General features: G+C 69.3%; 47 protein-coding genes and 1 tRNA gene (1 of these 48 running past the window's edge). 34 read left to right on the top strand and 14 right to left on the bottom strand.

Annotated features, from left to right (window positions below):
- From BKH20_RS09095 to BKH20_RS09080, 4 genes are all read left to right on the top strand, one after another.
- On the top strand, positions 1 to 311 hold the 3' portion of the coding sequence (locus BKH20_RS09095; RefSeq protein ID WP_075390789.1) for a YceD family protein. 280 nt of this gene lie to the left of the window's left edge; 311 of the gene's 591 nt are visible here — the last part of the coding sequence; the start codon falls outside the window, past its left edge; its stop codon occupies positions 309 to 311.
- The gene (gene rnc, locus BKH20_RS09090; protein WP_075390788.1) at positions 311 to 1105 is read left to right on the top strand and encodes a ribonuclease III; all 795 of its coding nucleotides are present in this window, start codon (positions 311 to 313) and stop codon (positions 1103 to 1105) included. The genes BKH20_RS09095 and rnc overlap by 1 nt, the downstream gene beginning before the upstream one ends.
- Positions 1105 to 2163: a bifunctional DNA-formamidopyrimidine glycosylase/DNA-(apurinic or apyrimidinic site) lyase gene (gene mutM, locus BKH20_RS09085; RefSeq protein ID WP_075390787.1), complete on the top strand. Its 1059-nt coding sequence runs from the start codon at positions 1105 to 1107 to the stop codon at positions 2161 to 2163. The genes rnc and mutM overlap by 1 nt, the downstream gene beginning before the upstream one ends.
- 88 nt (positions 2164 to 2251) lie before the next feature.
- Positions 2252 to 2911, top strand: coding sequence for a response regulator (locus tag BKH20_RS09080; protein ID WP_020991587.1), 660 nt, complete (start codon positions 2252 to 2254; stop codon positions 2909 to 2911).
- 49 nt (positions 2912 to 2960) lie between these two features.
- Here the strand turns inward: BKH20_RS09080 and BKH20_RS09075 are convergent, their stop codons facing one another.
- The 5 genes from BKH20_RS09075 to BKH20_RS09055 form a co-directional block, all read right to left on the bottom strand.
- Positions 2961 to 5054 carry a GAF domain-containing sensor histidine kinase gene (locus BKH20_RS09075; protein ID WP_075390786.1) on the bottom strand — a complete coding sequence of 698 codons (2094 nt, stop codon included), beginning with the start codon at positions 5052 to 5054 and terminating at the stop codon, positions 2961 to 2963.
- Positions 5055 to 5068: 14 nt separating this feature from the next.
- Positions 5069 to 6964 (bottom strand): thiol reductant ABC exporter subunit CydC, encoded by a 1896-nt coding sequence (gene cydC / locus BKH20_RS09070; protein ID WP_075390785.1) that lies wholly within the window; start codon positions 6962 to 6964, stop codon positions 5069 to 5071.
- On the bottom strand, positions 6961 to 8718 hold the full coding sequence (gene cydD, locus BKH20_RS09065) for a thiol reductant ABC exporter subunit CydD (RefSeq protein WP_178388581.1): 1758 nt from the start codon (positions 8716 to 8718) through the stop codon (positions 6961 to 6963). The genes cydC and cydD overlap by 4 nt, the downstream gene beginning before the upstream one ends.
- Before the next feature lie 66 nt (positions 8719 to 8784).
- Positions 8785 to 9918, bottom strand: a complete 1134-nt coding sequence (gene cydB, locus BKH20_RS09060) for a cytochrome d ubiquinol oxidase subunit II (protein WP_075390784.1) — start codon at positions 9916 to 9918, stop codon at positions 8785 to 8787.
- Between the two features lie 21 nt (positions 9919 to 9939).
- Positions 9940 to 11508, bottom strand: coding sequence for a cytochrome ubiquinol oxidase subunit I (locus BKH20_RS09055; protein WP_075390783.1), 1569 nt, complete (start codon positions 11506 to 11508; stop codon positions 9940 to 9942).
- 618 nt (positions 11509 to 12126) lie between these two features.
- On the opposite strand from BKH20_RS09055, the gene BKH20_RS09050 reads away from it, so the two are divergent.
- The 7 genes from BKH20_RS09050 (at position 12127) to BKH20_RS09020 (ending at position 21296) form a co-directional block, all read left to right on the top strand.
- Positions 12127 to 15369, top strand: coding sequence for an Rne/Rng family ribonuclease (locus BKH20_RS09050; RefSeq protein ID WP_075390782.1), 3243 nt, complete (start codon positions 12127 to 12129; stop codon positions 15367 to 15369).
- A gap of 176 nt (positions 15370 to 15545) precedes the next feature.
- Complete coding sequence (gene rplU, locus BKH20_RS09045) at positions 15546 to 15866, top strand: 50S ribosomal protein L21 (protein WP_075371787.1); 321 nt, start codon at positions 15546 to 15548, stop codon at positions 15864 to 15866.
- A 69-nt stretch (positions 15867 to 15935) separates the two neighbouring features.
- Complete coding sequence (gene rpmA, locus BKH20_RS09040) at positions 15936 to 16193, top strand: 50S ribosomal protein L27 (protein ID WP_003785909.1); 258 nt, start codon at positions 15936 to 15938, stop codon at positions 16191 to 16193.
- A gap of 88 nt (positions 16194 to 16281) precedes the next feature.
- Positions 16282 to 17889 carry a GTPase ObgE gene (gene obgE, locus BKH20_RS09035; protein ID WP_075390781.1) on the top strand — a complete coding sequence of 536 codons (1608 nt, stop codon included), beginning with the start codon at positions 16282 to 16284 and terminating at the stop codon, positions 17887 to 17889.
- A gap of 94 nt (positions 17890 to 17983) precedes the next feature.
- Positions 17984 to 19078, top strand: a complete 1095-nt coding sequence (proB, locus tag BKH20_RS09030) for a glutamate 5-kinase (RefSeq protein ID WP_075390832.1) — start codon at positions 17984 to 17986, stop codon at positions 19076 to 19078.
- Between the two features lie 516 nt (positions 19079 to 19594).
- Entirely contained in the window at positions 19595 to 20890 is a 1296-nt protein-coding gene (locus tag BKH20_RS09025; RefSeq protein ID WP_075390780.1) for a glutamate-5-semialdehyde dehydrogenase, read from the top strand.
- A 166-nt stretch (positions 20891 to 21056) separates the two neighbouring features.
- Positions 21057 to 21296: a hypothetical protein gene (locus BKH20_RS09020; protein ID WP_256693111.1), complete on the top strand. Its 240-nt coding sequence runs from the start codon at positions 21057 to 21059 to the stop codon at positions 21294 to 21296.
- Positions 21297 to 21320: 24 nt separating this feature from the next.
- On the opposite strand, the gene BKH20_RS09015 is transcribed toward BKH20_RS09020, so the two are convergent.
- Positions 21321 to 22097: a DeoR/GlpR family DNA-binding transcription regulator gene (locus BKH20_RS09015; protein WP_075390779.1), complete on the bottom strand. Its 777-nt coding sequence runs from the start codon at positions 22095 to 22097 to the stop codon at positions 21321 to 21323.
- A gap of 289 nt (positions 22098 to 22386) precedes the next feature.
- On the opposite strand from BKH20_RS09015, the gene BKH20_RS09010 reads away from it, so the two are divergent.
- The 8 genes from BKH20_RS09010 to BKH20_RS08975 all read left to right on the top strand — a co-directional run bounded on the left by BKH20_RS09010 (position 22387) and on the right by BKH20_RS08975 (position 29071).
- On the top strand, positions 22387 to 23472 hold the full coding sequence (locus tag BKH20_RS09010) for an ROK family protein (RefSeq protein WP_075390778.1): 1086 nt from the start codon (positions 22387 to 22389) through the stop codon (positions 23470 to 23472).
- Positions 23473 to 23650: 178 nt separating this feature from the next.
- Positions 23651 to 24334, top strand: a complete 684-nt coding sequence (gene nadD, locus BKH20_RS09005) for a nicotinate-nucleotide adenylyltransferase (RefSeq protein ID WP_070662809.1) — start codon at positions 23651 to 23653, stop codon at positions 24332 to 24334.
- Positions 24324 to 26030 (top strand): hypothetical protein, encoded by a 1707-nt coding sequence (locus BKH20_RS09000; protein WP_075390777.1) that lies wholly within the window; start codon positions 24324 to 24326, stop codon positions 26028 to 26030. The genes nadD and BKH20_RS09000 overlap by 11 nt, the downstream gene beginning before the upstream one ends.
- Before the next feature lie 66 nt (positions 26031 to 26096).
- A complete protein-coding gene (gene rsfS / locus BKH20_RS08995; RefSeq protein ID WP_075390776.1) occupies positions 26097 to 26516 on the top strand; it encodes a ribosome silencing factor in 420 nt (139 codons plus the stop codon).
- Complete coding sequence (locus BKH20_RS08990) at positions 26513 to 27154, top strand: histidine phosphatase family protein (protein WP_075390775.1); 642 nt, start codon at positions 26513 to 26515, stop codon at positions 27152 to 27154. Before rsfS ends, BKH20_RS08990 begins: the two co-directional genes overlap by 4 nt.
- A 93-nt stretch (positions 27155 to 27247) precedes the next feature.
- Positions 27248 to 27323 (top strand) — tRNA-Ala (locus BKH20_RS08985).
- An 82-nt stretch (positions 27324 to 27405) separates the two neighbouring features.
- Positions 27406 to 28056: a MarC family protein gene (locus BKH20_RS08980; RefSeq protein ID WP_075390774.1), complete on the top strand. Its 651-nt coding sequence runs from the start codon at positions 27406 to 27408 to the stop codon at positions 28054 to 28056.
- Positions 28057 to 28183: 127 nt separating this feature from the next.
- Entirely contained in the window at positions 28184 to 29071 is an 888-nt protein-coding gene (locus tag BKH20_RS08975) for a hypothetical protein (RefSeq protein WP_075390773.1), read from the top strand.
- A 125-nt stretch (positions 29072 to 29196) separates the two neighbouring features.
- Here BKH20_RS08975 and BKH20_RS08970 read toward each other — a convergent pair whose 3' ends face one another.
- A complete protein-coding gene (locus BKH20_RS08970) occupies positions 29197 to 29475 on the bottom strand; it encodes a DUF1540 domain-containing protein (protein WP_004565152.1) in 279 nt (92 codons plus the stop codon).
- Positions 29476 to 29846: 371 nt separating this feature from the next.
- Positions 29847 to 30569, bottom strand: coding sequence for a purine-nucleoside phosphorylase (deoD, locus tag BKH20_RS08965; RefSeq protein ID WP_075390772.1), 723 nt, complete (start codon positions 30567 to 30569; stop codon positions 29847 to 29849).
- A gap of 227 nt (positions 30570 to 30796) precedes the next feature.
- Here deoD and BKH20_RS08960 point away from each other — a divergent pair, with 227 nt between their 5' ends.
- The 8 genes from BKH20_RS08960 (at position 30797) to BKH20_RS08925 (ending at position 39219) form a co-directional block, all read left to right on the top strand.
- Positions 30797 to 32377, top strand: coding sequence for a sodium-dependent transporter (locus tag BKH20_RS08960; RefSeq protein WP_075390771.1), 1581 nt, complete (start codon positions 30797 to 30799; stop codon positions 32375 to 32377).
- 1 nt (position 32378) lies between these two features.
- On the top strand, positions 32379 to 32552 hold the full coding sequence (locus tag BKH20_RS08955) for a methionine/alanine import family NSS transporter small subunit (RefSeq protein WP_075390770.1): 174 nt from the start codon (positions 32379 to 32381) through the stop codon (positions 32550 to 32552).
- A 126-nt stretch (positions 32553 to 32678) separates the two neighbouring features.
- The gene (locus tag BKH20_RS08950) at positions 32679 to 33536 is read left to right on the top strand and encodes an HAD hydrolase family protein (RefSeq protein WP_075390769.1); all 858 of its coding nucleotides are present in this window, start codon (positions 32679 to 32681) and stop codon (positions 33534 to 33536) included.
- A gap of 8 nt (positions 33537 to 33544) precedes the next feature.
- Positions 33545 to 35551 carry a serine/threonine protein phosphatase gene (locus BKH20_RS08945; RefSeq protein WP_075390768.1) on the top strand — a complete coding sequence of 669 codons (2007 nt, stop codon included), beginning with the start codon at positions 33545 to 33547 and terminating at the stop codon, positions 35549 to 35551.
- A gap of 95 nt (positions 35552 to 35646) precedes the next feature.
- Positions 35647 to 36381 (top strand): vitamin K epoxide reductase family protein, encoded by a 735-nt coding sequence (locus tag BKH20_RS08940; RefSeq protein WP_075390767.1) that lies wholly within the window; start codon positions 35647 to 35649, stop codon positions 36379 to 36381.
- Between the two features lie 8 nt (positions 36382 to 36389).
- On the top strand, positions 36390 to 37142 hold the full coding sequence (locus tag BKH20_RS08935; protein ID WP_075390766.1) for a metal-dependent transcriptional regulator: 753 nt from the start codon (positions 36390 to 36392) through the stop codon (positions 37140 to 37142).
- 174 nt (positions 37143 to 37316) lie between these two features.
- Positions 37317 to 38240, top strand: coding sequence for an Abi family protein (locus BKH20_RS08930; protein WP_075390765.1), 924 nt, complete (start codon positions 37317 to 37319; stop codon positions 38238 to 38240).
- A 532-nt stretch (positions 38241 to 38772) separates the two neighbouring features.
- Complete coding sequence (locus tag BKH20_RS08925) at positions 38773 to 39219, top strand: HIT family protein (RefSeq protein WP_075371804.1); 447 nt, start codon at positions 38773 to 38775, stop codon at positions 39217 to 39219.
- A gap of 27 nt (positions 39220 to 39246) precedes the next feature.
- Here the strand turns inward: BKH20_RS08925 and BKH20_RS08920 are convergent, their stop codons facing one another.
- Positions 39247 to 41742: an HNH endonuclease signature motif containing protein gene (locus BKH20_RS08920; RefSeq protein ID WP_075390764.1), complete on the bottom strand. Its 2496-nt coding sequence runs from the start codon at positions 41740 to 41742 to the stop codon at positions 39247 to 39249.
- A gap of 284 nt (positions 41743 to 42026) precedes the next feature.
- On the opposite strand from BKH20_RS08920, the gene BKH20_RS08915 reads away from it, so the two are divergent.
- Both BKH20_RS08915 and BKH20_RS08905 read left to right on the top strand, forming a co-directional pair.
- Positions 42027 to 45008 (top strand): leucine--tRNA ligase, encoded by a 2982-nt coding sequence (locus BKH20_RS08915; protein ID WP_075390763.1) that lies wholly within the window; start codon positions 42027 to 42029, stop codon positions 45006 to 45008.
- Positions 45009 to 45432: 424 nt separating this feature from the next.
- On the top strand, positions 45433 to 45708 hold the full coding sequence (locus BKH20_RS08905; protein WP_070660432.1) for a hypothetical protein: 276 nt from the start codon (positions 45433 to 45435) through the stop codon (positions 45706 to 45708).
- Between the two features lie 760 nt (positions 45709 to 46468).
- Here BKH20_RS08905 and BKH20_RS08890 read toward each other — a convergent pair.
- The gene (locus tag BKH20_RS08890) at positions 46469 to 48439 is read right to left on the bottom strand and encodes a helicase HerA-like domain-containing protein (RefSeq protein WP_075390761.1); all 1971 of its coding nucleotides are present in this window, start codon (positions 48437 to 48439) and stop codon (positions 46469 to 46471) included.
- Between the two features lie 269 nt (positions 48440 to 48708).
- On the opposite strand from BKH20_RS08890, the gene BKH20_RS08885 reads away from it, so the two are divergent.
- From BKH20_RS08885 to holA, 5 genes are all read left to right on the top strand, one after another.
- Positions 48709 to 49965 carry a glycosyltransferase gene (locus tag BKH20_RS08885; protein WP_075390760.1) on the top strand — a complete coding sequence of 419 codons (1257 nt, stop codon included), beginning with the start codon at positions 48709 to 48711 and terminating at the stop codon, positions 49963 to 49965.
- Positions 49966 to 50095: 130 nt separating this feature from the next.
- On the top strand, positions 50096 to 50971 hold the full coding sequence (locus BKH20_RS08880; RefSeq protein ID WP_075390759.1) for a DegV family protein: 876 nt from the start codon (positions 50096 to 50098) through the stop codon (positions 50969 to 50971).
- A gap of 157 nt (positions 50972 to 51128) precedes the next feature.
- Positions 51129 to 51899, top strand: coding sequence for a ComEA family DNA-binding protein (locus tag BKH20_RS08875; protein ID WP_075390758.1), 771 nt, complete (start codon positions 51129 to 51131; stop codon positions 51897 to 51899).
- A complete protein-coding gene (locus BKH20_RS08870) occupies positions 51896 to 53788 on the top strand; it encodes a ComEC/Rec2 family competence protein (RefSeq protein ID WP_075390757.1) in 1893 nt (630 codons plus the stop codon). Before BKH20_RS08875 ends, BKH20_RS08870 begins: the two co-directional genes overlap by 4 nt.
- The gene (gene holA / locus BKH20_RS08865; RefSeq protein ID WP_256693115.1) at positions 53785 to 54687 is read left to right on the top strand and encodes a DNA polymerase III subunit delta; all 903 of its coding nucleotides are present in this window, start codon (positions 53785 to 53787) and stop codon (positions 54685 to 54687) included. The genes BKH20_RS08870 and holA overlap by 4 nt, the downstream gene beginning before the upstream one ends.
- Positions 54688 to 54694: 7 nt before the next feature.
- Here the strand turns inward: holA and ribH are convergent, their stop codons facing one another.
- From ribH to BKH20_RS08845, 4 genes are all read right to left on the bottom strand, one after another.
- Entirely contained in the window at positions 54695 to 55168 is a 474-nt protein-coding gene (gene ribH, locus BKH20_RS08860) for a 6,7-dimethyl-8-ribityllumazine synthase (RefSeq protein WP_075390756.1), read from the bottom strand.
- Complete coding sequence (locus BKH20_RS08855) at positions 55165 to 56496, bottom strand: bifunctional 3,4-dihydroxy-2-butanone-4-phosphate synthase/GTP cyclohydrolase II (RefSeq protein ID WP_075390755.1); 1332 nt, start codon at positions 56494 to 56496, stop codon at positions 55165 to 55167. Before BKH20_RS08855 ends, ribH begins: the two co-directional genes overlap by 4 nt.
- The gene (locus BKH20_RS08850) at positions 56490 to 57149 is read right to left on the bottom strand and encodes a riboflavin synthase (RefSeq protein ID WP_075390754.1); all 660 of its coding nucleotides are present in this window, start codon (positions 57147 to 57149) and stop codon (positions 56490 to 56492) included. Before BKH20_RS08850 ends, BKH20_RS08855 begins: the two co-directional genes overlap by 7 nt.
- Positions 57149 to 57671 (bottom strand): RibD family protein (locus BKH20_RS08845; protein WP_143224981.1); only part of this gene is annotated, 523 nt, incomplete at its 5' end. The genes BKH20_RS08845 and BKH20_RS08850, both read right to left, overlap by 1 nt.

Raw genomic sequence — 57671 nt, 5'->3', positions numbered from 1 at the left:
AGGTCATCGAGGCCCAGCGGGCCGAAGGCGATGAGGAGGCCGAGGACCTCCTTGCGGTGGGGGAGACCACCCTGGACCTCGAACCGGCACTGCGCGACGCCCTGGTGCCCACCCTGCCCTTCCAGCCCCTGTGCCGCCCCGACTGCCCGGGGCTGTGCCCCGACTGCGGCAAGCGGCTCGAGGACCTGCCCGCTGACCACCACCACGAGGTCATCGACCCGCGCTGGTCCGCCCTGGCAGGCCTGCTGGAGACCGAGACCGGTCAGGAGGGCGAGCAGGACGCGCCCACGAGTGGGGAGGAACAGGCCTGATGGCCAAGCGCCGCAGCGCCCCGCCCGCGCGCACCGACACCGAGGCCCTCGTCTATCGCTGGGGGCCGAGCATCGATGCCCAGCTACTCGACCTGGCCCTGACCCACCGCTCCTACGCCCACGAGAACGGCGGCTTGCCCACCAACGAGCGCCTGGAGTTCCTGGGCGACTCCGTCCTGGGCATCATCGTCACCGAGTACCTCTACCGCACCCACCCGGATGTCCCCGAGGGCCAGCTCGCCAAGATGCGCGCCGCCACCGTCTCCGAGCCGGCCCTGGCCGCCGTCGCCCGCGACCTGGGGCTGGGGGAGTTCATCAAGCTCGGCAAGGGCGAGGCGCTCTCGGGCGGGCGCGACAAGGACTCCATCCTGTCCGACACGGTCGAGGCCCTCATCGGCGCCACCTATCTCACCCACGGCCTGGAGGAGACCCGCACGGTCGTCACCCGGCTCGTCTCCCGCTTCCTGGACTCGGCCCGCACCCGCGGCGCGGGCCTGGACTGGAAGACGAGTCTCCAGGAGCTCACCGCCATCCACCAGCTCGGCAACCCCACCTATGAGGTGACCGGAACCGGCCCCGACCACCAGCGGGTCTTCACCGCCAGCGCCATCGTCGACGGCCAGGTTCTGGGGCAGGGCACCGGAAGCTCGAAGAAGGTCGCCGAGCACGACGCCGCCGAGGCCGCCTACGCCGTCATCCTGGCCGCCCGGGGTGACGGTGGCCTCAACCTGCCCGGTGTCAACGAGGCCCTGCGCGCCGACCTGCTCACCGGACAGACCTCCCAGAAGAGCTGATGCCCGAGCTGCCCGAGGTCGAGGTGGTGCGTGCCGGGCTCGCCCGGCACGTGGCCGGCCGCACCGTCACCCGCGTCGAGGTCCTCGACCCGCGTCCGCTGCGCCGCCAGGACGGGGGAGCGCAGGCCTTCGTCGACCAGCTCACCGGGCGCACCCTGACCGCGGCTGTCCGCCGCGGGAAGTTCCTGTGGCTGCCCCTGGACGACGGACGCGCCCTGTCCGCCCACCTGGGCATGAGCGGCCAGCTGCTCGTGCGCGGCACCACCACCGCAACCGCTCCTGGTGCCGCCCCTCAGCCAGCCGGTGCCGCGGCCTTCCTGGCCGATCCGCGCGTTCGGCCCGGCGGGCGCCCAGTGGACCTGAGCGCCACCGAGCAACCCCGCTACGTGCGGGATATCTCCACCTCCGCCCGCCACCTGCGAGTGCGCCTCCACCTCAGCACCGGCCTCGACGGTGACGACAGCGCCGGCGGGGCGGTACTCGACCTGGTCGACCAGCGCATGCTCGGCGGCCTGCACGTCGTCGACCTGACCCCCACGCTCGACGGTGCTCCCGGCGGGATGGGTGATCCGCGGCCGCTGCTTCCCGCCGATGCCACCCATATCGCCCGTGATCTGCTTGACCCGGCCCTGGAGCTGACCGGCCCCACCGGCGTCGTCGCCCGGGTGCGCGCCTCGAGACGTGCCATCAAGACCCAGCTGCTCGACCAGGGACTCGTCTCGGGCATCGGCAACATCTACGCCGACGAGGGCCTGTGGGAGGCCGGGGTGCACGGCCTGCGTCCGGGAACCGGTCTCGGCCCGAGGGCCGTGGCCCGGATCCTTGAAGCCACCGCTGAGGTCATGCGCCGGGCCCTTCAGGCCGGCGGCACGAGCTTCGACGCCCTCTACGTCGATGTCGAGGGCGCCGCCGGGTTCTTCGCCCGCGAGCTGGGTGCCTACGGGCGTCAGGGGCTGGAGTGCCGTCGCTGCGGGGCCACCATGGCGCGCGAGACTCTGGCAGGGCGCTCCCACACCTACTGCCCCCACTGCCAGACCCGTCCGCGCCGACGCCGGTAGGCGGCCGTCGACGTCGGGCAGTCTCCACGACAGCCGCGCCACGACGAAGCCAGAGGTGTGACGTAGATTTCCAGCCCCTGGTAATGTCATGAGTATGGCACACACCCCCTCCTCGGAGATCGTCCGCGTCATGATCGTGGACGACCACGAGATCGTCCGTCGCGGCATCGCCGAGATCATTGACCGCGCCGATGGGCTCGACGTCGTCGCCGAGGCGGGCTCTCGGGCCGAGGCGGTGCGCCGGGCCGAGCTGGTCCGCCCCGACGTCATCCTCGTGGACCTCCAGCTGCCCGACGGCACCGGCATCGAGCTCATGCAGGAGCTGCGAGACTCCGTGCCCCAGGCCCTGCCGATCGTACTGACCTCCTTCGACGACGACGAGGCCCTGGCCGAGGCTCTGGCGGCAGGCGCCCGGGCCTACCTGCTCAAGACGGTCCACGGTGCCGAGATCAGCGACGTCGTGCGGGCTGTGGCCTCCGGACGCGTCCTGCTCGACGAGCGCACCGTGACGCGCCGCCGGGCGGACCACGACGACCCCACCGCCGACCTGACCAACGCCGAGCGCAAGGTCCTCGACCTCATCGGTGACGGCCTGTCCAACCGGGAGATCGGTGAGCGGCTCGGAGTCGCCGAGAAGACGGTCAAGAACCACATCACCTCCCTGCTGGCCAAGATGGGTCTGCAGCGGCGCACCCAGGTCGCCGCCTGGGTCGCCGGCCAGCGCGCCTCGGGCTGGCGCAACAGCTGACGGTTCCTGCCGACGCGCTGAGCCCACCGCTGAGGGGGCGCAAGCGCTCTCAGCGCTCCCGGCCGCCCCCGTCCAAGGGCACTCGCCAGGTGAAGCAGGTGCCGCGCCGCTCGCCGTCGGAGCGGGCCCGCGGACCGATGACGAAGCTGCCGCCGTGGCGGCGGGCCCGCTCGGCCATGTTGGCCGTCCCCGAACGGCGCGTCACCGAGGGATTCACCCCGACGCCGTCGTCACGGCAGACGATCTCCACCACCGGGCTGCCCCGGAAGGGCTCGGCGTCGCCCGAGGCGTGGCCCTCGTCGTCGCCGGGGCCGCAGCACTGCTCCGAGCCCGGCTGCACCCCCTCGATCTTGACGTCCACCGTCACTGAGGAGGCGTGGGCGTGACGGGCCACGTTGCTCAGTCCCTCACGCACGACGGCGACCATGTCGTCGGCGACATCCGGTGCCACGGCGGCGTCGACCGAGGCGATGAGCCGGTCCTCCTCGTCGCGGTCCACCTGGGCCAGGCCCCGGCCGTCGACGCTCAGCAGCAGCGAGGGGGCGTAGCCCAGGGCGTTGCGGGCCAGGGAGGCCTCGCGCCGCAGCCGTTCGATCACACCCACCTCCTCATCGCGATCGCGCAGGGAGCGCACGATGGAGCGGATCTGGCCCACGGAGTCGTCCACCGCCTCCAGCGCGGTGCTCAGCACGGAGCACACCGCCTCCAGGTCCGCCTGTGTGCTGGAGGCCAGCCGTTCCCGGGCCGCTGAGATCTGCATGCCGGTGGCGAAGAGCTGTTGGATGGCCAGGTCGTGCAGGTCTCGGCCGATCCGGGCCCGCTCATCGAGCAGCGTGGCCATCTCCTCGGCGTGCTGGGCGTCGGCCAGCTCGAAGGCCATCGTGGCCTGCCCCGCCACGAGCTCGGCGATCTCCAGGTCCTGGGCGGTGAACGGTGCCGCACCCGGGGAGCGCAGCAGCAGCATGACCCCCACGCCCCGCCCCCGGTGGATCATGGGGGCGTAGAGGGCCGGTCCGAACTGGGCCAGCTGGGGGACCAGGAGGTCGCCGTCGCCCCAGGCGTCCTCCAGGGAGTCCACGACCAGGCCGGTCTGATGGGCCAGGGTGGTCAGAGCTCGACCCTCGGACGGGAAGAAGGTACCGATGAGCTCGTGGGCGTGCTCGCCGTCGGCGATCTCGCAGATCCAGCGCTTCCCGATGCTGGGCAGGATGAGGGCGGCCGTGTCGGCGTGAGCCACTTGGCGGACGCGGTGGGCGATGAGCGTCAGCGCGTCATCCTCCTGGGCGCCCGAGAGCAGCAGTGTCGTCAGCTCCTGGGAGACGGCCATCCACTGCTCGCGGTCGCGGGCCTCGCGGTACAGGCGGGCGTTCTCCACAGCGACAGCTGCGGCCTGGGCCAGGGTCAGGACGGCGTCGGCGTCCGACCGGGTGAAGCCCCCGGGCTTGTCACACAGGTAAAGGTGCCCGTAGACCTGGCCGTGAAGGCGCAGCGGGGCCGAGAGCAGGCTGCCGGTCTCCTCACCCTCGATGGCACCGGTGAAGGCCGAGGCCCTGCCCAGGTCGTTGTCGATGACCATCCCGGTGCCCTCGAGCCCGCTGAGCATGGACTCAGCGCAGGTGGGCGAAGCACCAGCGGAATCGGGGGCGCCGGCCATCTGGGCGAGCTCATCGAGGGTCGCCGTGGGCACCCCGCTGCACAGCCCGGTGCCTGAGCCCGCGCCGGAGGGACCGGGCGAGAGGGCGCCGGCCGGGTCGACATCCATGTCCGCGTGGTTGAGCACGGCGATGGTGCCCCAGGAGGCACCGGTGATGGAGCAGGCCGACTCCACCAGACGGCGCAGCGCGTCGGGGACCCGCAGGGAGCTGGTGAGCCTGAGGGCCGCCTGGATGAGGGCGACGGTCGCCTCGTCCAGGCTCGGCTGAAGGGCCGACGCCCGGCGGCCACGGGTGGAGACCAGCTGGTCGGCGTGGACGGCGTAGGCCAGGCGTCCTGCCGCGGCGTTCTCCTCCGAAGCGGGCGCTATCGCCTCATCCCGTCGCGCTGAGGGTCCGTCGATCTCCTCCGAGGCGTCCTCGGGCACACCGGACAAGCCAAGGCCGTCGCCGGGAGTGTCTGCTGCGTGCTGGGGGTGGGGTGTCGTCATCGTGCTCAGCTCGTTCAGCTCGTAGCGGATACGTGGTCCTGCTGCCTGTCCTGATCCTCCTGGGAGAGCGACCACCGGTAGGTCTCGGAGACGTCCTGGAGCTCACAGTGGCTGCCTCGGTGCAGGATAGTCGCCGGGGCCTGCACGCCGGTGGCCTGCGGGCGGTGTCCCATGACAAGGACCTCGTCGGCGTGCTCCAGGGCGCTGAGACGATGGGTGACCAGGAGAGCGCCGCGGCCCGAGTCACCCGCTGTCAGCAGGTCGGTCACGAGCCGGTCCGCGGTGACGGCATCGAGATGCTCACCGGGCTCGTCCAGCAGCATCAGGGGGGCCGGAGCCGCCAGGGCCCGGGCCAGCAGGAGCCGACGCCGCTCTCCACCGGACAACGTTGTGGCATCGGTGCCGATGATGGTCTCGACGCCGTCGGGAAGAGCCTCGAGCCAGTTCCCCAGGCCGGCCCGCCTCAGCAGATCACCGGCCTGGGCGGGAGTGACGTCCCCGCGCGCCACGCGCAGGTTCTCCAGGACACTGGTGTGGAAGACGTGCGCGTCCTCCGCGGTCAGGCACACCCTGGCCGCCACATCGGGGCGGGCCGCCTGCCACGGGGGGACACCGTCGAGCGTCAGCGTGCCGCCCCGAGGCTCCAGCAGTCCCGCCAGCGTGGCCAGCAGTGTCGACTTGCCGATCCCCGACGGCCCTACGATCGCCACTCGGCGACCGACCCGCAGATCCAGGTCGATGCCCTCGGCCACAACCGGGCCGCCCGGCCAACCCACCGCCAGGCCCCTTGCCTTGAGGTACGGGCCCTGGGCGGAGGGCTCGGGCAGCTCCCGGGGTGCGCAGGACGTCGCGCCGCCGGCGTCGGCACTGGCCTCGGCCGCCTCGATGAGCTCCACGATGCGGCAGGCGGCGCCGGCCGACCTCACCAGCTGCACGCTGGCCGGCCCGAGCGCGGAGGTGGCCTCGAAGGCCGCCAGCGGAACCAGGACGATGACTGCCAGCCAGACCGGGGCCAGCCGCCCGGCGGAGATGGCGCTCACCCCGACCACCAGGTTGCCCAGGACCGCGATGCCCATGGCAGCCACATCCACGGCCGCCGCGATCGCGGCCGGTACCGCGGCCCGGTCCCGCAGGCGGCTCAGGCCCTCCTCCCGGGAGGCGACCTGGCGCATCGAGCCGGCCAGGCGCCCGGAGACGGACAGCTCAGGGGCCCCCTCCAGGACCGCCAGGACCTGCGCGGACAGCTCGGTGGCCTGCCTCTGACGGGCCTGCTCGGCGATCCTCGCCGAACGGATGGTGGCCAACGGGCCCACCAGTCCCGACAGCAGCAGGCAGGCCAGCAGGATGAGGCCCGCCGGCCAGTAGACCAGGGAGATGCCGAGACAGGTGGCCGCACCCAGGACGGCTGCAACCGCCGCAGGCAGATAGGCGCGCACGACGAGATCCCCGACCGCGTCGATGTCGTTGCCCACTCGCGCCAGGACGTCGCCGCGACGCAGGCTCGCAACCGTGTCCGTGCGGGCCGCCGCCAGGGACTCATAGAGGCGGGTGCGCAGAGCGCCCATGCCTCTCAGGGCGGTGTCATGGGAGACGAGCCGTTCGCAGTAGCGCAGGACGGAGCGCGAGATACCGAAGAGCCGCACCGCCACCGGCGCCACCCCCAGCGCGACGACGTCGGGCATCTGGGAGGCCCGCGCAATGAGCCAGGCCGCCACCCCGGACAGGGCCACGGCCGAGGCCATACCCGCCGTTCCGGCGAGCACGGCCAGGATGAAACGTGACCGGTCCAGGTTCAGCAGGCCCACCGCACGGCGCAGGGAGCCTCGCTCATCGGCGGACAGCGCGGGGGAGAGGGAGGAGGTCGCCGGGCTCACCGGGGTGACGGGGTTGACAGTGCTCACAGTGCTCACAGGGCCTCCTCCTGCGCCGTCGCCTCACGGGCAGGTGCCCGGTCAGGTGCGACGCCCGCCGATGGTGCCGGCGGCACCGGTTGGCTCGTCACGGCAATGGTCTGCTCGGCCAGGGCCATGAGCGCGGGACGGTGCGCAATGACCACCACCGTGCGCCCCGAGGCGTGCAGCGTACGGACTGCGTCCAGGACGTGGGCCTCACTGGCCGCGTCCAGGTGGGCGGTCGGCTCATCCATGACCACCAGGGTCGCCGTCGAGCACAGGGCCCTGGTCAGGGCCAGACGTTGGCGCTGCCCCACGGACAGGCCCACTCCTTGACTGCCCACCGGGGTCCGCCACCCCTGCGGCAGGCCATCCACGACCTCATCGAAGCCGGTGGCCCGGGCCGCCTCGACCAGTACGTCGGGGACGCCCTGCGCTCTGGATGCGCCCGGCTCGGCATGATCCAGGACGTTGTCCAGCACAGTGCCCGGGGTGATGGTGGGGCGCTGGGGCACCCAGGCGATCTGCTCCCACCAGGTGGTCGGATCGATCTGGGCGAGGTCGACGGCGCCGTCGGGCTCAACGCCGTCGGGCACGACCCGCACCCGCCCCCGGTCCGGGGCCAGCAGGCCGAGGAGGACCTGCGTCGTCGTGGTCTTGCCCGCACCCGACGGACCGGTCAGCGCCACCAGGCTGCCTGGAGAGATCGAGGCGCTGAGCCCGGCGGGGGCCCACGCGCCCCGGGAGGCGACGGACACCGCATCGAGCTCAATCGTCGCTGAGCGCAGGTCGGGAGCCGGCAGGCCGCCGGGCTCGGGCACCGGGGTCTGAAGAACCTCAAAGACCGCGTTCGCCGCCGCCACCCCGTTGGCCGAGGCGTGGAACTGGAAACCCACCTGCCGCAGCGGCTGATAGACCTCAGGGGCCACCATGAGAACGAGCAGGCCGGTGAACAGGTCCATGCGCCCGGCCACGAGCCGGAAACCGATCTGGACGGCGATGATCGCCACCGACAACGTCGTGATGAACTCCAGGACCGCCCCCGACAGGAAGGCGACCCGTAAGGTCGACATGGTGGTGCGCCGGTAGGAGCGGCCCAGGGAGCGCACCTGCTCGGCCGGTCCCTGCTCGCGTCCGAGGGCCTTGAGCGTGGGCAGACCCGAGATGAGATCGAGCACCTGATCACCCAGGACCTGCATGGTCTTGAGGCGCTCCTGGGAGACGGACTGGGTCATCCTGCCGATGAGAATCATGAAGATCGGGATGAGGGGCAGGGTGCACACCACGGCCACCGCGGCGGACCAGTCCTGGGTGAGGAGCACCAGCACCATGGCCGGTGTCACCGTGGAGGCCAGCACCAGCTGGGGGAGGTAGCGGGTGAAGTAGGGCTCGAGGTCGTCCAGCGCGCGAGTCAGCAAAGTGGCGGTCTGCGTCCCGTGAAGCGCCTGCCAACGGGGGCCCAGTCGGGCTGCGTGCTCCAGAACGAGCCGGCGCAGCTCGACGATCGTCTCCGTGGCGGACCGGTGGGCGTGAGCCTCCTGGAGCAGGACCACCAGGGCCCTGGCCGCCAGGACCCCGCCCAGAGCCACCGCCAGTGCCCTGACAGCCGACGGCGCGGCCCCCTCGGAGATGACCGAGGAGACCGCACTGGAGATGAGGAAGGCCTGAGCCACCACCAGCACGGCGGTCACCATCCCGGTGACGGCCGTGGCGGCGATGTATCGGCGAGCGGAGCGTGCGTAACGCATCAGCCGGGGATCGAGGGGCTTCACCTGCTCAAGGATAGGGGAGTGGGCCCAAGGGCCCGGAAACCCCCGGCCGATGCGTCGCGCTGATGGTCAGTACCCGAAGTGGGCCTCGGGCTGGGCCGAGTCACGCACCAGCGTGGGGTGCAGCCCGCCCTGGTCGGGGTTGATGCTCTCGACGCTGATACGTGAGGCGAAGACCTTGTAGCTCCAGACCGTGTAGGCCAGGACCCCGGGGACGAACACGGCCGCGGCGACGGTCATGATGAGCAGGGTCGTGTCGGCGCTCGCGGCCTGCTGGATCGTCAGCGAGTAGGCCGGGTCCACCGAGGAGCGCATGACGTTGGGGGCCATCGCGGCGAAGATGAAGACGACGGCGAAGGCGATCCCCACGAAGTGCAGGGCGAAGGCCCGACCCTCGTTCCCAGTGCGTCCCATGAGCAGGGAGCCGACGAGTCCGGCAGCGGCGATGACCAACGGGATCCAGGACAGGGCGCTGCCGGAGTAGGCCAGCTGCGCCCACAGGGCCCAGGCGGCGGTGACCGCGGTGGCCGCGGGGGCGAGCCGGCGCGACAACCGCAGTGCGCGCTGTGACAGGTCACCGGTGGTCTTGAGCGCTACGAAGAGCGCGCCGTGGTTGAGGAAGAGCAGGCAGGTGACCGCACCGCCCAGCAGGGTGAAGGGAGTGACCATGGTGAGCAGGCCCCCGGTGATCTGGTGGGCGGCACCGGGCACCAGGGAGTCGGCCGGCACCTGGGCGGCCGGGACGACGGCGCCGTTGGAGGTCTGGACGACCTCGATGTGCATGCCCTGAACCAGGTTGGCGAAGGCCACTCCCCACAGGATGGAGGGCAGCCAGGCGCTGACCGTGTGGACCCAGTCCCAGCGGTCGCGCCAGGTCTGGGAGTTGACCTTGGGGCGCCACTCGATGGCGCACACGCGCACGATGAGGCACAGCAGAATGATGAACAGGACGATGTAGGCCCCGGAGAACAGGGTGGAGTACCACTCGGGGAAGGCGGCGAAGGTCGCCCCTCCGGCGGTCAGCAGCCACACCTCGTTACCGTCCCAGTGGGGGCCGATGGCGGCCAGCGTCGCGCGCCGCTCACGCTCGTCGCGGCCCAGGATCTTCAGGATCATACCGACGCCGAAGTCGAAGCCCTCCAGGGTGAGGTAGCCGATCCACAGGACGGCGATGAGGATGAACCAGAGGATGCTCAGTGTCATGGGTTGTCTACCTTCCTTGGTTCAGTAGGCGAAGGACAGAGCCGGGGCGGCCTCGGAGGAGTCAACGGAGTCGCCGTCGGAGTCGTCGTCGGAATCCGTGTCCGTGCTGTCCTGGTCCGTCTGCTTGGACGTGCCGGTCTTGTCCGGCACCGGGGTGCGCACCCCTTCGCGGATGTAGCGGCGCAGCAGCATGAACCAGACCACTCCGAGCGCGGCGTACAGCAGGGTGAAGATGACCATCGAGGCCAGCACCGCACCCGAGGAGACCGCGGAGGAGACGCCGTCGGCCGTGAGCATGTAGACCTGGGAGACCGGGTCGGACAGGTTGGGGACGATGACCCAGGGCTGACGGCCCATCTCACGGAAGATCCAGCCGAAGGAGCAGGCGATGAAGGGCATCCACATGGTGGCCAGCGCCGCCTTGCCCAGAAGCGGGCGGGAGACGAGCCTGTTGGCGCGGGTCAGCCACAGGGCCAGAGCCCCCAGGCCCATCGAGGCCATGCCCAGTCCGATCATGAGGCGGAAGGACCAGAAGTTGACCATGACGTTGGGGCTGTAGTCGACGGCGTTGCCGCGCGCATCAGTGGTGCCGTACTGCTTATAGATGTCGCCGGCCTCCTTGAGCCCGGTGATCTTGGCGTTGACGTCGTTGGTGGCCATGAAGGAGTAAACACCGGGAACCGAGATGAACCGGACCATGCCGTCCTCGTTCTTGCAGTCCCCGAAAGCGGCCACGGTGAAGGGGGCTCCGGCCTCGGTGTGGCACAGCCCCTCGGCGGCGGCCATCTTGCCCGGTTGGTACTCGGCGACCAGCTGGCCCTGCATGTGGCCGGTGCCGGCGGTGACCAGGCCCGCGGCCACCATGACGACGGCCCCGAAACGGGCGACCCGCCGCCACAGCTCACGCGCCTCAAAGTCCTGCTTCGCCTGGGCGGCCTTGACCATCCACCACACGGACACGCCCATGACGACGGCCGCGGCCACGAGCAGGGCCGAGGAGATAACGTGCAGCACGGTGGCCCACACCAGCTCGTTGGACAGGAGCTTGAGGAAGCCGCTCACGCCGTCGAGCTCGGCACGCCCCGTCTTGGGGTTGACGACGGCGCCCACCGGGTGCTGCATCCAGGAGTTGGCGGTGAGGATGAAGAAGGCGGAGAAGTTCGTGCCGGCGGCCACGGCCCACATGCACAGGTTGTGCAGCCTGGGGGACAGTCGGTCCCATCCGAAGATCCACAGGCCCAGGAAGACGGACTCCATGAAGAAGGCCAGCAGGGCCTCGAAGGCGAGAGGGGCGCCGAAGATGTTACCGACGAACCTGGAGTACTCCGACCAGTTCATGCCGAACTGGAACTCCTGAACGATGCCGGTGGCCACGCCCAGCGCGAAGTTGATCAGCAGAATCTTGCCGAAGAACGTGGTGGCCACGAGCCACTGCCTGTTGCCGGTCCTGCGCCACAGCGTCTCCATGAGAGCCACCAGCGGGGACAGCCCGATGGTCAGCGGAACCAGGATGAAGTGGTAGACGGTGGTGATACCGAACTGCCAGCGCGCCAGATCCAGAGAGTCCAGCGCCATAGGAGAGATGGCCATCCGTGCCACCTTTCGGAGATGACGATGAGATCGATAAGAGAATCTGTAGAACGTCCTACAGGTCAATAAGAGTATTATAGTGCATCTGTGACGCCATGTCGTGAAACGCGTGAGGTGTGAAGGTGCTGCGGCCTGCGGTCCACCCGGTTCTTTTCCTGTGGTCGCACCGCTGACGAGGTGTTGTCGCAGTAGTGTAAAAGGTAAGCGTTGAAGGTGTGATTGCTGCGAGATTGGGTCGAAAGTCCGTAATACTTTAGTGGGGCTTCCGCGTGTCTTGGTGGGGTGGGTGGTTGCTGGGTGGGTGATGAGGCCAACGTGCGCAGAGATCGGGGACACCATGAGTCGCACAAGCGCTTATCGGCGTTTGTGTGGGATACTTCGAGCCGGCTTCGGGTGTCTCGTACCGGTACCTGAAGCCGCGCCTTCCGGCCGACCCTGTCCGAGGACCTTGCGCCGCCTGAGCTGCGCCGCTGCGAGCCCGGTCTGTGTGGACGTCAGGTAAGGCGTGCGCCCTCGCGGGCGCTCTCAAGACTTTCTCGCTGCTCCCGGTCGGGAGCACAACCGCGCTGACGCGTCGAGGGTACGACGACGGCGTCGGCCCCGGAGAGTGCAAGCCCCATGGCACGTCGCACCACATCAGAATCAACAGAATCGTACGAGCAGGAGCGCGCTGACGGTGACGCCGTGAGCGCCCCGACTCCGCGCCGCCGTCGCAGGGTCACCGCGGCCGCGGCCGCCCCCGCCCAGGCTCCCGTTGCCGAGCAGCCCGGTTCGGTAGGGGCCTTAGATGCCGTCACCGCCTCCGGGTCCGAGGAGCCCGGCGTACAGCCGGCCCCGCAGACCACAGCCGTCGAGCCGGCCCCTCGTCGTCGTCGGAAGGTCGTCGCGGCCTCCGCCGCCCCCGAGGAGGCTCCCGCCGCCGAGCCCCACGTCGCCGCAGAGGCGAGCGAGACCGACGGGGCGCACGTGGCCGAGGGTGGGCCGAGCGCCGATGCTGCGCAGGAAGACCTCGACGAGCAGGTCGACACCGAGGGAACCGACGATGAGGAGCCCGAGATGTCCCAGGAGGATGACGAGCTCACCGAGGCAGACCTGGATGAGAAGGACCTCCAGGCCCCCCGCCTTCCCGCAGCCTCGCTCCTGTTCCAGGCCCCCGACCCCAGTCGGGCCCGTCGACGCCGCCGGGTCACCGCGGCGACCGCCGCCCCCCAGGCGGCGCCAACCGCCTCGCGCCACCAAGGCGCCAAGGACTGGGCGGATAAGGAGGACGTCGGTGCCCGAACCGGTGCGGAGGGACGCAACGAGGAGGCTGAGGCCGAGTCCTCCCGATCCGACCGCAGCAGTGCCCGCGGCCGTCGGCGTCGGCAGGCGGTAGCCAGTACCGGGGCCCCGCCGGAGCCCTGCGAGGACTCCGTCCACGACAAGGCCGACGCCGAGTCCGCCGAGGTCTCAGAGAGTGACGGGACCGATGAGCCCCGGGTCGAGTCCTCGGAGGATTCCCGTGAGGGCGGGGCCCGCCGCAAGCGCCGCCGTGGCGGACGCGGTCGGCGCTCGCGCTCGCGGGGTGAGGACTCGGCGCGCAACGACGCCGATGATGAGCCGCAGGCCGTGGAGGAGGGCGGAGACGATGCGGCGCCCTCGCGCGAGACCTCCGCTGACGGCGCCACTGAGACCGCCACAAGCACCGTGTCCGGATCGCGCCGTCGGCGGCGTCGGTCCCGCACCCGCTCGGAGGGTGGCGACCTGCGTGACGAGGTGACCGCCCTCAAGGGGTCCACACGCCTGGAGGCCAAGCGTCAGCGCCGCCGCGAAGGGCGGGCGGCCGGGCGCCGTCGTCCCATCATCACCGAGGCCGAGTTCCTGGCCCGTCGCGAGTCCGTGGACCGGCAGATGATCGTGCGCGAGTCCGACGGCCTCAACCAGATCGCCGTCCTGGAGGACGGGCTCCTCGTGGAGCACTACGTCTCCCGGCACACGCAGACCTCCATGGTCGGCAACGTCTACGTCGGTCGGGTTCAGAACGTCCTGCCCTCCATGGAGGCCGCCTTCGTGGACCTGGGTAAGGGCCGCAACGCCGTGCTCTACGCCGGTGAGGTCAACTGGGACGCCGCCGGCCTGGAGGGCAGGCCCCGCCGCATCGAGGACGCCCTCTCCAGTGGCGACACCGTCCTGGTACAGGTCACCAAGGATCCCATCGGCCACAAGGGTGCTCGCCTCACCAGCCAGATCACCCTGGCGGGCCGATACCTGGTCCTGGTCCCCGGAGGCACCATGACGGGGATCTCGCGCAAGCTGCCGGACACTGAGCGCAGCCGCCTGAAGAAGATCCTCAAGCGGATCGTGCCCGACTCGGCCGGAGTCATTGTGCGCACCGCCGCGGAGGGGGCCACTCAGGAGCAGCTGACCGCCGACGTCGAACGCCTCGTGGCTCAGTGGGAGGCCATCGACAAGAAGGCGTCCTCCGTCATGAAGGGCAGTGGCAAGGCCCCCGTCCTGCTCAAGGGGGAGCCCGAGCTCGCCGTGAGAGTCATCCGCGACGTCTTCAACGAGGACTTCCGCAGGCTCGTCGTCTCCGGTGACAACACCTGGTCCACGGTCTCCCAGTACATCGACGAGGTCAGCCCGGATCTGTCCGAGCGCCTCGAGCACTGGGTCGGCCCCGAGGACGTCTTCGCCGCCCACCGCGTCGACGAGCAGCTCGCCAAGGGCTTCGACCGCAAGGTCTGGCTTCCCAGCGGCGGCACCCTGGTCATCGATCGCACCGAGGCGATGACCGTCATCGACGTCAACACCGGGCGCTTCACCGGTGCGGGAGGCACCCTGGAGGAGACCGTCACCCGCAACAACCTGGAGGCCGCCGAGGAGATTGTCCGCCAGCTGCGCCTGCGCGACATCGGCGGCATGGTCGTCATCGACTTCGTCGACATGGTCCTGGAGTCCAACCGGGACCTCGTGCTGCGCCGGCTCGTGGAGTGCCTGGGACGTGACCGGACGCGCCACCAGGTCACCGAGGTCACCTCGTTGGGGCTGGTCCAGATGACCCGCAAGCGGGTGGGGCAGGGGCTGGTCGAGGCCTTCTCCACCACCTGTGAGCACTGCAAGGGCCGGGGCTTCATCGTCCACGATGAGCCCGTGGAGAACCAGCAGGTCGATATGTCGGCCTCCGCCTCACGCGGTGGCGGGCGCTCGCGCGGGCGCAAGAGCCGTGAGGAGCAGGCCACCGGCGGGGTGAAGAAGGAGACCAAGCAGGACTCCCAGGAGACCAAGGGTTCCAAGGGTTCCAAGGGCTCCGGCCACGGCAAGAGAAACGCAGGGCGCGACGTCGCCGCATCGCCGGAGTCCGGAGCCGACGACGAGGCCCGGGCGGCGGTGCGCGGGGCCCTGGCCCAGATCGCGGCTGCCGCCGAACAGGCCCACAAGGACCACCAGCAGGAGGGGCAGGACCCTCATGAGGAGAGGTCCGTTGAGACCTCGGCCGCGGGTGTGAGCGACAGTGCCCATGACGCGGCGGGGACTGCGGAGAACGTGGAGTCCGTCGACGGCCAGGACGCTTCGGACTCCCCGGCCGAGGACAAGCCGGCCAAGACCAGGTCGAGGAAGGCGGCTGACAAGAAGTCGGCGAAGAAGTCCGGTGAGAAGAAGAGCGACAAGGCGGATAAGAAGTCGGGGAGGAAGACCGGTGGGAAGGCTGAGAAGAAGGCCGCCACGACGTCTGAGGGCCCTGCTGAGCCGCAGCCCGACGAGGAGCCGCCGGGCTCGGCTGAGGAGAAGCCTGCAAGGAGAACGCGACGGCGGGCCGCGGCCAAGAGCGCCGCGCCCTCGCCGGAGAATTCTTCAGACACCCCGGAGGCATCGGCCTGACTAGGTCTCCGTGCCCAAGAACACAGAGGACGGGGAGGATCGGAGGTTGGTGCTGGCGACATGATCGCCTAGAGTTATCTGCCGGTGCTTCTTGCACCATTGCCCAGACAGGGCCCTCCTGGCGAGGCCGATCCCGGTCTTGCAGCGAGTGAGAGCCTTTCGAAGAATCTACAGAGATGAGCATTCAAGTGGTCTACGCGATCGTCAAGGCCGGCGGCCGTCAGGAGAAGGTCTCCGTCGGCGACGTCGTGGTTGTCGACAAGCTTGCTGGTGAGATCGGCGACGAGGTCACCCTCGCCCCCGTCATGCTGGTGGACGGCGACAAGGTGACCACCTCTGCCGCCGATCTGGCCAAGTCCTCCGTCACCGCCGAGATCGTCGGCGATGAGAAGGGCCCCAAGATCAACATCCTCAAGTTCAAGAACAAGACCGGCTTCCGCAAGCGCCAGGGCCACCGCGCTCAGCTGACGGCCGTCAAGGTCACCGCCATCAAGTGACCGCCCCGGCGTCAGTCAGCACGCGGGCATCCTGAACGCACACGCTCGAGAAGAAAGAAGCCTTCAACCATGGCACACAAGAAGGGTCTTGGTTCCTCCCGTAACGGCCGCGACTCCAACGCGCAGCGCCTCGGCGTCAAGCGCTTCGGCGGCCAGTTCGTCAAGGCCGGCGAGATCATCGTCCGCCAGCGCGGCACCCACTTCCACCCGGGCCGCAACGTCGGCCGCGGCAACGACGACACCCTGTTCGCCACCGCCGCCGGTAACGTCGAGTTCGGCACCTTCCGCGGTCGCCGGGTCGTCAACGTCGTGCTCCCCGAGGCCTGAGCCCCGAGCACATCAACACGTCGCGAGAGAGGGTGGACGGCAGCTGCCGTCCACCCTCTCTCGCTATCCCGGACTCACAGGAGACCCCATGCCCAGCTTCATTGACCGAGTGGTCCTCCACGTGGCCGGCGGCGACGGCGGCAACGGCTGCACCTCCGTGCACCGTGAGAAGTTCAAGCCCCTGGCCGGACCCGACGGCGGCGACGGCGGTCATGGCGGCGACGTCGTCCTGACCGTCGACCTCCGGGCGACGACCCTGCTGAGCTACCACCGCTCCCCGCACCAACGGGCCGGCAACGGCACCCCCGGCATGGGGGACTGGCGTCGCGGTACTGACGGCAAGAACCTCGTCCTGCCCGTTCCCGAGGGCACCGTCGTCAAGGACTCGCGCGGTCAGGTCATCGCCGACCTCGTGGGGGAGGCCGCCAGCGTCGTCGTCGCCCAGGGCGGCACCGGCGGGCGCGGCAACTTCTCCCTGGCCTCCTCCAAGCGCAAGGCCCCCGGCTTCCACCTCCTGGGAGAGCCCGGTCAGGCCCAGGACATCACCTTGGAGCTCAAGACCATCGCCGACGTCGCCCTGGTGGGCTACCCCAGCGCCGGCAAGTCCTCCCTCATCGCCGCCATGAGCGCTGCCCGCCCCAAGATCGCCGACTACCCCTTCACGACCCTCGTACCCAACCTCGGGGTCGTCGAGGCCGGCGACGTGCGTTACACCATCGCCGACGTTCCCGGCCTCATTCCCGGTGCCTCCCAGGGCAAGGGGCTGGGACTGGACTTCCTGCGGCACATCGAGCGCTGCGCCGTCATCGTCCACGTCCTGGACTGCGCCACCCTCGAGCCGGGGCGCGATCCCCTGTCCGACCTGGACACCATTGAGGCCGAGCTCGCCGCCTACTCCGAGCGTCTCGGCGAGCAGGAGGACGACCCCTCCCTGACCGGCCGGGTCCCCCTCATGGAGCGCCCCCGCATCGTGGTGCTCAACAAGGTCGACGTCCCCGACGCCGCCGAGCTCGCCGAGTTCGTGCGCGCCGACATCGAGGCCCGGGAGCTGCCCGTCCACATCATCTCCGCGGTCGCGCACACGGGGCTGCGCCCCTTGTCCTTCGCTCTGGCCGGTGAGGTCGAGCGGGCTCGCAAGGCCGCTCCGGCCACGTCCCAGCGCGACCGCGAGCCCGGTGCGACTGACGGTTCGGGTGAGCCGCGCCCCATCATCCGGCCCGCGGCGGTCGGGCGCCGGGAGAAGGAGAGCGTCGCCCAGGTGCGTCTGCTGGCCCATCCCAGCGAGGGGCAGGTCTACCAGGTCCGCGGGCAGCGCCCCGAGCGCTGGGTGCGTCAGACCGACTTCTCCAATGACGAGGCGGTCGGCTACCTCGCCGACCGTCTGGCCGCGGCCGGGGTCGAGGACGAGCTCGTCAAGGCCGGCGCCCACGCCGGCGACACCGTCCTCATCGGCGAGGTCGACGGGGGAGTGCTCTTCACCTGGGAGCCCACGATGACCACCGGGCCCGAGTTGCTGGGCGCCCGAGGCACCGACCTGCGCCTGGAGACCAGTCGGCGTCGGACCAACGTGGAGCGGCGCAGCCAGTACCACGAGATGATGGATGCCAAGGAGGCCGCGCGCCAGCAGCTGCGCGACGAGGCCGCCGAGGGCCTGTGGACCGATGCCGCCTCCTGGCACGGGGACAACGAGGACTGACCGGAGGGATCCCGTGACACCATCAGGAACCGGCACCGGCACCGGCGCCGCCGGTGGGCAGGAGCGCCCGGAACGACTGCCCGCCGGTGCCCGCGTGGTGGTCAAGGTCGGCTCCTCGTCCCTGACGCGTGCCGACGGCGGGCTCGATCTCAACCGCATCGACATCCTCGCCGGCCTCATCGCAGGCATGCGCAGGCGTGGCCACGACGTCGTCCTGGTCTCCTCCGGGGCCGTCGCCTCAGGGCTGGTGCCCCTGGGGCTGAGTCGGCGCCCCGACGAGCTCAGCCTCCTGCAGGCGGCCGCCTCCGTGGGACAGGGGCGGCTCGCCGCCCGCTGGGAGACCGCGATGAGCGCCTATGGACTGGTGACCGCCCAGGTCCTCCTGACCGCCCACGACGTCGCCATCCGTAGCCACTACCGCACGGTGCGCGCCACCTTCGACTCCCTGCTCTCACTGGGAGCCGTCCCCATCATCAACGAGAACGACGCGGTGGCCACCAGCGAGTTCAGCCTCGGCGACAACGACCGGCTCGCCGCCCTCGTGGCCCACCTGGTGACCGCCGACGTCCTGGTGCTGCTCACCGACGTCGACGGCCTGTGGACCGCGCGCCCCGGGACCCCCGGCGCCACGCCCATCCGCTATGTGCGCTCCTTGGCGGACCTGGCGGGGGTCAGTGTCTCCGGGCGCGGCTCCTTCGTGGGAACCGGCGGCATGACCACCAAGCTCCAGGCCGCCACCATCGCCTGCGCCTCGGGCACCACCACCCTCATCGCTCGGGCCGACGACGCCGCTGGGCTCCTGGGGCAGGGACGGGTTCCCGGCGACCTGGGCACCTGGTTCGAGCCCACCGGGCCCCACCGCCCCAGCCGGCGGCTGTGGATGGCTCACGCCTCCCAGCCCGAAGGGCGTGTTCTCATCGATGCCGGGGCGGCCCGGGCCCTGACCGTGGGAAAGAAGTCGCTCCTGCTGCCCGGCCTGACCGGCGTCGACGGGGACTTCGAGTCGGGCTCCGTGGTCGATGTCGTCGGCCCCGAGGGTGTCCTGGCGCGGGGAATATGCCGCTACGCCGCTGCTGAGCTGCGCGAGGTCCTGGCGGCCCGGGCCGAGGGCGCCCCCGCCCCCGATCACGTGGCCCCAGTGATCCACCGCGACGATCTCGCCGAGCTGCCCCGTATCGCCGGAGTCTGAGCGCATCGCCTCAAGCATGGGCGCGAATCCTGGCGATTCGATCGGTGGGGCGGTCACAATGTCCGAGTGAGTTGCTCGTTCCTGCAGCGTCCCTGCGCGCCGCCGTGGACCTTTAGCAGGGCACCACTGCACCATCGAGGACGTACTTCTGTTACCAGGACTGCGTTCTACGGCAAACGACGACGCGGGGAACCCAGTATCCCGTCGGACAACGCAGTCCCCGAACGAACAGTACGTCCTCGGCGCGAACCGCAGTCCCCACTATCCCCGGACCGCCCGAGCCGACTCTCGGCCGGACCACTGCACGAGGGTGGGGTGCTACTGGAGGAGAGGCGGGTGTGCTTCAGGTAGGTGGGGCCTTCGTGCAGTACGCACAACCCCTGGCCGGTGGATCCCTACCCTCTTGCTGTTCGTGAACACCGTGGGTACCTTAGCCCTCACACCGGTGGCCCGCCAGTGGTTCTGCGGGCCGACGCAGACTCCTCCTGCCGGGGTCTCTTCTTCTATGGTGTCCCCATGAACGACGTTGAGGCCCACGAGCTCGTCACCGCAACCGCCCGCTCAGCCCGCGCGGCGCAACGGAGCCTGGCCAGGGCCCCGCGCGCCGTCAAGGACGCCGCCCTGGAGGCCATGGCCCGCAGCCTCACCGAGCACGGTGAAGCGATCCTCGCGGCCAACGCCGCCGACCTGGAGCGCGGACGCCAAGGCGGGATGAAGGCCGGCCTCCTCGACCGCCTGGCCCTGGACTCCGGCCGCCTGTCAGCCATCGCCGACTCCCTGCGCGAGGTGGCCGCTCTGCCCGACCCCGTGGGCCAGGTCGTTGACGGCTCGGTCATGCCCAACGGGCTGCGAGTGCGCCGGGTGCGGGTGCCACTGGGCGTCGTCGGCATGATCTACGAAGCCCGCCCCAACGTCACCGTCGACACTGCCGCCCTGGCCGTCAAGTCCGGCAACGCCATCATCCTGCGCGGAGGCAGCGCCGCCCAGGACTCCAACGCCGCCATCGTCACGGCCCTGCGCAGCGCCCTGGAGGCGCAGGGACTGCCCGCAGACCTCGTATCGAGCATTGATGCCGCAGGTCGGGACGGGGCCCGCGCCCTCATGCGCGCCCACGGTCTGGTCGACGCCCTGGTTCCGCGGGGCGGGGCCGGACTCATCCGCACCGTCGTCGAGCAGTCCACCGTGCCCGTCATCGAGACCGGATCGGGCAACTGCCACGTCTACGTCGACGCCAGTGCCGACCTCGAGGCCGCGGTGAACATCATCGTCAACGCCAAGACCCAGCGCGTCGGGGTGTGCAACGCCGCCGAGACGCTCCTGGTCCACGCCGACGTCGCCGCCACCTACCTGCCGGCGGCCGCCCGAGCCCTGTGGGACAAGGACACCGTCCTGCACACCGACTCCACTGCCCACCAGCTCCTGACCGAGGCGGCCGCGGACGGTGGACATGATGACCTCCTGACCGAGGCCACTGAGGCCGACTGGGACACCGAGTACGGCTCGCTGGACCTGGCCGTGCGTGTCGTGAAGAGCCTGGAGGAGGCCATCGACCACATCCGTGCCCACACCACCGGGCACACCGAGGCGGTCCTCGCCCAGGACGTGAGCGTCATCAACGACTTCATCGCCGGCATGGACTCGGCGGCCGTCATGGTCAACGCCTCGACCCGCTTCACCGACGGAGGGCAGCTGGGTCTGGGGGCCGAGCTGGGCATCTCCACCCAGAAGCTCCACGCCCGCGGCCCCATGGGATTGAGCGAGCTGACGACGACGACCTGGATCGTTGAGGGAGACGGCCACATCCGTCCCTGAGCCCTGATATTGGGACGCCTCGGAGTTGTGCTGATTGTGAGAAGCCTGTGGATCAGTTCTGTGACTTCCCGGCGCCGTACTCCAGTGCTTTGTCCTCTCATTCATGTTACGGTCGACAAAAGTTGGACGGGGCCAGGACAATCGGGGAGAAGGGGAGGACACCGGGGTGGCGAGTCTGCTACATCGTTTTGGTCGCGGCCGCGTCATCGCCGCCGCGGTCGTCGTGGTGACAGCGGGCCTCCTGCTCGCGGTCACCCGCATGGTCTTCTCCCATCCCGCCGAGTCCGCGACGGAACCGGGAATCGTCCTGACGGCGAGCCCACGGGCCACGTCGTCCCACTCCTCGACCACGGCGACGCCGAGCCGGAGTGCAGGCGGTGCTGGTAGTACAGTTAAGTACGGATGAGAAAGCTCTCAGGTTTGTCGGAGGCTAGACCAGTCGCACCTGGACTCCGGCTTGCTGCAGGGCCTCGACCTGGTCGGCGGGAGCAGCGTCGTCGGTGATGACGGTGTCGATCTTGGCGGTGGGGCAGATGAGGGCGAAGGCCGTCCTGCCGAGCTTGGAGCTGTCGCACACGACGACGACGTGTTCGGCGGCCTCGACCAGGGCGGCGTTGACGGCCGCCTCCCCGTCGTGCTGGGTATAGGCGCCTCTGACATTGAGGCCCTCGACTCCCAGGAAGAGCGTGCCCACACTGATCGAGGGAAGGATGAGAGAGGCCAGGGGGCCGGTGAGCTCGAAGGAACGGGCTCGCGCGATCCCACCGGTGACGACGACGCGCACGCACTGGCGCACAGCCATCTCGTTGGCGATGTTGACGGCATTGGTGACCAGGGTGACCGGCACCTCCGGATCGGTCAGCTCCGGCAGGAGCGCGATCTCGCGAGCCACCTCGGTGGTCGTGGTGCCGCCGTTGAGACCAACAGAGTCACCCGGGTGCACCAGGGCTGCCGCCGCCTTGGCGATGCGGGTCTTCTCATCGGCCATCTTGGAGGTGCGATAGCGCAGAGGCGGCTCGGTGGAGGTGGGGTTGGCGATGGCGCCACCACGGGTACGGCTGACCAGCTGCTGGTCCGCCAGGTGGTCGAGATCGCGCCGTGCGGTCGCCGCCGAGACCCCCAACCGCGTGATGATGTCATCGATACGGACGCTGCCCTCGTCCATGACGATGTCGAGGATGGCCGAATGGCGATCATGCCGAGACATCTCGATCCTCCTGGGGGTCAAGGGGGTGGTGTGGGACGAAGAGGGAAGGGACGGGGCGGGAGTGGGGCGTGTACGTGATTTGCACATCAACTACTTGCCGTATTCTAGTGACCGTGCGGCAGGTAGCCAGCGTATGGATGTCAGCATAGTTCAGTGATGCCCGCGGTTGCCTCCTGAGAGCGACACATCGCGATACAAACCTTGCTACTGTCGTCGACATCAATCACGCCATTGCGTGGGGTAGCGGCCCTCGTAGGCTCGCCGCCCTGCCTCCGAGAACAGAGAAGATATGGGTTGTCCCGCTGACCTTGCCGCGCCCCTCCGCCGTGAGGAGGGCGTCGTCGCCATGGGGGTCGATGTCAGTGCCGACGCCGTCTCCGCGGTTGTCGCTGATGGCCGGGGGAGTGCCGTGTCCTCCCTGGAACGGCCCGTTCCCAAGGAGTGCCGTTCAGACGCCGACCGGCTGGCCCAGGAGATCGGCAGCGCGGTCCAGTCCTTGTGCGCGGGCCTCGCCGATGACCTCAGCGATGGAGCGTCCGGTGCGGCGACACTTGTGGTCGGGGTCAGTGTGCCCGGCGTCGTCGACGAGGATGAGGGATGCGTGCGCCGCAGCGAGACTCTCGGGTTGCAGGACGCCCCGCTGGCGAGCCTGGTGAGGCAGTCGTTGTCGTCTCAGGCCGTCGAGGTACCCGGACTCTCCGGAGACCTTGAGGTGAGGGTCTATCAGGATGCAGGCTGTGGCGCCTGGGCCGAGAGCCAGTGGGGTGCGGCCGGAAGGAACTGCCTCTATCTGGCGGTCGGTGCGCGGATCTCCTCCGCCGTCCTGCTGGGCGGCGCCCCGGTGCTCGGTGAGGGCTGGGCCGGTCAGGTCGGTCGGATCCTAGTTCCCGATCCGGACTGGAGCGGGGAGAGGGCCCGTCTGGAGGATGTCGCCTCCGTGTGCGCCATGGTGAGGCGTCACACCGCCGGCATGCTCGATGACTCCGCGGGCTCCTCCGGCTCCGGCGCCACTGCGCCGGAGCCGGGCAGCTGTGATGACGCTTCCGGTGAGTCATTGACCCAGTGCGCCTCAGGTCTGGAGGCCCTCCTCGGTGCGATGGGTTCGGGGGACCGGGAGGCGCGCCGCGTCTGGGAGACCGGCCTTGACTGCCTGGCGGAGCTCGTCGCTCACGGTGTCGGTCTGCTCGGCCCCCTCGACGTCGTCGTCAACTCCGAGCTGATGCGGGCTGACGAGGCCGCATTCCTTGAGCCTCTGCGACGTCGGGTGGCTGATCTCGTGGGCGACCTGCCGGCGCCACGGCTGATGGCCGCCAGGCTCGGGGCAACGGCCCCGGTGCTGGGGGCGGCGGGGCGCGCACTGGCCGGCTGGAAGTAGTCTGACGGCAGCCCGAATGCCGCCTCGCGTCTCTGCGCCGTTGGCTGATAACTCGCTTATGGCGTTGCGGAGACCCACAATGGGGGTAGGCCGTGGCAGTATGTTCGCCAACTGCAGTTGTCCAAGCCGGTTGAGGAGAACCAAACGTGTCCCCCAAGAGAGAAGCGAGGCGCAGCGCGTGACCCTGTCTGCTCGTCCGCTTCGCATCGGCATCATGGGGGGAACCTTTGATCCGATCCACCATGGGCACCTGGTCGCAGCCAGTGAGGTGCAGAACGTCTTTGCTCTCGACGAGGTCATCTTCGTGCCCACCTGGGCTCAGCCCTTCAAGAAGGAGCGCAAGGTCTCCCCGGCCGAGCACCGGTACCTCATGACGGTCATCGCCACGGCCTCCAACCCGAGGTTCACGGTCTCCCGGGTCGATATCGACCGGGGCGGGACGACCTACACGATCGACACCCTTCACGACATCGCGACCGAGTACCCGGGCGCGGAGCTGTACTTCATCACTGGGGCCGACGCGCTGGCACAGATCCTCACCTGGAAGGACAGTGAGGAGATCTTCGACCTGGCTCATCTGGTGGGGGTGACGCGTCCCGGGCACGTCCTCAGCGACTCCGGGGTTCCCCGCGACCGGATCTCGCTGGTGGAGGTACCGGCCATGGCGATCTCGTCGACTGACTGCCGTCAGCGGGTCGGCGAGGGGTCTCCGGTGTGGTACCTGGTTCCTGACGGTGTCGTGCAGTACATACGCAAGTACGGGCTCTATCGTATGGCCTTGCGGCCGGCGTCGGCGACGTCGATGACGGCGAGAGTGGCCCGCGAGCAGTCCCTGAGGAAGGAGAACGACGGTGAGCACTGAGCAGACCGGCGTCAATGCCCCCACGTCCGAGGAGCCGACGCCGGATGAGCACGCTCCACGCGGTAGTCGTCGTGCGATCCGGCAGGCGGAGCGTGCCGCGGAGCGCGAGGCGATCCTGACCGGTCAGCAGCCGCTCCTGACCCGGCGTGAGATGAGGCGTCTGCGTGAGGAGGCCAAGGCGCTCAGGGCTGCCGTCGAGGCGGGCGAGATCACCCCTGAACAGGCTCAGGCGCTCCAGGACCCTCTTGCCGATCCCACGTCGGTCACCTCTCGTTCCTCCGCCACCTCCGGTGACGAGGCCGAGTCCGGCCCGGGGGAGCCGGTCGAGCCCGCTGCCGTGGACGGGGGTGACTATCTCGAGCAGGGAGGGCAGAACCCGCCCCTGAGCATGTCCGACCCCGAGGGGCCGGCCGCCTCCGCTCCGAGCTGGCGCTCTCTGTCGGCGGCCGAGGCCGTGGCGATCTCCGAGATCGAGACGGGCCTGATGGAGGCCGTTGATCTGCCGGTGGCCACCCTTGACTACGACGCCCACTGGGCTGCGGAGGCCAGCTCCGAGCCGGCGCCGGTGCCCACCCGCTTCTCGCTCAAGGACCGCCTTGAAGGAGGCTCCGTCTCCGAGACGGAGGAGCCGGAGAGCCCGCAGGGCAATGAGCTTCGGGGCGCGGTTGAGGCGAGCGACGGCGCTGAGACCGAGGAGCCTGCCACCAGTCCCTACGACTACCGGGAGGGTCTCGAGCCGGCGGCCCAGGGCGACGGGGATTCCTCCTCGCAGTCCTCCTCAGCGACCGACGTCGTCAGCGCCGCCTCCGCTGTTCCCGCCGCCTCCGCTGTTCCCGCCGTCTCCGCGACGGTCCCCGGTGCCGCCGACCTCGCCGTTTACGGGCAGGCCGGGGCCGCGCGGACCACCGAGTCCGCCCGCAGTGGGGTCAGTGCCGGGTCGGCGTCCTCCGCCGGCTCGGTGCGCCGCCCCATCGTGCGGATTCCTGCCGCTGCGCAGGGGGTACGCACCGTGAACGCCTCCACGGGAGAGCTCAGCTCGGTCCAGCCCGTGGACAGCTCGCCGTCGGCCCAGGAGGCCGCCGACGCGCAGGATGTCTACGGCGCCCCCTCCGTCGAGGAGCCGATGGTGCAGGGCGACGCTGAGGTCGAGATCGACGTCGAGGCGCAGACCATGGTGGTGCCGACGTCGGCACCCTCGACTCAGGCTGCGCAGGACTCTGAGTTCGGTGCGCCCGGGGCCCCGCAGTGGAGGTCTCTGCATGAGCCCCCGCAGGCGGGTAGCTTCCAGGAGGCGATCGTGGACGGGACGGCTGAGACCGCAGCCGTCCCCGGTGAGGCCGTCAGCCCCTACGCCTTCTACAGCGAGGAGGCCGAGAACGGCAATGGTCCGCTGGGGGCCTCTGAGTGGGACTCCGTGGCGGCCCCGGCTGCTGAGGCTCCCGAGGAGCCCTACCTGGCTCCCGTCAACGAGGTGACTGGCAGGGTGCCCACCCCCGATCACGTCCTGCCGATGGAGCAGCCCGGCTCCTCCTCACGCATCGGTAAGATCCTCATGGCCGCACTCATCTTCGTCCTCCTGCTGCTCATCATCGGTGTTGTCCTGGCGCTGCTGATCTCCAACGGCAAGCTCGGCGGCAGCTCGAGCGCCATGGCGGCCGGCATCGGGGCGGGGGAGTGGATCCGTCAGCTCGTCTGACGGCGGCGTGCACGGTACAGTCGCCGCTGCCGCATGATGTCCGACTGACCGTCCCGAAGGAGAGCCGTGTCCGCCACTGAACACGCCACCGGCCTGGCGATCGCTGCCGCTCGCGCGGCGGCCGATAAGAAGGCCGAGCACCTCGTCGCCATCGACGTCTCCGAGCGACTGGGACTCACTGACGTCTTCCTGCTGGCCTCCGGGGCGAACGACCGCCACGTCCACGCCATCGTCGACGCGGTCGATGAGGTCATGCACCATGCCGGGGCCAAGCGCCGCACCCGGGAGGGCTTCGCCGACGCCCACTGGGTCCTCGTGGACTACGGTGACGTCGTCGTCCACGTCCTGCAGAACGAGGACCGGGAGTTCTACTCGCTCGAACGTCTGTGGAAGGACTGCCCCGCTATCGAGCTGCCGGTGGACCTGACGCATGAGAGCAGCCGAGACGGTGATGCCCTCGGTGGCTGGGAGACCACTGCGTCATGACGGATCTCATTTTGTGGCGCCACGGTCAGACCGACTACAACAGTCAAGGGCGTATTCAGGGCTGGGTCGACATCCCTCTCAACGAGACCGGTCGCGACCAGGCCCGGCGCGCCGCCGAGGGCATCGTGGCGCTGGGGCCCGTTCGCATCGTCTCCTCCCCGCTGGTGCGGGCTCGGGCCACGGCTGAGGTGCTGGCGTCGCTGACCGGCCTGAGTGTCGAGATCGATGAGGGACTGGCGGAGAAGTCCTTCGGGGACTGGGAGGGGCTCAAGGCCGCTGACATCAAGGAGCAGTGGCCGGAGCACTACGCCACCTGGCGCGCCGGGGGAGAGCTTCCGCAGTTCAGGATCGAGGGGCGCCGTCAGACCGCCGAGAGGGTGGGGGAGGCGCTCAAGGCCATCGTCGCAGGCACTCAGAAGGACGACGTCGTGGTGGCCGTCTCCCACGGAGCGGCCACCAACCTGGGGGCCACCTACCTGCTGGGGATGGATGCCCAGCAGTGGTTCGGCCTACGTGGCATGAGCAACTGCTGCTACGCGCTCCTGCGGACCGGCGAACGGTCTCCGGGCTGGTCGGTGGTGACGTGGAACGCCGGGCCGCCGGTTGACTCCAGTTCGTTGGGTAGCATCCTGGGCTGAACGGGTGAGGTAGTGCACGTGGTGCGGATTTGCTCTGACGGGTCCGAACTTCATATAGTTGTCCGTGTCGCCGCACGCGAGCGACGCCCGGACGGGGCTATGGCGCAGTTGGTAGCGCGCTTCCATGGCATGGAAGAGGTCGGGGGTTCGAATCCCCCTAGCTCCACCACATCACCAAGCAGGCCCCGCCATCCAGGCGAGGGTCATTGTGTTTCTCCACTCACCGTTACACTGTGCGGCACAATGCGGGTATGGCTATTGCTGTACTGGTCAAGGCCTTGGGTGCCTTCTTCGCGATCATGAACCCCTTTGTCAACTTGCCCCTGTTCCTGAGCCTCACCCAAGACCAGGATGCTGCGACCCAGCGGCGCACAGCGGTTCGTACAACGATCTCCTCCACCGTCATGTGCGCCGTCGTCCTGCTCCTCGGTGCGACGATCCTGAGATTCTTCGGCATCGGCGTCGACGATTTCCGGATTGCAGGCGGAATCGTCCTGCTCATCATCTCCTTGTCCATGCTCCACGGCAGTGGCTCCAGCGCCCACGAGGGCAGCGCGCAGGAGAAGCAGCAGCAGCGCGACGTCATTGCCGGTGACGGGAACGACATTGCCTTCTACCCCATGACCTTCCCCATCCTCGTGGGTCCGGGAACAATCGCCACCATCATTGTCATCCAGTCCCAGGCCCGGGGACTGGACGGGCATGCGGCGGTTGTGGCTGCATTGGCGGCCGTCCTCATAGCGCTCGGGATCGTCCTCTACTTCTCAGCCAGCATCGGTGCTCGTCTGTCCAAGACGATGCGCACCATTATGACTCGCCTCATGGGAATGATCCTGGCCTCGATCGCGGTGCAGATGATCGTCGTCGGGATCCAGCACCTTTTCCCCGGGCTGGCTCGCTGAGACGCGCCCCACGTGCGGGTTCTCGAGAGGAACTGGCTCCGCGAGCAGACTGAGGGTAGCCTCACCTTCAGATGCTGCTGGGAGCACCCCGCTCCCACGTGCGGCAACACGGTAGGAAGGTAAGCGTGTGACCTCCGTTCAGGTTCCTGACATCATGCAGCGTGCTCGGCGCATGGCCCGGCGTCTTCTGGCCGGCAGTGGGAGCGCCGCGGTAACGGCCTACCGCATCGACCCCTCCGCACCGGCTGCCTTCGTCGCTCATGCCATGCGGGCCGATGGCCGGATCCTCGTTGCCGCCTGTCCTCCCAAGAGCACCCCGTTGGCCATCGCGCCCGACGGCGTCGCCGTTGACGTCCGACTTGATGTCACTCTCGACGCGGCCGAGCCCGGTGTCCGCATCACTGCCGCCACCGCTCATCTGCTCGGGAGCCTGACCTGGGTCGAGGGCGAGGACCGCGCCCTGGTCCTGGCCTCCTCTCGGTCCTCTGCCTGCCACTGCGCCATCGTCGGCGAGGATCCGCTCGAGCGGGTCCGGGAGATTGCCTCGGGACCCGGTGGGCGGCTGGGCGTCATTGCCTGCGAGCGGGTCATGCTTCACTGCGTCTCCGGGGTCTCCAGCCACGACATTGAGGAGATCCTCGACGTCGACTCCACCGATGCCGGCGCAGCCCTCTCACCCTCCTGGAGCCCTCAGGAGATCATGGACGCCCATGAGGCGGTCAGCGCCGTCGGCCAGCTGGGGCTGCGGGCCGTGTGCGAGGCCGTGCGTGAGGGGCAGATGCTCGGATGGGTCTGCTCCTCCCGCCCTGCCGTCGGGGTGTGCCCCACTTTGTGGGACAGGACCCTGTGCGTCGACGTCGATGCCCACGGGGTGACCCTCATGTCTATCACCGGTGAAGAGGTCATCACGCTGGTGGTCTCCTTCCCGCAGGCCCTGGCCGGTGCCGGTGAGGTCGGGCCGACCCTGGAGCAGCTGGCCTCTCAGGCCCTGCCGCAGCGCCTGGCTCGTCCCTGAGGCGAAATTCAGTCACCCGGCTGCGCTGGCGGCCGTTGATCCGACTGCAGAAACCAAAACGGGGATGCCACCATGCGGTGGCATCCCCGTTGGCCCCCAGCCGCTCGAGCTGGAGAGCCTTCCGGTCAGCGAACCTCGTAGGTTGTGCAGGCGGCGGTGTCGCCGCCGACGGTCACGGCCTCGGCCGTGCACATGAGGTCCTTGTTGTGGACGCACTCGAGGCGCTGGCAGGCACCCACGTGGCCCTCGGCCACCGGCAGACCGCCGCGGGCGTCGAGGCTGATGAAGGTGTCGCAGGCCGGTGCGCCGTTGTCGCCACCGACGGTGATGGCGAAGGCGGTGCAGCCGCCGTTGTTGAAGGCGCAGGAGGTGGTGGTGCAGGAGGAGATCTTGGTGACGGACATGATGCTTTTCCTTTCGAGCGGATGTGCGCTGTGGACGTGAATAACGTAAATCCGCATCCGCTCCCCGGCAACGAAGGGCAGCCTGTCCTGCTTCGGATCACGTTGTCAATCGTTGCAATGACGCTGTTTTAGCGATTCATGTCAGGTTGTTTTCGCCCGTTGGAGGCCTTTGAGGAAGGCTGGGGTTGTGTGCCGTCGGTTTTCGTTATTCCTCGCAGGTAAGGCAGCCCTGCGAGGGTGTGGTTGAGGACTTGCCGCTGTGCGAGGGCACTACGTCAAAGGCGGGGCGGACACTGCCCGCCCCGCCTCCGGGGAGTCGCTGTTGTCTGGGTCGCCCGGAGGCCCGAGCGACCTGGAGGACTGCACGTGGATCAGCTGTGGGCCGCCGCCACGGCCAGGCGCAGAGAGTCTGCGAAACGGGTCTCGCGCTCGGCGGCGCTCATGTCGCCGGAGTGGTCCAGCAGGTGGTCGGAGACGGTCAGGATCGCCAGCGCCTGCTTGTCGTACTCGGCGGCGACCCCGTAGAGGGCGGCGGCCTCCATCTCCACTCCCAGGACCCCGTACCTCGCCAGCGCCTCGGTCTGCCCCTCAGGGGTGAAGTAGAAGTGGTCCCGCGACATGACGGTGCCCAGGTGGACTTCTCCGCCGGCCAGAGCCCCCTCGAGCTGCGAGGCCTCGTATGCGGCCGCAGCCAGCCGGAAGTCCGCCACCGCGCAGAAGTTGACGCCCGGGATGCGCAGCTGGTTCATGGAGGAGTCCGTGTGGGCGCCGGTGGCCACGATGACGTCGCCGACCTTGACCTTCGGGGAGAGGGCGCCGGCGGTGCCCACCCGAATGATCCGCTCCACCCCGAACTGGCTGAACAGTTCGGTGGCGTAGATCGTGAAGGAGGGCTGCCCCATCCCCGAGCCCATGACGCTCAGTGGCCTGCCGTTCACGGTCCCGGTGAAGCCCAGCATCCCGCGCACGTCAGTGACCAGGCGGGCGTCATCCATGAGGAGCTCGGCAATGCGCCGGGCCCGCTTGGGGTCGCCGGGCATGAGGACGGCTGGGGCGAAGTCTCCCGGCTCTGCGGCAATATGAGGGGTGGCCATGGGGGTCCTCTCGGAGTGGTGAATCAGGTGTGGACAGTGGTGTTCAGTGTGGCATGGATCGCGTGAGAAAAGACAGTATCCCGCCCTGACGATTGTCCGTATCGTGAACATCAGACGACACATCGTGGTCGCTGGGCTAGCGTCCAACGACAAAAGGGCCTGCGCCCCATCCGCAGGAGAAGGTAGCCCCAGGGCCGCCTTCGTTCGTCACATCACGGAAGGCACTCATGACCTCCAAGACAGAGGAGAGCGAGTCTCTTCAGGCGCCCCCGCGCGAGCAGTGGAGCGGTCAGCTCGGCTTCCTCATCGCCGCCATCGGCTCGGCGATCGGGCTGGGCAACATCTGGCGCTTCCCCGGCGTGGCCTACACCAACGGCGGCGGCGCCTTCATCGTTCCCTACGTCATCGCGCTGCTGGCGGCTGGGCTGCCGATCCTCTTCCTCGACTACGCCCTGGGCCACCGCTTCCGTGGCTCCCCGCCGGCGGTCTTTAGGCGCCTGTCCGCCAGGCTCGAGTGGCTGGGATGGTTCCAAGTCTTCATCTGCTTCGTCATCATGACCTACTACGCGGTGGTCGTGGCCTGGTCCCTGCGCTACATGCTCTTCTCCTTCAACATCGCCTGGGGCGACGACGCGGCAGGCTTCTTCCAGAACTACATCGGGATGGACCGGCTCGGCTCCGAGGTCGCCTACTCCCCGACAGTCATCATGGGCGTGGCCCTGCCGCTGCTGTTCGTATGGGGCTTCGGCCTGGTGGTGACCGCCCTGGGAGTCAGCGGAGGTGTGGAGAAGGCCAACAAGATCTTCCTGCCGCTGCTGGTCCTCATGTTCGCCGGCCTCGTGGTGCGCGCCCTCATGCTCCCGGGGGCGGGGGAAGGCCTCAATGCTCTGTTCACACCCAAGTGGTCCGCCCTGCTGGACTACCAGGTGTGGATGGCGGCTTTCGGGCAGATCTTCTTCTCCCTGTCCGTGGGCTTCGGCATCATGCTCACCTACGCCTCCTACCTCCAACGGCGCCGCTCCAACCTGGTGGGAACCGGTCTCGTGGCGGGCTTCGCCAACTCCTCCTTCGAGCTGTTCGCAGGCATCGGAGTCTTCGCGACCCTCGGCTTCATGGCGCACACGCAGCATGTCGGGATCAGCGAGATGAAGATCACCGGGCCCTCCCTGTCCTTCATCACCTTCCCCACCGTCATCGCCCAGATGCCCGGAGGCGCGCTCTTCGGGGTGCTCTTCTTCGCTTCCTTCTCCATGGCGGGGCTGACCTCCTTCATCTCCATCATCCAGGTGGTGGCCGCCGGCGTGGGGGAGAAGCTCGACCTGACGCCGAAGAAGGCCTCCCTCGTCGTCGGCGTCCCGGCCGCCGTCCTGTCCTTCGTCCTGTTCGCCACCAGCTCGGGCCTGCCGGACCTCGACGTCGTGGACGCCTTCATCAACAACATCGGCGTGGTCGCCTCGGCCATCATCATGTGCGTGGTGGTCGGCTGGGTGCTGCGGCGCACCAGGCTGCTTCAGGACCACCTCAACGCCGTCTCCGAGTCCCGGATGATCGGCCTGTGGTGGCGGGTCCTCGTCGGCGCCGTCGTCCCCGTCCTGTTGGGATACATGTTCATCCAGACCCTGTGGACGTACCTGTCTGAAGGATACGAGTCGGAGGCCTACTCCAGCGGCTTCGTCATGGTCTTCGGGTGGGGGATGCTGCTGGTGGTCGCCCTGGGCACCGCCGTCATGAGCCTCATCCCCTGGAAGACCCCGGTGGACGAGTTCGAGCCCCTCACGCTGGAGGCCGCTTCCCGGGAGGAGGACTGAGATGACCGGAATCGCCGTGCTCATCATGCTGATCGCCATCGTCATCATCTGGGGTGGCCTGGCGGTGTCCATCACCGCACTCATCTCGCGCGGACGCCGCGAGGACCGCGACGCCCGGGCCGAGGCCTCGGCGCGTGCTCGCGAGCACATGCTCAACCCCGAGCAGACCGACTGACCGGCGCGGTTCGCAGTGCGTCCGCAGAGATCCACTGACGAGACCGCCTGAGAAGAGAGACTGACTCCACCACCCGTCTGGGGCCCGGTTCGGCCGGTTTCCAGGCGGGTGGGACACAATACGCCTATGACTCAGACTGATATGAGCCTCCAGGTGCTGCCCCGCCTGGTGGCCTTCGACCTCGATGACACGCTGGCGCCTTCGAAGTCGGCCATGCCACCGGCCATGGCCACAGCGCTCAGGCGGCTGCTCGACGTCGTCCCCGTCTGCATCATCTCCGGGGGGCAGATGGGGCAGTTCCGCGACCAGGTCCTGGCCCACCTCGATGCCGACGCCGACGAGCTCTCCCGGCTCCACCTCATGCCCACCTGCGGAACGCGCTACTACACCTACGACCCCTCCCGCGCCGAGAGCGATGAGGACGCCTGGACGCTGGTTTACGCCAACGACCTCACCCCTGAGCAGATCCGCACCGGTTTCGAGATCGTCGAGGCCCAGGCGCGTCGGCTCGGCCTGTGGGAGGACAAGACCTGGGGGGAGATCCTGGAGGACCGCGGCAGCCAGATCACCTTCTCCGCCCTGGGGCAGGAGGCCCCTCTGGACGCCAAGCGCGCGTGGGACCCCACGGGTGAGAAGAAGGCCGCTCTGCGTGACGCCGTCGCCCCGCTCCTGCCGGACCTGGAGGTCCGCTCAGGCGGCTCCACGAGCGTCGACATCACTCTCAAGGGGGTGGACAAGGCCTACGGTATGAGGCGCCTGGCTAAGGTGACCGGTATCGCGTTGGAGGAGATGATCTTCGTCGGCGACCGCCTGGACCCGGAGGGAAACGACTACCCCGTCAAGGCCTTGGGCGTTCCCTGCCAGGCCGTGGGCGGCTGGCAGGACACCGTCACCTACGTCACCTCCCTGGCGAGTCTCATCGCCTCTCAGACGCACGACGGTGAGGACCCTGCCGCCCAGGTCTCACTGGGCGCTCGTCTCTGAGGTGAGCTGTGCTACGGACAGCTTCAGACCCTGACACCGATGCCGGTACCGGCACTACCGGAGGAGCCGGAGACCGGTGGGACGGTCTGCTGACAGCCGTGCGGCACTGCTGCGCCCTGGTCGTCACGGTGCTGCTCTCGCCGCGCCTGTGGTGGCGTCGTCGTCGCCGCGGCACCCGCACGGCGATCAGTACGGCGGCCATGATCCTGGCCTCCAGCCTCGTCTCCCTCCTGCTGGGGGTGTCTACGGCGACGGCCTCGACGCCGGTCGGCCCGCACGAGGCGACCTGGTCGACAACCCTGGACTCCACGGTCACACTGGACCTCGGGCCGCTGGGAACCGCGGCAATGGAGTCCCCTGCGGGGATCCTCGGTGTCAAGGTGGTCCTGGGGGAGATCCCGGGCGATCCGGCACCGGATACGGCCAATGCGGCCAGCGTGGGGCAGTCCCTGTCCTCCGACGCGACCTCCTACCTCTCACTGGTCTCCCACCCCGACCTGACGATCCGGCAGGGCCTCTACGGACTTGCCGGCGACGCCCTGCGCCGGGCCGGGGTCGTCGAGGCGATCTTCCTGTGCTGTGTGGCCGCCTGGCGCCTGGCACCGACCAAGCCCTGGCGTGAGACTGTCCGAGCCGGCGTCTCGCACCGTTGGGCCGCCACCGTGGCGTTCTCCGCGGCCGTGGCCACCGTGGCCTTTCTCCTGATGCCGGCCATGCGCACGGCCCCCTCGCCCGGCTCCACCCTGTCCGTCCTGGAGGGGACCCCGCTGGCCCAGGCCCGTTTCTCAGGACGCATCGCCGACGTCGTCACCGCCTATGGTCCCAAGGCGCGTACCTTCGTGGAGACGAGTAAGGGATTTTACGCCAAGGCGGACACCAACCTGCGGGCTGCCTGGAAGGCCGCCGAGCAGACTGAGGGCCTGGTGGATGTCACCGCCGCTGACGGAAAGGTGGACACCGAGGACCTGCAGGCCCGGGTCAGGGCGTCCTCCGCGAAGACCCTGGTGAAGGCCACCGATCCTGAGCCCGATGCCGCCCCGCAGCCGTCTGAGAGCCCGAGGGCCGCTGCGACGCCCTCGATCTCGGTGACCGGGGCCCGCTCAGTGTCCGAGCGCGGACGCAAGACCGCCGTGCTCACCACGGACCTGCACTGCAACCTCGATGTCATCGCCTTCTCCGGGGTCCTCGACCAGCTCTCGGGCGCCGATATCCACATGGATGACGGCGACCTGACGATGACCGGTTCGGATCCGGAGCGGGTGTGCGTCGACGCGCTGACCCAGGCGGTCCCGAGCTCGGCGAAGAAGGTCGCCACGATCGGCAACCACGACTCCGACGCCACCGCCTCCCGCCTGCGCTCCCAGGGGTGGACCGTCACCGACGGCTCGGTTCAGACGGTCGCCGGGATCACTGTCCTGGGGCACGACGACGCCGAGCGCACGACGGCGGCGGGCACCAAGCCCCGCGGCGGGGAGACCACCGAGAAGATCGCCTCCCGCCTGGCCACGACCAGCTGCGGGGGTACGCCGGTCGACGTCGTTCTCATCCACCAGCCCGCCACCTTCGACACGCTCACGAAGGAGGGCTGTGCGCCGCTGCTCCTGGCCGGTCACGTCCACGCCGAGCGGGGGATGACCACAGAGATCAGCCCCCGAACCGGCCTGCCCGTCACCGGGATCATCTCGGGGGCGGGCAAGGGCGGCACGTCACTGGGCGCGGTCACCGAGGACGCCTTCCTCCACGTCTTGTCCTTCGATGCCACCGGGGCGCTGGTGGCCTGGCGGACGGTCATCCTTCACTCCGACGCCTCAGTGACGGTGGGGGCGTGGCGGCCCGTGCCCGGTATCGCCCCGGGACAGACGACGGCCACGATGGCGTCGACTCCGAGCCCGTCGGCGTCGGCCACCTCGGTGCAGGCACCGACCGAGGCTTCGCAGAGCGTGGGGCCTGAGGAGGCCACGCAGCCACAGGAGGGGGCCGAGGCCCAGGGGGAGAGCGATTCCTCGGACGGGTAGGGCGCAGGTGGCCGCATGTGGCATACGCTCTCGTCCTGACAACCCCCATGACGCCCAGAAGAACTGCTGACGCACCACCGGTGAGGAGACTGACGATGTCGCGCATGCCCACAGATGCCGAGATCGATGAGATGAGCGAGGAAGAGCTCGAGGCCTACCTGGGCTCCGCCCCCGCTCAGGAGCTCGACCGGCGCACCCGCCGCGATGCCGGCGAGGACCTAGCCGTGCGCCCGTCCTGGCTGCGGCGCTCCGGGGCCGAGCGGGGATTCGGCTGGCTGCTCACCGTGTGCGCGCTCATCGGGATCCTCGCCTGCTGGGAGCTCATCAGCGCCCAGCTCGACCTGCTGCGCAACCCGGACGCGGAGCTCGTCTGCGACGTCAGCCCCCTGGTGTCCTGCGGCGACTCCCTCAATGTGTGGCAGGGCAACCTGCTGGGAGTGCCGAACTCCTTCGTCGGGGCCATCGCCTTCGGGGCCCTGGCCGCGATCGGTGCGGTCCTGCTCAGCGGCGCGCGCCTGCCGCGCTGGATGTGGTGGGGGCTCAGCGCCGGCAGCCTCGGCGGGATCGCCTTCGTCATCTGGTTCCTGTCCGTCTCCATCGTGACCTTCGGCAAGCTCTGCCCCTTCTGCATGGTCATCTGGTCCGTCACCATCCCGGTGGCTGCCCACTCCTGGGCCTGGGCCGCGGCCGGCGGGCACCTGGGGCTGCGCGACAACCTGGCGCTGGACGTGCTCAAGGCCCGCTGGTGGATCATGGCGGCGATGTACCTGGTGGTGGTCCTCACCATCGTCATCGCCTTCGGCGGCCAGCTGGCCAGGCTGTTCGGGTGACTGCGCCCATGGGGCGGAGGACTCCGAGCGGATCCGGCGGGAAGTCCTCGGTGGCGGGGGACTCGACCGTCACGCAGGACTACCTCAAGGTCGTGTGGGTCGCCAGTGAGTGGGGCGGCGCGGGCGCCTCCGTCACCGGCTTGGCCAAACGTATGGGGGTGGCGCCCTCGACCGCCTCGGAGAACGTGGCTCGCCTCGTGGAGGAGGGGCTGCTCGTCCACGAGCCCTACAAGGCCGTCACCCTCTCCGAGGAGGGGCGGCGCCGGGCCATGGGCATGATCCGCCGCCACCGCATCCTGGAGACCTACCTGGTCACTCGGCTCGGCTTCGGCTGGGACGAGGTGCACGCCGAGGCCGAGGAGCTTGAGCACGCCGTCTCCGAGCGGCTGCTGGAGAGACTCGATGCGGTCCTGGGGCACCCCACCCGTGATCCGCACGGGGACCCGATCCCCACGGCGGACGGCCGCCTTATTGTGCCCGACCTGGTGGGCCTGGAGACCCTCCCGGTGGGCTCCGACGGCGTCGTCGGACGGATCCAGGACGACACCGAGACACTGCGCCGCCTGGAGAGGGGCGGCATCGGGTTGGACAGCCGGGTGAGGATCCAGGATCGGGGCACCGTGGCGCCGGCCGTGGAGGGCGGTGGCCGCCGTCGGGCTACCGTCATCACCCTGCTGGACGACGACGCCTCACGCAGCGCAGGGCCCAAGGATGCTCCGGAGGCCGTCATCCCTGACGGCTCCCTGTGGCTGCTGGCCTGACCTGAAGCTGTCACTACCCTATTTTGTGCAAAATTGTGACTTAAGTCATGTTGCATTAAGTTGGATCTCGGGCATTTCGTCGATTATATTTCTAGCCATCACGACCGGTTCCGCTTCCGTCAAGGAAGTCCAGGGCCGGTCTTCGTTTTATCTCGATGATGAGTCAAGGTGGCAATGGTGGTTGAACAGCCCAAGAGCTTTAAAACTTATGAGGAGCAGGTAGATCTCCTTATAGGGCGGGGAATGTGTGTTGCAGATCGTGAGCGAGCCATCGAGAAATTGCGTCGGGTCAACTACTATCGCCTATCGGGGTACTGGTATCCGTTCCGTATGCGTAGGCCGGATGGGGGTGGTCGATCTGATCGTTTTCTTCCTGGCTCTGCTTTTGATGATGTGGTTGCTCTCTATGATTTTGATGCACGACTTAGGGTGGCGGTCCTCGCTGCGCTGGCGCCAGTTGAACTGTCGATGCGAGCCTTGGTTGGGCATGCGTTGGGTGAGATAGACCCGTGCATCCATCTTAATGCAGATTTGTTAGGTCCTGTCGCAAGAGGGGAGCGCTCGTCAGAATACAAAGAGTGGCTGAAGAGGTATAACGAAAAGTTGGATACTTCTCGTGAGGACTTTGTGCAGCACCACAAGGAGAGGTATGGTGGAACCCTTCCGATATGGGTGGCGGTTGAGTTGTTGGACTGGGGGATGTTGACGCATCTTTATTCAATGTCACCTCGCGTTGCTCAGGTGAAGGTTGCTGATGCTGTCAATCTCACTTCTCCTCAGTTGGAATCTTGGCTAAAAGCCCTGAATATCGTGAGAAACATCGCGGCACATCATGGACGTATGTATAATCGAGTTTATGGTAAAACGCCTAGGTTGCCGAGAAGGGAAACGCATCCCGAGGTGCTATTCTGTGTCGATGCAATGAATCGAATTTTTGGTCAGGCTACTTTGATTCAATATCTACTGAGAGTTCTTAAGGCGGGTAATCTTAAAATACTACCTTCGGTGTTCAGGACGTTTCCCGAAAACGAGGTTGTTCCTTTTTGGAGCACGGGCGCTCCTGATGGTTGGGTTCAGGGTGGACTATGGAAATTGTAGGACATCTAGTGTGTTGTGAGGTGTAGTTGGTGGTGTGAACTTGAATTGTCGGACTATTGCTATCGAAACTACTCAAAGTCAGGGTGTTGCGTACTTGTCGACTTGATAGGCTCCTGTGCGTTCATCGTGGCTCGAGCGAGAGAGTGACTCATGGGGCAGCAATAGGCAGTTCCTGGCGACACCGTTTCTTCCAAAGCGAGGCAGACACTTCCGCCTACGCCATCAGAGAGCACGTTCTCATCCATGATGAGGAGTGGACAGTATGGATGGTGGCCCGGCGACTCCCGGCCTGCACCTTGAGGTGAGACGGGGGGCTCGGCCCTGGTTCGCGACCAGGAGGCCATCTTCTTCACGGCCATCGAGCACGTTGAACGGCTCGATCCCGCTCAGGCCCAGTTCGTTCCGGATTAGTTGGCGCGGTATCTGTGCACTCGCCTGTGGCTCGACGTCGTGCCGACTCGTGCCCGTGAGCGACTGCTCGTCTGCTGACAAACCTGGATGGATCCGGGCGCGGCTGGGGGACAATGGGGCCATGAGCACGATTTTCACCAAGATCATCGCCGGTGAGATTCCCGGCCGTTTCGTGTGGGCGGACGAGGTCTGCGTCGCCTTCGCCACCATTGAGCCGCACACTGACGGGCACGTCCTCGTGGTCCCCCGAGCCGAGGTCGACTCCTACGTGGATGCGCCCGACGACGTGGTGGCGCACCTGGCCGTAGTCGCCAAGCGCATCGGTGCCACGCAGGTGCGAGTCTTCGAGGCGCCCCGGGCTGGGCTCGTCGTGGCCGGATACGGCGTCGACCACCTGCACCTTCATGTGCTGCCGATCCGCTGCGAGGAGGACCTGTCCTTCTCCTCGGCCCGCCACCCCGAGGCCCCCGAGCTCGACGCCGCCATGGAGCGCCTGCGGACCGGCCTCATCGAGGACGGCTGGGGCGGGTTCGTGCCCGCGCAGATGGACAGCGCGGCGCTCGCGTAGCGCCCGAGGCTGCCCGCTTCGTCCTCGTCAGAAGGGTGGGGCTTGGTCGATGAGGGGTGCGAGTTGGAGGGTGTGGGCGGCTTTGGGGTAGGGGGTGGTCTCGTAGGCTCCGGGTTTGTGGCCGGGTTGGGGGCCGCGGGTCTCGAGGCGGGCCCTGCCGCTGCTGGGCTGGGTGCGGTCGAGGGTGGTGTTGAGGCGGTTGAGGATGTCGGGGCTGATCTGCTGGCTCAGGTCGGCCGGTATGACGGTGCCGGGAACAAGGTGCTGGTGGGGTCCGACCCTCTTGGGGTGGCGGGTGATGGTGCCGTCTGGGTGGCGCTGGTAGACGGTCTTGTCGGGGGTGTGCCAGGACAGGGTCCCGCTGGCCTGGTCTCTGGTGAGGGCCCAGCCGGGGGTGTGCTTGAGGCGGTGGTGGGCCTCGCACAGGACCACGAGGTTGTCCAGGCTGGTGGTCCCGCCCTGGCTCCAGGCGGTGAGGTGGTCGATGTCGCACCGTTCGGCGGGGGTCTGGCAGGTGGGGAAGACGCAGGCCCGGTCGCGGGCGCGCACCAGGTCGGCCAGGCCGGCCGGGGGACGGTAGCGGGTGCGGCCCACGTCGATCACGACTCCGCTGACCGGGTCGGTGATCAGGCGCTTCCAGGTCCCGCCGGCGGCCAGGGCCCAGGTGGTCAGGGCCGGTACCGCCGCGCTGCGCGCCCCGATGCGCACCTCCGCGACCTCGACTGGTGTGGAGGACAACGGGGAGACGAGCTGGGCGGTGGGCTGAGAGGCGGGATCAGCGGAGAACGAGGCGGCCGGCTGGGAGACGGGAGCGGCCGGGGCGGGTTCGGGCAGACTCCTCCCACCAGTGGTGGGCAGACTTCTTCTGCCGTCCCGGGACGCTGCACCGTTGAGAGGATCGGTCGTTACGGTGGGGTTCTGGCCTGGAGAGGCTCCGCTGGGCTTCAGGTGGCGGGGTCCCTCGAAGCACTCGCCGCCTCCGGGGTCACCGCTGCCGGTGGGGTCTTCTGGTGGTGCCAGACCAACCAGGCTGGTGATGGGGACGGTGACTTGGACGTTGATGTGGATGCCTGCTGGGAGGGGGAGGTGGTGTCCGGTGCCTGGTGGGGTCCACCACGGGCTGGTGGATCCCACCAGGGAGCTCAAGGTCCCCAGGAGGCCTTCCAGTGGCACCCCGTCAGGCAGCAGGCGCCCCGGAGAGGCAGGGAGCCGGGGAGAAGCCAAGGAGGCGGCCAGCTCACTCACGCCACCGAGACCGCCACCAAAGCCGCCAGTGACGTCACCGCCGCCGGTGCCGTCGCTAAGACTACTGGTGGCGAGGCCTCCGCTGATGACGCGGCCACCGGTGCCACCGAGGGTGTCGCTGAGACTGCCGTCATCGGTGCCGCTGTTGTTGTCGTGGTTTGTGCTTGCGGGGGTGTCGTCGTCGGGGGTTTGCGTGGGTCTGTGGTAGGCGGCCTGCTGGCTGGTGCGCAGTGTTGAGAGGGTCATCGCGGTGATGGCATCGGCTCGCAGCTGGCCCAGGGTGCGCTTCTCGCCGCAGGCCCGCGCCGAAGCGGCGATCGCGTCCAGGGTGGCGTCCAGCAGCAGGGCGTCCATGGTCGGCAGCAGCAGGCGGACCTGGGAGACGCCTTCACCGGCGGGCCGGGGGCGTGACACGCACCGCCGCTCGGTATTGTTCTGGCTCCGCTCAGCGTGACCGTCAGGGTCGATCTCCATCAGAGCCCGATCCAGATCCCTCCCCACCTGCGACACGCTCCGCCTGGGCGCCTGAGGTAGAACCTTGTCCTGGACCGCCAGCGCCACCAGAGTGGGGACGTCTTCCAGGCGGCGGGTCACCAGGAACGCCTTCGCCGAGTCCAGGACCCCGCAGCGTTCCATGGCCTCGACCGGGGCGAAGCCCATGCTCATGAGGGCCTGGCCGTGATCCACCATCTGACCGGCCCGAGTCCGAGAGACGCCCAGGCGGGTGGAGAGCAGGCAGGTGGCATTGAACCGCCGCTCCTCATAACCCATCACCGGAGAGACCTCACCATGCGGGCCCCACTGGCCCGGGTGACTCGACAGCTCAGGGCACCCGGTCAGGCAGGCCGCCGCCAGGGCCTCGCCCCAGGTGGCCCAGGCCGCCAGGCGGCGGCAGGCCGCAGCCAGCTCCCCCAAACCCGCAGCCCCCAGGCCGATCAGTCCCGAGGTGCTGGCCTCCTCCGCGCCCACCGTCCGGCGCTGTTCGGAGGCGGCCACCAGCGCCACGTCAGTACCCGACTCGTTGGTGAAGAGGGTTGGCACTGCATTCTCGTCAGCGGTGGCGCCCTCGTCGTCGGCGTCCTGGGCAGTCACCAGCAGGTGGGCCAGCAGTCCCTCCACCACGCCGGCCAGTGCTCCGCCGGCGGCCAAGGACCCCAGCAGGCCCGCCACGTCCTCAGGGCAGGTCGCAGCCCCCGCCGACGCGTCCTGGGCAGGCGCGCTCAGCGTCCCGGCCGCACCACCGGCCGGGACACGAGGAAGCACACCGCCTTCGAACATATGTACAGTATAGCAAGTGGTGCCCGCGCCCCGCACGCTGAAGCAGGCTCCAGAATCACTGGAACGGCAACGATTAGCCGCATATCTGACGCCTTTATCACCGGCGCCTTCTCCTCTCGGAGCCGGCCTGACGGCCCGCCGAGACTGCTCGAACCTGGCTGGGCCCGGCCGACGTGACCGGTCTCGCCCGCCCGTGGGGCGGACGCCGCCGGGCCCCACAGCCGCCGGGCGATAGGCTGTGCCCCAGCACCAGGAAGCACGAGTAGGAAAAGAGCGCTGCCGCGATGTCAGAGAGAACCGCACCGGTCGAGTCCGACACCCCCTTCCGCTACACGGCGGAGCTGGCGGACTCCATCGAGACCGCCTGGCAGGACCGCTGGGAGGCCGAGGGCACCTTCAACGCCGACAACCCCGTCGGCGCTCTGGCCGGCCCCGGGGCGGACAAGGAGAAGTTCTTCCTGCTGGACATGTTCCCCTACCCCTCCGGCAAGGGCCTGCACGTGGGCCACCCGCTGGGCTACATCGCCACCGACGTCGTCGCCCGCTTCACCCGGATGACCGGCAAGAACGTCCTGTACACGATGGGCTACGACGCCTTCGGCCTGCCCGCCGAGCAGTACGCCGTCACCACCGGCCAGCACCCGCGCATCTCCACCGAGGCCAACATCGCCAACATGCGCCGCCAGCTGCGCCGCCTGGGCCTGTCCCACGACCCGCGCCGCTGCCTGGCCACCATCGACGTCGACTACGTGCGCTGGACCCAGTGGATCTTCCTGCAGGTCTTCAACTCCTGGTTCGACCCCGAGGCCCCGCGCCGTGACGGCCGCGGCAAGGGCGCGGCCCGGCCGGTGTCCGAGCTGCGCGACAAGCTCGCCTCCGGTCAGGTCCCCGTCCCCGGCGGCCGCGACTGGGACGCCCTGAGCGCCGCCGAGCAGGCCGAGGTCATCGACTCCTTCCGCCTGGCCTACGTCTCCAGCGCCCCCGTCAACTGGTGCCCCGGCCTGGGCACGGTGCTGGCCAACGAGGAGGTCACCTCCGAGGGACGCTCCGAGCGTGGCAACTACCCGGTCTTCAAGCGCAACCTGCGCCAGTGGATGATGCGCATCACCGCCTACGGCGACCGCCTCGCCGAGGACCTGGACACCGTGGACTGGCCCGAGAAGGTCAAGCTCATGCAGCGCAACTGGATCGGCCGCTCCGAGGGCGCCGAGGTGACCTTCGCCGTGCCCAGAGCCGGCCAGGGCGCCCAGCAGGACGCGTCGCTGAGCGTCTACACCACCCGCCCCGACACCCTCTTCGGCGCCACCTTCATGGTCGTGGCCCCCGAGCACCCCATGCTGGGCGGCCTGCAGGCCTCCGGCTCGGTGCGCACCGAGGCCCAGATCGCCGACGACGCCGCGGCCCTTTCTGTTCCGGCTGCCTGGCCCGAGGGCACCAAGGAGGCCTGGACCGGCGGCTACGCGACCCCCGCCGAGGCCGTGGCCGCCTACCGCGCCCAGGCCGCGGCGACGTCGGACGCCGACCGCACCGACGAGGGCCGGGTCAAGACCGGCGTCTTCACCGGCTTCTTCGGCATCAACCCCGTCAACGGTGCGAAGGTGCCGGTCTTCGTGGCCGACTACGTCCTCATGGGCTACGGGACCGGCGCCATCATGGCCGTTCCCGCCCACGACGAGCGCGACTACGCCTTCGCCACCAAGTACGACATCGACATCATCCAGACCATCGGCCCTGCCGACGACCCCCACGGCGTCGACCTGAGCGCCCAGGCCTACACCGGTGACGGCGTCGTCGTGAACTCCGCCCAGGGCGACCTGGACATCAACGGCATGAGCAAGGACGAGGCCAAGGCCACCATGATCGGCTGGCTGGAGGCCAAGGGCGCCGGCCGAGGCGCGGTCACCTACCGCCTGCGCGACTGGCTCTTCTCCCGCCAGCGCTACTGGGGTGAGCCCTTCCCGATCGTGTGGGACGAGGACGGCGGCGTCCACGCCCTGCCCGAGTCGATGCTGCCGGTCGAGCTGCCCGAGGTCACCGACTACTCGCCGCGCTCCTACGACCCCGACGACGCCGACTCCTCCCCGGAGCCGCCGCTGGGCAAGGCCACGGAGTGGGTTGAGGTCGAGCTCGACCTGGGCGACGGTCCCCGGAGGTACTACCGCGAGACCAACACGATGCCGCAGTGGGCCGGCTCATGCTGGTACGAGATGCGCTACATCGACCCCACCGATGACAAGGCGCTCGTCGACCCGGTCAACGAGGCCTACTGGATGGGGCCGCGCCCACAGGTCGGCAACACCTCCGGCGGCACTGACCTGTACGTCGGCGGCGTCGAGCACGCCGTCCTGCACCTGCTCTACTCGCGCTTCTGGCACAAGGTCCTGTTCGACCTGGGCCACGTCTCCTCCTCCGAGCCCTACCACCGCCTCTTCAACCAGGGCTACGTCCAGGCCTACGCCTACACCGACTCCCGCGGCCAGTACGTGCCCGCCGACGAGGTCGAGGAGGTCGCCGCCGAGGACGGCACCACCAGCTACCTGTGGCAGGGGCAGCCGGTGCGCCGCGAGTACGGCAAGATGGGCAAGTCTTTGAAGAACATCGTCACCCCCGACGACATGTACGAGGCCTACGGTGCCGACACCTTCCGCGTCTACGAGATGAGCATGGGGCCGCTGGACGCCGACCGCCCGTGGGACACCCGCGCCGTTGCCGGCAGCCAGCGCTTCCTGCAGCGCCTGTGGCGCAACGTCGTCGACGAGACCACCGGTGAGCTGACGGTGGCCGAGGAGAGCGCCGACGAGAAGACCCGCCGGCTCGTGGCCACAACAATCGTGGGCGTGCGTGAGGACTACGAGGGGATGCGCCTGAACACGGCCATCGCCAAGCTCATCGTCCTCAACAACCACCTCACCGGGCTCAGTGCGGTCCCGCGCGAGGCCGTCGAGGCCCTCGTGCTCATGACGGCTCCCGTGGCCCCGCACATCGCCGAGGAGATCTGGAAGCGGCTGGGCCACGAGCACTCCCTGGCCCATGAGGACTTCCCGGTCGTGACCGATGAGGCGCTGCTGGCCGCCGAGAAGGTCACCTGCGTCATCCAGGTCAAGGGCAAGGTCCGCGACCGCCTCGAGGTCGACCCCGACATCTCCGAGGCCGAGCTGGAGAAGCTGGCCCTGGCGGCCCCCGGCGTCATCCGCACCCTGGACGGGCGCGGTGTGCGCAAGGTGATCGTCCGGGCCCCCAAGCTGGTGAGCATCGTTCCCGAGTGACCGGGGCAGGCTCCCCGACGGCGCCGCTCACGGCCGCGCCGCGGTAGCCCAGGAACAGCACGAGGGGCTGCACCAACCGAGACGGTTGGTGCAGCCCCTTACTCTGCGCCTGAGGAGGACAGGGGTGAGGAGTGCATAGAGACGCCACCTTGGCCGGAAAGTCAGCAACAAGTAATCTTGTGCTGTGGAGCGGGACCCGCTTATCCTCGACAGCGCACATCGGCATGGTGTGTCGGATGAGGACATACTCCATGCACTGCGCTTCCCTGTTCGGCACTTCGTACAAGATGATTCGATGACGATGTTCATAGGCGCTGACAAGACTGGCATCCTCGTTGAGGTGGGTGTCATCGAATGGCACGGCGTCATTGCTGTTGCACATGCTATGCGCCCAGCTCGGTCCAAGTATCTGAGGTGAATCACGATGACTCGACGCACTATTGCAGACATCACAGCTCGCGCCGACGAGTTCGCCGACGCCTTCGAGAACTATGACCCCAGGCCCGGTGATCAGGATGCCCCGCTGCCACCGATCATGGCCGTCAAGCTTGCGGCGTGGCGCCGCGACACGGCCGAGCGTGAGCTTGCTGAAGCAGTGCACGCGGCGCGCAAGCAGCAACTGTCCTGGCGCGAGCTCGGTGAGGCGATGGGAACCAGTGGGGAAGCCGCTCGTCAGCGGTATAGAGCCGTAGCGCAATAGTGCAGAAGGCTGGACGTACCTGCTGGAAGTCTGGGCATTCACCTGGTGAGCATCGTTCCCGAGTGACCGCGGGGCGGGCTGCTCGACGGCGCCGCTCACGGCCGCGCCGCGGTAGCCCAGGAACAGCACGAGGGGCTGCACCAACCGAGACGGTTGGTGCAGCCCCTTACTCTGCTGTCCGAAGATGATTCGGTGACGGTCAGGAAGAGTGCCCGAATCGCTTCTGCGCAGCCTGCCGGGTCACGCCGAGAGCAGCGCCGATCACAGTCCAGGAGTCACCGGCCTGTCGAGCTCGGGCGACTGCGGCATGCAACTCGGCCTCGGCGTCATGCACCCGTCGACTCGCGGCAATGATCGCCCGAAAGTGCGCGGCGTCCCGGGCGGGCGTGCTGTTTGGATCGAGAGTCTCAAGGCCTGTTGTGTCGTGAGTGTGCGTCAGCGTGGAGGACAACGTCATCACCTCAGATAGTCGTAGAACTTCGGTCGCAGGCGGTCGGCATGAATGATTCGGGTTGGCTCTGTGGCAGGAACTGCAACCAGCTCGAGCAAGGTGGCGTCAACTGCTGGCCCGATGACCAGGAGCCGCTCCTCTCCTTCGTGCTCGTACTCGACCAGTCTTAAGGCGTTGGTCCAGGCATGTTCCACATCCGTACGGGAGATCCCGTGCTTCAGCGCCGATCGCCCAACCCTCATGTGTCAACTTTAGGTTGACACATGAGGGTTGGTCAAGAGGGCGCCCATGTGACTCGACGATAAGGGCTCAGCGGCGCCTGAGGGTGCCGAAGATGGAGCGCGTGATCTCGCGGGTGATCTGGCGGCCCACCGAGCCGATGGTCTTCTCGACCTCCCGCTGGCGGCGCTCGGCGGCCTTCTCCGCCTCGCGCTGGCGACGCTGGGCCTCCTTGACGGCCTCGCGCTGGCGACGCTGGGCCTCCTTGACGGCCTCGCGCTCCAGGCGCTCGGCCTCCTTCTGACGCTGAGCCGCCTGGCGGGCGGCCTCCTTCTCCAGGGCCTTCTGGGCGGCGGCGTCGGCCTTGGCCTGCTCCTTGGCGGCCTGCTCGGCCTCCTTAGCGGCCTGTTCGGCGGCGCGGGCGGCCTCAGCGGCCTCGGCGTCGGCCTGGACCCGCTGAGCCAGCAGCTCATAGGCGGACTCGTTGTCCACACTCGTGGCGTACTTGGGTTTCAGCGGGGAGGAGGCCAGCACCTGGTTGACGGTGCCGCCCTGGGCCGGACCCATGACGGCGGCGGGCACGTTGATGACCACTGGGGCCACCGGCGCCGGGCGCCCCTTCTCATCGAGCACGCTGACGACGGCCTGTCCGGTGCCCAGCGACGTGAGCACCCGGCTGAGGTCCACCGGGCTGACCGGGAAGGTGGAGACCGCCTTCTTGAGGTTGGCGGCGTCGGCCGGGGTGTGGGCGCGCAGCGCGTGCTGCACCCGGCTGCCGAGCTGGGCCAGGACCTCGTCGGGAACATCCGTGGGCGACTGGGTGATGAAGACGATGCCCACGCCTTTGGAGCGGATGAGCCGCACCGTGCGCACCACGGCCTCCAGGAAGGCCTTCGAGGCGCCGGAGAACAGCAGGTGCGCCTCATCGAAGAAGAACACCATGGTGGGCTTGTCCGGGTCGCCGACCTCCGGCAGGGTCTCGAAGAGCTCGGCGAGCAGCCACATGAGGAAGGTGGAGAACAGCGTGCCCTGAGACTGGATGTCCGCCAGCTCCAGGGCTGAGATGACGCCGCGCCCATCGGGGGAGACCCGCATGAGGTCACGTACATCGAGCGCCGGCTCACCGAAGAAGGCCTCACCTCCGGCCGCCTCCAGGGCGGCGATCTCCCGCAGGATGACCCCGGCCGTGGCCGCAGAGACCCCACCGATGGTCTTGAGCTCCTCCTTACCGGCATCCGTGTTCGTCAGGTAGTCGACGACGGCACGCAGGTCCTTCAGGTCCAGCAGGGCCAGCCCCTGGCTGTCCGCCCAGTGGAAGACCAGCTGGAGGGCGGAGGCCTGCGTGTCGTTCAGGCCCAGGACCCGCGAGAGCAGGATCGGCCCGAACTCGGTGACCGTCGTGCGGATCGGGGTGCCGCTGATGCCTGCGCCGGAGTCCGACCCGCCGAGGTTGAACAGCTCGATGGGGAAGGACTGCCCCTTCCAGTCCTGACCGGTGGAGGCGATGCGCGAGGCGATCTTGTCATTGGAGGCGCCGGCCTCGGCCAGACCGGTCAGGTCCCCCTTGACGTCGGCCAGGAACACCGGGACGCCGGCGGCGGACAGTCCCTCGGCCAGGAGCTGGAGCGTACGGGTCTTACCGGTACCGGTCGCCCCGGCCACCAGCGCGTGCCGGTTGAGCAGTCCCAGCGGGATACCCACCGACAGGCCCTTGACAGCCGCGGGCTCACCGCCCGAGAGCGTGTCGAGGTAGGTGCCCACCGGCAGGGTGGGGGAGGAGAAGCTGTAGCCCGAACGCACCTGGGCGGTGTAGCCGGCCTCCTCGGCCCCCGTGCTCCCCGAAGTCTGCTCGGTCGCAGCGGCGGCCTCAGCCTGCGCAGGGGCCTGCTCCTGAGCCGTCTCCTGGGGCCGCTCGTCACTCTGCTCCACGGGCGAGGCCGGAGTAGCGGCGATGGCGGCGTCAAGGGCCGCCTGGGCGGCGGCCGCCTTGGCTGCGGCGGCTTCGGCGGCGGCCTGGGCGGCCTCGGCCTTGAGGCGTGCGATCTCAGCGGAATCGGTCATGGAGCCATCGTAAACGCCGAACCTGCCAGCGCGCAGACCAGGGCGTGGCGGTGCAGGTGGCGCCGTTCCTGACCGTGAGGGAGGCAGGTGCCCGGCGGACAAGGTAGCCTCGGGCCTCGATGGCGTTGGGAGCATACGTCCGATCCCACGCCTGCCCGTGTCCCCAGTGCCGCGAGGTTTACACGCCCCATGTTGCCCCCTGCGTCGTCGTTTCCGGAAGAACGTCCCCTTACGGGCCTGCTGCTTACACACCCGGACCACAGGATCAGGTGAGCGACGTGCGGATCGCCTTCTTCATTGACGACTACCTCCCCTCCGTCCACGGCGTGGCCACCTCCACAGCCACCTTCCGCGCTGCCCTGGAGCGCATGGGACACGAGGTCTACGTGGTGGCCCCCAAGGCCGAGGGCCATGAGGAGACCGACGACCACGTCATCCGCCTGTCCTCCTCGCGCTACTACGTCTTCGACAGCCGCGAGGTCGCCACCATCTATCCCGGCCTGGCCCGGCGCTTCGACGCCTACGACTTCGACGTCGTCCACAGCCAGACTCAGTTCAGCCTGGGGGTCCTGGCGCACTGGGTGGCCAAGCGTCAGAACATCCCTCACGTCACCACCATCCACACTCTCTACACCGAGCTCATCGACGACTACCCGCTGGCCGTGGTCTCGGGCCTGTTGGCCCTGTCCGTCGCCTTCCCAGTGGCGCTCAAGTCGCTGCCGGTCCTTCCCCGCGTCCACCGGGAGACCATCAAGCACCTCAACAAGCGCGACATGAAGATGGCCCTGTCCCGTCAGGGGTGGCGCCTGACCGCGGCCTTCGCCAACAAGTGCGACGCCTGCCTGTCGCCTTCCCAGCACCTGGCCAGGATCCTCATCAACGACGGCGGGCTGACCGTCCCCTGCATGGTGCTGCCCAACGGGCTGGACTCCTCCCGTTACCGCAGTGCCCGCGCCGCCGACTCGCCGATCCCCAAGGCCCCCGGTGAGAAGATCATCATCTGCGTGGCTCGCCTCAGCCCGGAGAAGCGGCAGATGACGCTCATCGAGGCCATGCCCCACCTGGCCGACCTGCCGGTCAAGCTGGTGCTCGTGGGCCCCGGACCCTCCCAGGAGGAGCTGGGGCGGCGTGCCGAGGAGCTCGGGGTGGCCCACCGGGTGATCCTGACCGGTGCGCGCTCGCCGGAGGAGGTCGCCGTCCTGCTCAAGCAGGCCGATATCTTCTCCCTGGCCTCCTACCACTTCGACAACCAGCCCATGGTGTTCCTGGAGGCCGCCGCCTGCGGGCTGCCGATCGTCTACTGCGATGAGCGGATGACCGAGTGCCTCACCGAGCGCAACGCGATCCTCACCGACGGCATCGAGGGGGAGGACTTCGCCCGGGTTTTCGCCTCCCTGCTCTCCGACGACGCCCGGCTCGCCGAGCTGTCCGACGGGGCCCTGGAGGTGGCTCAGCAGTTCGACTCCGAGACGATGACTAAACGGCTCATCAACCTCTACGAGGACCTCCTGGTCTCTTATCGCTGAAGGCCCGCGAGCCCTGAGCGAGCAATGACGCACGGCCCGGGGCGCGCAGGCGGCAGTCACAGCAACCGCGGCAGCCGCAGCGTGCGGCGCCTTGCCGGTGAGCGAGCGGCTTGCCGATAAGGTATGCCACATGTCGCTCGCCGTCGTCACCGACTCCGCCGCCTGCCTGACGGAGCCCCTCCTGCGTGAGCGCGCGATCGAGGTGGTGCCGCTGCACGCCATCCCCGCTGAGAGCGGTGAGCCCGGGACCACCTCCCGGCCCAGTGTCCAGGAGCTGGCGGACGCCTACCGGCGCGCGGCCAGCAGGGCCGAAGAGGTCCTGGCCATCCACATCTCCTCGGCCCTGTCCGGCACCATGGACAACGCCCGCATCGCCGCCGCCCGGCTTGAGGCCGACTACCAGGCCGACAACAACGCCCCGGGCCCGAGCACGGGGCGTCGTCGCCCGCAGTGGCTGCGCGTCGTCGACTCCGGCACCAGCTCCGGCGCCCTGGGGCTCGCGGTGCTGGCCGCCGCCGGCGCCCACGACGCCCGTCGCGGTGCCGCCCTGGCTCAGGCCAGCACCGCCCGCTCCTGTCAGCTCTTCGTCGTTGACGACCTGGTGCGCCTGGCACGCTCGGGAAGGATCGACCGCACCACTGCCCGCCTGGACGGCGTGCTTGGAATCCGCCCGGTCCTGGCCCTGACCCGCGACGGGATCCGCACGCTGGAGATCGTGCGTGGTGCGGCCCGAGCCAGGCGCCACCTCATCGCGCAGGCCGTCCGCGTCGCCGGCGGCACCGCCCTGTCCGGCCCCAGGCGCCCCGCCGACCCGGTGCGCCTGGTTATCCAAGGCGACGACGCCGACAAGCTGGCGCTGCTCGAGACCGATCTTCGCCAGGCCATGGAGGAGGCAGGCGCCAAGGTCACCGAGGTCCTCACCCTCCCGGTCGACGAGGCCACAAGCACCCACGTGGGCCCCGGCGCCCTCGGCATCGCCGTCGCCCCGGACCTGAGGACCCACTGAGCCAGGGGCGACGACGCAGCCCGGTTGCCACAGGCCGCCAGACGCCAGTGCTCTCCACAGAGCAGACGACCTCCCCATGCGCCGCACGACCCCAGTCCCTACCGTCGTGGACATGGGAGCCAGACGGAGCCGTACGCACAAGTCCTTGGATGACCTTGTGCGTCTGGCCTGCTCAACCGACCCCGAGGAGCCGGTGCGTCGGCCACGCCGCCTCGCGATCGCGCCTCGGGCGGCGATCATCGCCGGCTCCGCCCTCCTCATCTTGGCTCTTGCCCTGGCACTGAGGGCCGTCCTGGTCTCGACCGGTGCCGGCGGCCAAGCGGTCCCGGTCGCCGCGGCAGGGACCTCGACGGCGATGCGGCCTCCACCCACCGGCACGGCCACGAGTCCAGCCATGAGACCAGCCACTGCGCCTGCCGCGGGATCAGCGGCAGGACCAGGCGGCTTGAGCGCGACATCGGGCAGCGTCGTCGTCCACGTGACCGGGGCGGTGAGCAGGCCGGGGGTGGTGACCCTGCCTCCGGGAAGCCGCGTCACCGACGCCATCAACGCCGTCGGAGGAGCCAGCGCGGACGCCGATACCGAGCAGCTCAACCTCGCCCGGGTCCTGACCGACGGCGAACAGATCCGGGTCCCGCGCATCGGCGAGGTCCTGCCCGACCCCGCACCGCAACCCGGTGGGGCCGTCACCCCCAGTGTGGGAACAGCCCCGGGGAAGACCAACGGCGGCGCATCCGGGACGATCAACATCAACACGGCCTCCGCCTCCGAGCTGGAGAAGCTGCCCGGCATCGGCCCGGCCCTGGCCCAACGGATCGTCGAGTACCGCGACTCCCACGGGCCCTTCGCAAACGTCGACGCCCTCACCGACGTCCCCGGCATCGGCAAGGCCAAGCTCGAGGGCCTGCGAGAACAGGCCACCGTATGAACGAGAACCATGGTGGCAATGACGGGGACAGCCCCAGGGCCCCGTGGGACGACCCCGCGCTGTATGCGCGACCGCGCCAGGAACAGGGCCGCAACCGGCACCGAAACCGGCGCCGGCACGCCACCATCTCCAAGGCCCCCGAGGCCCTGGACCTGCGCCTGCTCGCCCCCGCGGCCACCTGCTGGGCCGGCGCCTGGTGGGCCGTCGGACGTGAGGCAGCAGATGCCTGGAGAGGCGCCCTGCTCCTGGCCTCGGGGTGCACCGCCCTGGCTGCGCTGCTCGTGGTCCCCGTCCTGCGTTTCCGGCCACCGCGCCACCGGGCCGACCCGCGTCCCGGAGCCCCCGACCACGACCCCGGGGCAATGGGAACCCTCAGCGCCAGCCTGCTCGTGTGCGCCCTGTGCGCCGCGACGGTCCTGACCATCAGCGCCGCCCACCTGTGGGCCCGCCAGCGCGACCCGCTGACCGCGGCAGTGGCCTGCGGGCAGCCGGTCACCCTCATCGGCACCGTCTCCCAGCAGCCGCGAGTCTCGGCCACCAGCCGCTCCACCCTGGTCATCACCGCCCTCGACGTCGAGCAAGTGGACACGCGGGCCTCCACTCTGAGCGCCACCGTCCTGGGCGACAAGCAGTGGCTGAGCCTGCCCATGGGGACCCGCGTCCAAGTGCGCACGCGCCTGCGCCCCACCGAGCCCGGCCGTGCCGAGGCCGCCATCATCCCCAAGCGCGCCGGTCTGACCGTCCTTGCCCCACCGAGCGGGATACTCGGGGCCGTCACTTCCGTCCGTGCCGGTCTCGCCCAGGCCGTCGGCGCACCGGGCATCGGGGCCCCGGGCGCAGCAGGAGCGGGGGAGGAGACAGGCTTCTGGCCGCCAGGGGCCCGCAGCCTCGTACCCGGTGTCGCCCTGGGCGACGACCACGCCCTGCCGGCCCAGCTGCGCGAGGACATGCGCACCGTCTCCATGACGCACCTGACCGCCGTCTCCGGGCAGCACGTCGCCATCATCCTGGGACTGGGGCTGGAAGCCCTCGGGGTGCTGCCCCGACGGTGGCGGGCACTGCTCGGAGCGGTCCTGCTGACTGCTCTCGTCATCCTGGTGCGCCCGTCGGGCTCCGTGCTGCGCGCCGCCACCATGGGGGCCGTCATGTTGCTGGGCGTCGTCGCCGGCAGGCGCGCCGCCTCCGTGCCCGCCCTGTGCGCCGGAGCCATCGTCCTGCTGCTCATCGACCCCTGGCAGTCCCGCGACTACGGCTTCGCACTGTCCGTGGTGGCCACCGCCGGGATCGTCATCGGCTCCAAGCCGGTCGCGGCCCGCCTCTCACGTCGTCTTCCCAGGTGGCTGGCCGCCGCCGTGGCGCTGCCGCTGGTGGCCCAGGCAGCCTGCGGGCCGATCCTCATCCTCCTTCAGCCCTCGGTGGGGGCCTGGTCGGTGCCCGCCAACCTGCTCAGCGAACCGGCAGCGGTCATCGCCACCATCAGCGGGCTCCTGGCGGCACTGGTCGCTCCGGCCTGGCCCGCGGCTGCCGCCGTCATCGCCTGGCCGGCGCTCGCGGCCTGCTCCTGGATGGTGTGGGTGGCCGGCTTCTTCGCCCACCTGCCCGGCGCCACCCTGCCCTGGCCGGGCGGCCTGACGGGCGCCCTGGCACTGGGGGGCTGCGAGATCGGGCTCCTGCTCGCAGTGTCTCCCCGCACCCGCCGCGCTCTGCTGGAGGGGGCCAGGGGGCTGACGTGGCCCGCTCGTGGCAGGCTTGCCCCATGGCAGCGACTCGAACCTCCCGCCCTCGGGGCCCGCGCAAGGCACCGGCTGGACTGCGCTGGGACCAGGCCCAGCTGGCGCCGATCGTTCTCATCCGCGCCGGCGAGGAGGTCCTCGCTGACCGAGCGGTGAGGAATCTGCTGGCGCAGGCCAAGGCCAAGGATCCCACCACCGAGATCACGCGCCTGGAGGCCGCCACCTACGAGCCCCACCAGCTCGACACCCTCGTGTCCCCCTCCCTGTTCGGAGAGCCCCGGCTCGTCTACGTCCCCGCCCTGGAACAGATGACTGACGCCCTGCTGAGCGACCTCATCGCCTACGTGGGCGCCGCCGACCCCGAGGTCAGCGTCATCCTGCGCCACAACGGGGGCCAGCGGGGCAAGCGCCTGCTGGATGCCATTAAGGCCTCGCCCTACCCGACCGTCCAGTGCGAGGCCGTCAAGAGCGCCAAGGGCAAGTCCTCCCTGGTCGTCGCCGACGTGCGCCGCGCCGGACGAAGCATCGCCCCCGAGGCCGTCGGCGCCCTCGTCGACGCCCTGGGCAGCGACCTGCGCGAGCTGTGCTCCGCCGTCGACCAGCTCCTCGCCGACACCCAGGGCACCATCAGCGTCGACCACGTGCGCACCTACTACGCCGGGCGCATCGAGGCCACCGGTTTCACCGTGGCCGACGCCGCCGCAGCCGGCAACACCCCGGCCGCCATCACGGCCCTGCGCCACGCCGTGGCCACCGGCACCGACCCGGTGGCCATCGTCGCGGCCCTGGCCATGAAGGTGCGCCAGCTCGCCAGGGTCGCGGCCGCCGGGGGGCGGCGCATGAGCCCCGCCGAGCTGGGCATGGCCCCCTGGCAGGTGGACCGGGCCCGCCGTGAGCTCCAGGGCTGGTCCGACGACGCTCTGGCCGCCTCGATCCTGGCCGTGGCCCGGGCTGACGCCGAGGCCAAGGGGGCCAGCCGCGACCCCGTCTACGCCGTCGAGCGGGCGGTCCTGACGATCTGCAACGCCCGCCGCGCCGGCAGCCGCCGACGCTGAGCAACTCTCAGCCCCGCATGGCGGCCAGCGTGAGCGCCGTGGACATGGCGGCGCACGCCGCCTCGTAGCCCTTGTCCTCCTCCGCGCCCGGCCCGCCGCAGCGGGCCAGCGCCTGGGCCTCGTCGTCGCAGGTGAGCACGCCGAAGCCCACCGGCACCCCGGTATCCAGCGCCACCCGGCTCAACCCGTCGGTCGCGGCCCGACACACGTAGTCGAAGTGTGGGGTGCCGCCGCGGATGACGACGCCCAGCGCGACGACCGCCTCGGCACCGCCCCGGGCGGCGGCCGCGGCGAGGACCGGCAGCTCGAAGGAGCCCACCGCCCGGACGATGCTCGCCTGGGCTCCGGCCTCCTCGACGGCGCGCAGCGCCCCGGCGACCAGGCCTCCCATGATGTGCTCGTGCCACTGGGCGGCCACGACTGTCACCCTCATGCCCCGCGCGTGAGGTGCGCTCTGCTCAGGTGCACCGGATCCGCTCATCGTTCCTCTCCTTCGTTCTCGTCGCTCGTGTGCCAGGTGTCGTCGTCGGCCCTCGCCTCGCCGGGCGGTGACCCAGCGCCGGACCCGATGGGATCGAGCCCGGTGAGCAGATGGCCCATGCGGTCGCGCTTGGTGCGCAGGTAGTCGAGGTTCTCCCCGTTGGCGAAGGTCGGTGTCGGCGTCATGGAACGGACGCTGACGCCATAGTGCTCCAGGCCCGCCACCTTGTCCGGGTTGTTCGTCATGAGCTCGACCGAGCGCACGCCCAGGTGGCGCAGCACCTGGGCGGCGGTGGCGTAGTTGCGGGCGTCGGCCGGCAGCCCCAGCGCGACGTTGGCGTCGAGGGTGTCCATACCCTTCTCCTGCAGCGCGTAGGCGCGGAGCTTGTCGATGAGCCCGATGCCGCGCCCCTCATGGTCGGAGGCGTAGACGAGGACCCCGCGGCCACGGGCGCTGATCGCCTCCATGGCGGCGCGCAGCTGCGGCCCGCAGTCACAGCGCAGGGAGGACAGGACGTCGCCGGTCAGGCAGGCGGAGTGGACTCGGGTGAGGACGTCCTCACCGTCCGCGATGCGGCCGCACACCAGTGCGAGGTACTCGGTGCCGTCGACCCTGCTGCGCAGGGCGTGGGCGGTGAACTCTCCGTGCGCGGTGGGCAGGTGCGCTGAGACGACCTCCTCGACGAGCTCCTCGTGCAGCCACCGGTAGCGCTCCAGGTCACTGATCGAGATCATGGGCATGGCATGGGCGTCGGCGAGCTCACGCAGCTGGTGCCGACGCGCCATGGTGCCGTCGTCGTTAATGACCTCCACCAGGACCCCCACGGGCCGGTTGCCCGACAGGCGCATGAGGTCGACGGCGGCCTCCGTGTGACCGCGGCGCGTGAGGATTCCGCCCTCGCGCGCCCGCAGGGGGAAGACATGGCCGGGGCGGACGAGGTCGCTGGGAGCTGAGCCCGGGTCCGCCAGGACGCGGACGGTACGTGCCCGGTCGGCGGCGCTCACACCCGTGGTGATGCCGGTGCGGGCGTCGGCGCTCAGCGTGAAGGCCGTCCTCTTGGGATCGGTGTTGTGTTCGGTCATCATGGGGATGCCCAGGCGGTCGAGCTCCTGGCCCGCCATGGGGGCGCAGATGATGCCGGTCGAGTGCCGGATCGCGAAGGCCAGCTGCTCGGTCGTGGCGCTCTGCGCGGGCAGGATGAGGTCCCCCTCGTTCTCCCGGCTCTCATCGTCGACGACGATGACCGTCCGGCCCTCGCGCAGGGCGGCAAGTGCGTCCTCGACGCGGTCCATGCGTGTGCTCGGGGATGTGCTCCTGGTGCTCAGCACGTCTGCTGCCCCTCCTGGCGCGGGCGGGCGCTCAGAAGACGCTCGGCGTACTTGGCCAGGACGTCGACCTCGAGATTGACCCGTTCTCCGGGCCGCCTCGTGCCCAAGGTCGTGCGTCGCAGCGTCTCGGGAATGAGCCCGACGCTGAGCGACGCCTCCGCTCCCGGCACGGGGGAGACGTCGAGGGTGTTGGGGGCGTCGACGACGTCGACGACCGTCAGCGACACTCCGTCGAGGGCGACCGATCCCTTGACGGCGACGTAGCGGGCGATCTCCTGCGGCAGGCTGGTGCGTAGGAGGTCCCAGTGCTCACCGCGGTGGTGGTCGAGGACCTCGGCGGTGGCATCGACGTGCCCTTGGACGATGTGCCCGCCGAGCCGGTCGCTGGCGCGCAGGGCGCGCTCGAGGTTGACCGGGTCTCCCGGCGCCTGGGAACCCAGGGTGGTGCGCGTGAGAGTCTCGGCCATGAGGTCGGCGGTGAAGGTGCTCCCGTGCACGGCGGCGACCGTCAGGCAGCACCCGTTGACGCTGACGGAGTCGCCCAGGCTCACGTTCTGGGTGACGGTGGGCGCCTCGACCGTCAGCCGGGCGCTGTCCTCGACGGTCTCGAGCCGGACGACGCGCCCGAGCTCCTCGACGATTCCGGTGAACATCAGTGACTCTCCTCGGTTGGGGTGTGGGCAGGGGGAACGTCGTTGCCCTCCAGGTCACCGCAGAGGCGGACGGCGAGCTCGTCGTCCGCGCCGAGGACCTCGACGCGGGGGTGACTCAGCCTCAGGGCGTCGGTGATCGTCGCGGCCCCGAAGTCGGCGAGGGCGGCCGGTCCCGTGCCCAGAAGCGCGGGGGCCGTGTAGGCGACGACCTGGTCGACGAGGCCGGCGCGCAGGAAGGCGGTCGCGAGGGTCGGGCCTCCTTCGAGCAGGACATGGCGGATCTCGCGCTCGGCGAGGACGGTCAGGACGGCGCGCGGGTCGTGGTCGGGCAGGAGGAGGTAGCGGTCGTCGGCGAGCACCCTGGAGGTGGGAGGCAGTCTCCTGGAGCCGACGACGACGCGCAGCGGCTGGAGGCGGGCCGGTGCGGGCCGACCTGCCTCGTCGCGGACGGTGAGGGCGGGGTCGTCGGCGAGGGCGGTGCCGGTGCCCACCATGATGGCGTCGCACTGGCGGCGCAGGCGG

This window comes from Actinomyces oris (assembly GCF_001937445.1).
GTDB lineage: Bacteria > Actinomycetota > Actinomycetes > Actinomycetales > Actinomycetaceae > Actinomyces > Actinomyces acetigenes.
Note: the sequence above shows the minus strand (reverse complement) of the source record. Positions and strands in the feature narration are given on the sequence as shown.

Excerpts from the sequence above, each read along its gene's own strand:
- rnc (WP_075390788.1), top strand. The coding sequence starts at position 311 with ATGGCCAAGCGCCGCAGCGCCCCGCCCGCGCGCACCGACACCGAGGCC.
- mutM (WP_075390787.1), top strand. The coding sequence starts at position 1,105 with ATGCCCGAGCTGCCCGAGGTCGAGGTGGTGCGTGCCGGGCTCGCCCGG.
- BKH20_RS09080 (WP_020991587.1), top strand. The coding sequence starts at position 2,252 with ATGAGTATGGCACACACCCCCTCCTCGGAGATCGTCCGCGTCATGATC.
- BKH20_RS09075 (WP_075390786.1), bottom strand. The coding sequence starts at position 5,054 with ATGACGACACCCCACCCCCAGCACGCAGCAGACACTCCCGGCGACGGC.
- cydB (WP_075390784.1), bottom strand. The coding sequence starts at position 9,918 with ATGACACTGAGCATCCTCTGGTTCATCCTCATCGCCGTCCTGTGGATC.
- BKH20_RS09055 (WP_075390783.1), bottom strand. The coding sequence starts at position 11,508 with ATGGCCATCTCTCCTATGGCGCTGGACTCTCTGGATCTGGCGCGCTGG.
- BKH20_RS09050 (WP_075390782.1), top strand. The coding sequence starts at position 12,127 with ATGGCACGTCGCACCACATCAGAATCAACAGAATCGTACGAGCAGGAG.
- rplU (WP_075371787.1), top strand. The coding sequence starts at position 15,546 with ATGAGCATTCAAGTGGTCTACGCGATCGTCAAGGCCGGCGGCCGTCAG.
- rpmA (WP_003785909.1), top strand. The coding sequence starts at position 15,936 with ATGGCACACAAGAAGGGTCTTGGTTCCTCCCGTAACGGCCGCGACTCC.
- obgE (WP_075390781.1), top strand. The coding sequence starts at position 16,282 with ATGCCCAGCTTCATTGACCGAGTGGTCCTCCACGTGGCCGGCGGCGAC.
- BKH20_RS09025 (WP_075390780.1), top strand. The coding sequence starts at position 19,595 with ATGAACGACGTTGAGGCCCACGAGCTCGTCACCGCAACCGCCCGCTCA.
- BKH20_RS09015 (WP_075390779.1), bottom strand. The coding sequence starts at position 22,097 with ATGTCTCGGCATGATCGCCATTCGGCCATCCTCGACATCGTCATGGAC.
- BKH20_RS09010 (WP_075390778.1), top strand. The coding sequence starts at position 22,387 with ATGGGTTGTCCCGCTGACCTTGCCGCGCCCCTCCGCCGTGAGGAGGGC.
- BKH20_RS08990 (WP_075390775.1), top strand. The coding sequence starts at position 26,513 with ATGACGGATCTCATTTTGTGGCGCCACGGTCAGACCGACTACAACAGT.
- BKH20_RS08980 (WP_075390774.1), top strand. The coding sequence starts at position 27,406 with ATGGCTATTGCTGTACTGGTCAAGGCCTTGGGTGCCTTCTTCGCGATC.
- BKH20_RS08970 (WP_004565152.1), bottom strand. The coding sequence starts at position 29,475 with ATGTCCGTCACCAAGATCTCCTCCTGCACCACCACCTCCTGCGCCTTC.
- deoD (WP_075390772.1), bottom strand. The coding sequence starts at position 30,569 with ATGGCCACCCCTCATATTGCCGCAGAGCCGGGAGACTTCGCCCCAGCC.
- BKH20_RS08960 (WP_075390771.1), top strand. The coding sequence starts at position 30,797 with ATGACCTCCAAGACAGAGGAGAGCGAGTCTCTTCAGGCGCCCCCGCGC.
- BKH20_RS08955 (WP_075390770.1), top strand. The coding sequence starts at position 32,379 with ATGACCGGAATCGCCGTGCTCATCATGCTGATCGCCATCGTCATCATC.
- BKH20_RS08950 (WP_075390769.1), top strand. The coding sequence starts at position 32,679 with ATGACTCAGACTGATATGAGCCTCCAGGTGCTGCCCCGCCTGGTGGCC.
- BKH20_RS08940 (WP_075390767.1), top strand. The coding sequence starts at position 35,647 with ATGTCGCGCATGCCCACAGATGCCGAGATCGATGAGATGAGCGAGGAA.
- BKH20_RS08935 (WP_075390766.1), top strand. The coding sequence starts at position 36,390 with ATGGGGCGGAGGACTCCGAGCGGATCCGGCGGGAAGTCCTCGGTGGCG.
- BKH20_RS08930 (WP_075390765.1), top strand. The coding sequence starts at position 37,317 with ATGGTGGTTGAACAGCCCAAGAGCTTTAAAACTTATGAGGAGCAGGTA.
- BKH20_RS08925 (WP_075371804.1), top strand. The coding sequence starts at position 38,773 with ATGAGCACGATTTTCACCAAGATCATCGCCGGTGAGATTCCCGGCCGT.
- BKH20_RS08920 (WP_075390764.1), bottom strand. The coding sequence starts at position 41,742 with ATGTTCGAAGGCGGTGTGCTTCCTCGTGTCCCGGCCGGTGGTGCGGCC.
- BKH20_RS08915 (WP_075390763.1), top strand. The coding sequence starts at position 42,027 with ATGTCAGAGAGAACCGCACCGGTCGAGTCCGACACCCCCTTCCGCTAC.
- BKH20_RS08905 (WP_070660432.1), top strand. The coding sequence starts at position 45,433 with ATGACTCGACGCACTATTGCAGACATCACAGCTCGCGCCGACGAGTTC.
- BKH20_RS08890 (WP_075390761.1), bottom strand. The coding sequence starts at position 48,439 with ATGACCGATTCCGCTGAGATCGCACGCCTCAAGGCCGAGGCCGCCCAG.
- BKH20_RS08880 (WP_075390759.1), top strand. The coding sequence starts at position 50,096 with ATGTCGCTCGCCGTCGTCACCGACTCCGCCGCCTGCCTGACGGAGCCC.
- BKH20_RS08870 (WP_075390757.1), top strand. The coding sequence starts at position 51,896 with ATGAACGAGAACCATGGTGGCAATGACGGGGACAGCCCCAGGGCCCCG.
- ribH (WP_075390756.1), bottom strand. The coding sequence starts at position 55,168 with ATGAGCGGATCCGGTGCACCTGAGCAGAGCGCACCTCACGCGCGGGGC.
- BKH20_RS08850 (WP_075390754.1), bottom strand. The coding sequence starts at position 57,149 with ATGTTCACCGGAATCGTCGAGGAGCTCGGGCGCGTCGTCCGGCTCGAG.